Genomic DNA, 40,738 nt, shown 5'->3' with positions numbered 1-40,738 from the left:
ATTCCTTTGGATAGTAATACATTTTCTGGGAATGGTGATTCGACTCTTGTACTTTTGGGGGCGACTCTTAGCAAGGATATGGTCTGGGGTAATACGGAAATGCCATATCTCGTAACGGGGCGTATTAACATTCAAGGCAGAGATGGTGGGGATGGAGTTACAACATTAAAAGTGAACCCTGGTGTTGAAGTCCGCATGAGCAGTGGTTCTTGCCTATTTGTTGGACATGATAATGGTGAACCAGGCGCTTTGGTAGCTGAGGGAACTGCTGGCAGCCCCGTAAAGTTTGTGAAAGAGGGCAGCTATAATTGGTACGGAATAATTTTTTACGAAGGAGCGGATGATAAAATTTCCGTAATTGACGGTTGCGAAATTAGAAATGCTGGAGGCCGCAATGGCGGGCATTCAATTTACGTCCGAAACGGTTCTTTTCGAATTCGAAATTCCATAATCACAGGAAGTAATAACTATGGCATTTATTTAAATTCAGGTAATTCCATATTGTCAGGTAACACCATTTCAGCGTGTGAAAACGATGCCATCTATAGCAACTCTGGTAAGCCAACAATACAGGGTAACAAGATCGTTAATTCTAAGAATTGTGGTGTCTATTTAAGGTCGGGATCACCAGTTGTCACAGGTAACCGGTTTGAAAAAAATGACAACTATGGAATTTATTGTTTCGATGAAAATTCTAAACCCGTCATTCGAGATAATCAATTTGTTGAGAATAACCATTATCCCATCCGCGTTTCTGGAGAAATGTATCTTAGCGGCAACACCTTTACCAAGAATTCAAGACAGGCGATTGAGGTGTTGAGAAGTTCGATTTTTCATGATGTTGTCTGGAGGAATGAAGGGGTTCCGTATGTTGTGAACGGACCGGTGAATGTGTATCAACCCACTGTCAATGGGCCAGTCGTCACCTTGACGATTGAGCCGGGAACAACGGTAAAATTCGACAACAACTGCAGGGTTCATATTGGTTACGGCTCTCGTATGGGAGCCTTGTTTGCACAAGGTACCAATGAACTTCCCATTATATTTACTTCTTCAAAAAATTTTCCCAAACCCGGCGACTGGCCAGGGCTTTACTTTTACGGTGGCACTGCGGACAGCATGTCTGTCATTGAGAACTGCATCGTGGAGTACGGCACCAAGAACATGGAGTTTCACGATGCCAAGCCCGCCGTTCGGGGGAATATAATCCGTTACGGAAGTCATTCCGGTCTTTATTATTATGGCAACGGGTGCGACGGAGCTGACGTAAGCTGCAACACCTTCATGGAGAACAAGGTCGGGGTTTATGCAGATAACAATGCAGGTCCGGTGATTCAAAGGAACAATTTTATTAAAAACAGCGGGCATGGGGTGTTCAACAACACCTCTGGCGAGGTAAAGGCAACAGAAAACTGGTGGAATGATGTTGCAGGTCCGAACAGTGCAGGCGATTTGGTGCACGGCAATGTTCTGGTCGATCCCTGGCTTACGGAGAAGAGCGATTGTACGGAGGTCCCTCCGACCAACACCCCGCCCTATGCCCCTCAATTTCCTGCTCCTGCAGACAACGCTGTTCGGGTATCGGTTGTGGAAGATGGGAATCCTGTTGCCGTTGTTCTGTCTTGGAAGGGAGGGGATCCCAACCCTTCAGATTCTGTGGTTTATGATGTGGCGACGGGGATGGCTGCTGATGCACTCCAAGTCATTGCTTCCGATTTGACTAATCCCTCCTTTGATCTTCCAGGGCTTCTTGAGGGCACCACCTATTACTGGCAGGTAACGGCCCGGGATACGGGGGGGCTTGAGACAAAAGGCCCGGTATGGACGTTCACGTCAAAAGGGGATCGCCCTGATCTGGTGGTTTCCGAGATCGCTGTGGTTCCGGAAGGCGTTATTGCTCCTGATCAGGAGGTTACGTTTACGGTGACTGTTCTGAACGATGGTGCGGGTCCCGTGGTAGACAAGTTTCGTGTGTCGTTTGCCATGGACGGTGCGGTTGTCCTGAACCAGGACTTGAACACCATCATTCCCTCGGGTGAGTCGACTACTATCAGTTATACTTGGAAGGCTGTGGCAGGGGACCATACACTTACGGTGACTGCAGATGCGCTATCTCAAGTGGATGAAAGCTTTGAAGACAACAACGGCAAAGACCTTGTACTGGACAAGATTCTCGACACCATCGCACCTGAGCTGATCGGCACCTATCCGGTTGAAGGGGCTTCGGTAGGCAAGGCAGATGTTGTGACCGTCAGGCTTAAGGACAAACACGGCCTCGTGGATGATGCTTCGGTGATTGAGAGTTTTGAGGTAAAGGATGCCAACGACGAGTTGGTTGAAGGGAGCGTTACGGAGGCAGGCGATCTGTTTACCTTCATTCCGCAGGTTCTCCCTTTGCCCGACGGAATCTATAGCGTTGCTGTGACAGCCTTTGATGACTCCGGTAACACCAAGACGTATGCGTTCTCTTTCGTTATTGATGCGGTTCCCCCGGAAGGCCTCTCCATTACAGGTGGCTCCACGGTCAGTGGTGTCCTTGCCGTGCGCCCCAAGGAGAACCGTTCAAAACATTCCACCATTGCCCTGACCGGTACCCGTGAAGAGAAGACCAGCGTCTGGATTAACGGCACTCAGCGAGTGGGTATCGGCTCCGGTGACTGGTCGGTTTCTGTTGGCATGGCCCAGGGGGAGAATGCCCTTGAGGTCTACTTGAAAGACGAGGCAGGCAACGCCAGCACAGCTCTCTGGCTGGATGTCCTGGTGGATTCTGTGGCACCGTCTGTTGTGTCCGTGACACCGAATAAAGATGCGTGGCTGACAACGGTACCGGCGTCGGTGACTGTCCGTTACAGAGAGGAGACATCTGGTCTCAATCTTGTCGCGTCCACGTTGAAAATCACCAATCAATCAAACGCTGAAATAGCGGGTAACTGGGAGCATTCTTCAGATACGGGTTTGCTCTTTACCCCGTCCTTCCCCTTTGGTGAGGACACGTACATGGTGCATGTCGCCTTGGAGGATACCTTCGGCAACCGAAGCGCGTTGATGCTGAACCGCTTTTCCGTGGACTTTACGCCGCCGGCGTCACCTGTCGTCAACCCCGTCACATCCCCCACCCACACCACCACACAGACCATCATAGGCACCAAAGAGCCTTATGCCTCTGTTCTCCTTGAAGGCACAGAGATCATCGGCCACACCGAAGGAACCTCCTGGCAGCACACCGCAACCCTTGCAAATGGCGATAACTCATTTGCTTTTTCCTCAAAAGACAGGGCGGGCAACGTCAGTGAAACAACGACGGTTCTGATTCGTTTTGACGACGTAGCGCCGCCTGCTTTGGCAAGTGGGATACTGAAGGCAGACGGGAAAGGCATTGGAACCGTCGTGTTGCTTGACTGGAGAGGGTACAACGAATCCCTTCACGGGGATGTGGCTTCTTACCGGATTTATCTCTCTGAGGCCGGGCAGTTTTCTAACGTTACGGGCATGACGCCCGTTGACACTGTGAGTGCCGGGCGCTTTCTGCATTCGGTATCCGGCCTGACCAAGGGCGTGACATATCACTTTGCCGTGGTTCCGGTGGACCGCATGGGCAATGTTGATCCCCAGGTTCACGCGGTGGCAGCCGTTCCCCAGGATACAATTCCTCCCCGGGACGTCTCCGTTCTCTCCGTGACCTCCAACGCATCCTCCCTGCTCTTTACCTGGGCAAAGCCTGGTGGCAATGAATCGGATATCACCGGGTATCGCGTCTGCTTCGGCGACGATTCCACCGGAGAGATCCTGGCCGGCGATCAGTTGAGCTACGAGAAGTCAGGGCTTTCCAAGGCTTCCAAGCACCTTTTCAAAATTTACACCCGGGATGAAGACGGCAATGAGAGCACAGGCAAGGCCATCACAGGGTACACCTGGCTTGTCAACCCCACGGGGCTGACCGTAACGCCCCACAGCGGGTATGCCGATCTCTCATGGTCTGCCTCATCTCCCGCTTCCCACCTCAAGAATTATTTTGTCTATGTGAAAGAGGGCGGAGCCTTCTCCGACACGGCGGGGCTTACCCCGGCGCGGACCACGTCGGCAACCTCCACACGGGTTGCTGGACTCACCGACAATCAAACGTACCATTTTGCCGTGACAGCCGTGAACCTCTCCGGTGGGGAGGACACTTCTGTGGCCTCGGTTGAGGCAACCCCTGTCCCGGACCTTCAAGGACCCGAACTCACCGACATGATGTTCAGCGGAGCCCCGTTGACGGGCGGCCTGGTCCTCACGGCATCCGGCATCTTCACCCTTGCGGCGGCAGATGCTGCCGGGGTAAGCCGCATTGAGTTTTATCTGGACGATACCCTTGTTGCAACGGATGTTAACGGTTCCAATGGCTATTCCTTTGCCTTTGACATCCTGTCTGTTGAAGACGGGGCGCACACGCTATTGATCAAGGCCTACGATACCCTTGGCAACCGTTCCGAGTTTTCTGTTTCCGTGACGGTTCAGCTTGCCCTGCCCGGGGCACCGGTGATCACCTCCCCTGCGGATGGCTTTGTGACAAATCAGGTGGCCCTGACGGTCACCGGCAGAGCTGAAAAGAGCAGCATTCTCTCCTTTACCGTGAACGATGTGGATTCATCCATCAAGACCCATGCCGACGCACAGGGGGGATTCCGTATCGAATTGCCCCTTGCCGAAGGGGAGAACCGCATCGTTGCCACGGCAGAAAACAGGGCGGGCAAAGGCCCGGCTTCATCCCCTGTGAACGTCACCCTCGATACGACCATTCCCCAGGTTCCCGAAGGGCTCCAGGCGCAGACGAGGCCCTCGGGCGTTGTGAAGCTTGGCTGGAAGGCAACCCAAGGGGCTTCGGGGTACAATATCTACAGGGCCGAAGCCTCCTTCGCCGACCAGTCCGGGGCCCACAAATTAAACAGCACGCCTGTAACGGCCATTGAGTACACGGACATGCCGGAGCAGGACGGGCAGTGGTTCTACAGGATCACGGCTGTGGATGCTGTGACCAACGAGAGCGGGCTTTCTGCCGAGGTGTCCGCTTATTCCGATGAGACGCCTCCGTCGGCCGTTTCTGTTACATGGAGCCCCATGGGACCGAGCGATCCCGTTACCGGGGCCATGGCACCCGGGCGGGTGGACCTGACCGTCACCGTTAATGAGGCCCTGCAGGCCGCACCTTTCTTCTCCGTTACGCCCGAGGGTGGTTTTCCCATCCCCGTGGAGCTGAAAAAAGAGACCAGCCTTACCTACAGCGGATCGTTTGAAATTATCGACAGCACACCCTCAGCAGCCACCCATGCGGTTTTTTCCGCAAGGGATATGGCCGGGAACAGGGGGACGGGGATCCAGAGCGGGCGCACCGTTCTCATTGATACCGACGGCCCCGAGGTCACTCGGCTTGTCATCACTCCGGACAACCCGGTGAAAAACGATGAAACCGAACCGGTGTCCGTGACGGTCTCCATCGCACTGGATGAAAAGGCAAAAGAGGGCGTCCTCCCTGAGTTGTCTTACCTGCTCTCTGCCGACGGGCGAACAGAGGAGGGGATCACAAACCTGAGGGAAGTGGCGTCACCCCAGGGAACGGCTCAGGCCTGGCAGGGGCATTTTACCCTGCCTGCCGATGGGGGCCTTGATGCACCGGAGTCCCTTCGGTTTGTGTTCCACGCCGTCGACGAACTCGGGAACGAGAGCACGAAAATCGCAGCCCCGAATCATTTCCAGGTTTACCAGGGGGATCTGCCACCCTTTGCAGCTCCCTTCGGGTTGACGGCAACTGCCCTTTCCGGCGGAAAAATCGGCCTGGATTGGAAAGAGGTGGAAGGGGCTGTCTCATATCAGCTTTACCGTCAGGCCCCGGGAGACGCCGAGCTGACGCCCCTCGGAGATCGTGTTGTGGATGCCCTCTACCACATGGATCAAACCGAGGAGGACGGAACCTACAGGTACGCCGTTGCAAGTGTTCGGTTTGACAATGGCGAAGAGTCGGAAAGCCCCCTGTCGGCAGCGGTGGAGGTCACGGCGGATTCTGTGGCCCCTGATCGCCCCTCCGGCCTCGAACTGGTTCTTATTCCCCAGGGCATCATGGCGACCTGGGCCGAACCGTCGGGTTCAGGCGATGTCCACTACAGGCTGTACCGGTCGTCAGGCGACGAGCTGGTCTCCGTTGAAGGGCTCTCCCCTGTGGTGGACCGCATCAAAGGGGCAGGGGCCCTGGACTCTTCCCCCTCTTACAGCCAGCACTGCTATGCGGTGACCGCTGTGGATGAGATCGGAAACGAATCCCTGCCTTCGGAATCGGTTTACCTGAATTTTAAGCTCTTGCCGGTGGGCGACCTCCGTGTGGTCCAGGAGGATGATTCCCTGCCGGTCATTGCATGGGCTTACCCCGATACCGGAGCCATTGATGGCTATGATATCTATCAGGGCGAAGGCGACGCCAGGCTGAAACTAAACGATACCCTGCTTGCCTCCCCTACGTGGACGGACACCGGGTATACCCACGATCACCGCGTGTATACCGTCGCCGCCGTTGATGGCGCAGGCGAAAAAAGTCCGGAAAGGGCGCTGGTCCTTCCACGCCTGACAGCCACGCTTCTCCATGAAGATGCCATGGTGAAGCGTGGGGTGATGAACCGACTGGCGTATCGGGTGGAAAATCTATCCGCAACGCCCTTGGACAGGCTGACCCTTGTGACCACCCTGGCCGGAAAACAGCATCGCTCCGAACTCTTTGCCGTGGGTGCGGAAGGGTCGGTCACCGTCCCTGTCATCGTTGGCGGGTACCCCGATCTGGAAGATGAGGAGGATACCACCGTCACCCTTGAGGTGCGCCAGAACGGAAACGATCTGGCTTCCATCCGAAGGTCCTCTCGAATCAGCGTGGGAACCGGCATGCTCCTTCTCCAGGTGATGAATGAAGAGTTTATCCGAGGCGGAGACGGACAGGTTCGCTTTTCCCTTGAAAATACCGGCGGAGAGGATATTGAAATCGTCACCGCTGCTATAAACGGCAACGCCGATGCGCCGGATATTCGGTTCCTGCTTCTGGATGAAGAGGAAAACGTCGTCACCGTGGCCCGGTTCAGGATGGCCCTTGGCAGCAGCGTAACCACCCTTTCAAGCGGCCTCACCGTGGCAAAAATTGCCCCGGGTGCTGTGTTTGAATCCGATCCGGTGACCATGGCCGTTCCGGCGGCCGCCCCCGAAGACCTTACCTTGAGGGCCGAGATCGGCAAGATCTTCTATCGCTGCGGAAAGCCCGAAGAGGTTCAGATGCCCGGGCCCTCGTCCACACGGGCGGTCTCGCTTTCAGATACCACTTATGTCGGGGACGTGACCTCCGTGACCCCGAAACACAGTTTCGGGGAGGAAGAGATCGTCATCACAGGGCAGGCCGTGAACAGAAAAACCAAAGAGCCCATGCCCGATGCCTCCCTGGATCTTGTCATTACCCTGAACGGGTTCGAGCGGAAAAAAGAGGTCTTTACCCGTGAGGACGGCACCTTTTGCTACAGGTTCACCCCACCAGCCGGGGAGTCCGGCATCTATTCGGTCTGTGCGGTGCATCCGGACCTCAACGATCACCCTGTTCAGGAGACCTTTGCCGTGGGCAAGGTGTGGGTCGGCCCGAACAAGATCACCGTCAATATCCCGAAAAACTACGAGCAGAAGATCCGCGTCAACGCCGATGTGAGCGAAGGGACGGCTCTTGCCAACCTGAAGCTGGTCTGCCGTGCCGACGACCAGCCATCCGGTGAGCTGCCCAACGGGGTGCACCTGGACTTGAAAGCACCGATTTCCATCGGTGAGGGTGGTGGAACGGCCCGTCTTGATTTTATCCTTTGGGCGGACAATTTTGCATCCTCAGCGGAAGGGATCGTCCTTAAAGCCGTGAGCGACGATCGCGAAGAACCCTGGGCCACGATCCGGGTGAACGCCTCTTTCTCCGAGGCAAAACCCGCCCTCTGGTTCACGCCGAACCATGTGGCGACGGGCCTTGCCCGGGAAGACAGCGTCACCGAAACTGTGACCATTGAAAACCGTGGCCTTGCAGACATGGAGGGGGTTTCTCTTGCCCTTGTCACCCGGGATGGAAACAAGGCTCCCGATTGGGTCACCCTGGGTTCACCCACTGATCAGGGAACCCTGAAAGTCGGTGAGAAACGGAAGATCTCCGTGACCTTTGCCCCCCACGAAACGGTCCCCGTAGACTCTTGGGGCTTTTTACTGCGTGTTTCGAGCTCAAACCACCCGGTAACGGATATCAATCTCTACGCCTCTGTCACCGAATCCGGGATTGGCAAGGCCTTGTTCAAGGTTTCCGATATTTACACCGGGACCCTGGGCTCAGACAACCTGCCGGTCCAGGGCTTGCGCGGAGCAAGGATCCGTATCCAGAACGAAAAGGTTCTGGATGTGGATTTCAGCGGCACCACCGATGCCTATGGCGAGCTTCTCTTCGAGAACCTGCCCACGGGCAGGTACAAGTACCGCATCACCGCCTCGGATCATCAGGAGACGATCGGAAGGCTCTGGATCAAGCCTGATATGACGGCCACCGAAGATGCCTTCCTGCAGTACAACCTTGTCACCGTGGAGTGGGAGGTAACCGAGACCACCATTGAGGACAAGTATGAGGTGGTTCTCAATGTGACCTACAAAACCGATGTCCCTGCAGCCGTGGTGGTGGCCGAACCCGCCTCCATCTCCCTGCCGCAGATGGCAGCCGGGGACGTGTTCCAGGGCGAGATCGTCTTTACCAACTACGGCCTCATCACCGCCCAGAATGTGGCGTTTACCCCTCCGAATGACGACGGTTACTTCCGGTACGAGTTCCTTGTGGATTTCCCTGAGACTATAGGTGCCAAGGAGCGCGTGGTTGTCCCGTACCGGGTGACCTGCATCAGCAGCCCGGATGAGAGTGACGCGCAGAGCACCGGGGGCGGGTGCGGAACCTACAGTAATTGTGTAAGGGTTCGGGCCGAGTCCCCCTGTCCCAACGACTACGTATCAACCACCTCCGCACAGAGCTGCTTCTCGTATGCTATCCGCTGTGCAGGTGGCGGAGGCGGCGGTGGAAGTGGGCACTCAGGTGGCGGAGGCGCCTACTACGGAGGCAGCGGCCATGGCTCCGGCGGATCCTATTCCCGCCCGACATCAAGCGGGATCAAGGGCAGCGCAGGGGGGTGCTCGGAGGTGCCGAGTCTTCTTGTCCGCGCCAAAGCCCTTTACGACAATGCCTGGAAAGCGGCCAAAGACACCCTGAAGCAGATCAAGCACGTTGTGGGCTGCTATGCCAACACCTTGTCACGGGAGTACCAGGACGATTACGTGGACATGGCCGTCAAGGTGCCGGGCGGTGTCATTGAGATCAGGCGCGACTACTATGGTGATTCCTGGCACCATCGATTGACCGATCGCCTTGTGTTCCGTACCGAAAAGACAGATATCTACGATGTCCAAAAAACGATCCGGAACATCAACGACTCGGCAGGCATGACCCCCCATGAAATTTTGAGATACGGCATCGCCTACACAAAAACCGGGGATGCTTATGTGTGCAGCACCAACACCCTCCGCAGAGAGGACGGGGATGGGTGGCGCTGGAGCAATGGCCGCGGCAACTGGGAACGTTACGACAGCCTGGGCCGCATGCTCTCCTTCGGGAACCGGAACGGGGTCGTGGGTAAATTGCTCTATGAAAGCGGTCCCGGCGGGGCTGTGACCGGGGTAACGGACCGAAACGATCGGCAGGTGCTCAGGATCGAGGCCGAGGTGGTGGATGTGCTGGGGGCCGGAGTCAACAAGGTGTCGAAAATCACCGACCTTGCGGACCGCGAGGTGGGCTACGAATACCAGGCCATCGATTGTTCCCTTCAGGGCTCTGGAAGCGTCTCGGCCCAGGACAAGGTGGTTAATGACCACTGCTACAAAATGGGCCTTCATCGGGTGACGGACGTTCTCGAAGGGGTGACGGTCTTTGATTACGGGGTGAAAACCCTGACGATTCCCAGCAGTCAGTTTGCCATGGGTGCGTCGTCGTCCCAGGGCTCCGGGGACTGGAACTACATCTTCGTCAAATCCGTGATTGAAAAAGTCACCGATGCCAAGGACAGGGCAACCCTCGTGATCACCGGGGATGACGGCCTGAGCGCCATTACGGACGCAGACGGAAACGGTCACGCCTTCAGCTATGACTACGACGACGTGAAAAAAGAGTACCATGCAGAGATCACAACCACCTTAGGCATGGTCAAGGAGATCGCGTACAACGACAAAGGAGAGACCGTTCGTGTGGCGGTCAACGGCCGTACGGTGATGGATATCGACGTGCAGGGCAGGCGGCACGTGGTCCGGGATGAGAAGGGCAATGTCACCACAAAAGAGTACGATGAGTGGGACAACCTGACAGACATCGAGCTTCCCGACGGCACCAGTGCATCTTTTGAGTACGAACACACCTACCAGAACATGACACGGTCCGTGGACCCCGGCGGCGTGGTGACCCTCTACCGTTACGACGACAACGGCAACCTCATCGAAAAGACCAGGGGTGCAGATACAGATCTGGAGCAGGTGACCACCTACGCCTACAATGCGGACAACCTTCTGGAATCTGTCAGCCTCAAGGTGCCGGAGGGCGAAGAGCCGGTTGCCTCCCGCTTTACCTACGACGACAACGGCAACCTCGCCACCATGACCGACCCCGAGGAGAACACAACCCGGTTCACCGGGTACGATGCCATGGGCAACCCGCTTACCATGGTGGACCCACGAGGGTACGAGTGGACATTCGATTATGATGACATGGGGCGGCTTGTCTCCCAGACCAACCCACTGCTTCAGACCACATCTTTCGAATATGACGGCGCCAACAACATGTCGGCGGTGGTCAACGCCCTGCTCAAGCGGTTTGAGTTTAGGTACGACGATCACAACAACATGATCAAGGCCGTGGACCCGGCAGAAAAGTACGCCACCACCGAGTACAACACTGACAGCCTCCCGACCCGTATGACGGATCAGGATGGAAAATTCGTCACCTCGGAATACGACAACGAAGGGCGCCTTCTCGTAACAACCGACGGCGCGGGCAACACCACCCGATACCACTATGATGAGTCACCCGATTCCTGGGTCCTTTCCAGCATGCCCGTGCGCATCGAGTACCCCACCTTCACCAGGAAACTGGAATACGACCGCCTGCAACGGGTGGTCAAAGAGATCGACCTGGATGGCGACACCGTGCTTCGGAGCCGCAAGGTAACCTACGATGTTTCAGGTAATGTCGCCTCCTCCATGGATGAAAACCAAGAAACGACCCACTATATCTATGACCTGTTCAACCGCCTTGTGGAAACGACAGATCCCATGGGGGGTGTTGTCAAGAGAGTCTACGACTTCCGCGGCAACCTGGTGGAGCTGCACGATCCCAACAAGGGGATTACCTACTATGCGTATGACAGAAACAACCGGCTGATCAAGCTCACCCGGCCCATGCTTCAGGATACCTCCTACGAGTACGATGCCATGGGCAACCGGACCGCGGTAAACGATACCAAAGGCCAGAGGATCGAGTACGAGTACAACAAGGTCAATCGCATCGAAAAGGTAACGTACTTTGCCACGGGCGACCACGAGAACCCGGTGAAAACCGTCGCCTTCACCTACGATGCCATGGGCAGCCTGAAAACCTGGGATGACGGGTCGGCCTCGGGGTCGTATACCTACGACGATTTTCAGAGGAAAACATCGGAAACGGTCAACTACGGTTCGTTCAGCTTGAGTTACGCCTATACCTATTATGCCAACGGCCAAAAAAAGAGCTTCACCGGTCCCGACGGCAACACCGTCACCTATGCCTGGGACGACGGCAACCGTCTGAGCACCATCAGTATTCCGGGCCAGGGCCAGATCACCAACAACGCTTTTGCCTGGAACGCCCCGGAAGTGACAACCCTTCCCGGCGGCAGCACCATGCACCACAGCTACGATGCCCTCATGCGCATCCAGTCCATGGGTGCCAAGGACCCAGCAGGCAAAGACCTCATGACCCGGGGGTATGCTTATTCTTCCACGGGTAATATGACAGAAAAAACCACCGAGCACGGGACGTATACCTACGCCTATGACGCCCTGAACCGTCTCACCGCAGCAGCCAATCCCACCCTCCCGGACGAGGCCTACACCTACGATGCCATGGGCAACCGCCTCACCTCAGCGGCCACCTCAGGGACCTGGGACTACAACGACAACAACGAGATTACAAAGGCTGGAGCCATCACCTTTGCCCATGACGCCAACGGCAACATGACCCTGAAGGCCAAAGGCGATGCATCCCTCCATTTTGCCTACGACATCGAAGACCGCCTGGTCCGGGTGACGGACGCCGACACCAAGGTGGTGGCCACCTACGGTTACGATCCTTTTGGCCGCCGCCTCTGGAAGGACGTGGGTGGCAAGCAAACCTTTTTCCTCTATGCCGACGAGGGCCTCATCGGCGAGTACGACAGCACCGGCAACGAACTCCGCTCCTACGGGTGGTCCCCGGATTCCCTCTGGGGCACCTCGCCCCTCTGGCAGAAAACCGAAAACTATTTTTACTGGTACCAAAACGATTCCATGGGCACCCCCCAGAAGCTCATCCGCACCAGCGGCAAAACCGTCTGGTCCGGGACCTTCGACGCCTTCGGCAATGTGATGATTGATGAAGAGATCATCTCCAGCAATTTGAGGTTTGCAGGGCAGTACTTCGATGCCGAAACCGGCCTGTACTACAACCTGAACCGGTACTACGACCCGGAGACGGGGAGGTATCTGCGGGTGGACCCGATGGGGGATGGGTTGAATCTTTATGCGTATTGTTACAACAACCCGAATGGGGGGATTGATCCGTGGGGGTTGTGTTCCCGAAAACCACCCGGTTTTTGGGAAAGTATGGTTCCCGTTTGGGGGTCTGCCCGTGCTGCAATTTCAGATTTTCAGAACGGAAGGTACATTTGGGGAACAATAAATACTGTTTTGGCTATATCTGATGTCTTCTTGATTAAGTCGATAGTTACAGGGGTTGGCAAGGGCGCTTTTAAAGTAGGAAGCCATACTTGGACTGCAACAAGCAAGTGGCTGTCTAAAAGTGGATGGAGACAATATAAGGGGCAGCATATGCATCATTGGCTATTTCATAGAAACCAAGGGCTTGGGAAATATGTTCCTGATGTGATAAAAAATCAACCATGGAACTTAATGGCTATGCCAAACGCTATTTTTCATATGTCAATACACGGAAAAGGAAAAGCGCCCTTTAATGCAGCAGAAAAAATTTGGCATGGGACACCACGTTGGTTTAAAGCTATGCTTTTTTCTGGTAGCGTTAGAGTCGCTAATACACTAAGGAAGTAATTAATGCGTGCCAAAGAGATTGTTTATCCAGTTTTGTGCTTTAGTCAAGGTGTTATATATATTGCGGTTAATGAAGAAGCGCTAACAACTTGCAATGCCAATGCGATTAAAAAAGGCTGGTTTAAAAAAATGGTGATTGTTGCACCTGATGGGATGAAATATACTGTCAGTGATGCGAGGAAAATTCATGGTGTTGGCCCGTTTTGGGGGTATAATATATTTTTGAATCAAAAAGTAAAAGTGGGTATTGATTTTGAAGGGAAACCGTCTCAGGTAAATGTGTATGATGTTAAAAAGCTTGTGGAAAAATCACTTGAATCATGGGATGGGTGGGTGTCAAGTGGTAGTTTTAATGAAATTCAAGAAAAAATAAAGGAAGCTAAGACAATAAAGGAAATTGTTGATGTGCTATACAGTGAGCAATGTAAAGGGAACTCGGTATGAAAGAAAAGAGGTCACCCTGAAAAGGGTAAAGGGGTCGCGTCTTGACATTTGACAAAGTCCCGTATACTTATATTTGAAGCAAAGTTGATGATTTATCAGTGGATCATGTCGCATCATAGCCCCCCTATCCTGTACCATTCACCAAAGGCATCACCATGGCACGACCCTTACGGATTACGTTTCCCGGGGCGTTTTACCATGTGGCATCCCGAGGTAACGAGCGAAAGACCATCTACAAGAGCAAGCGGGACCGAGAGAAATTTTTGGAGTATCTCGGCGAGGCCCATGAGCGTTATGGTGCCATCATCCATGCTTACTGCCTGATGAGCAATTACTACCATATCCTTATTGAAACCCCTGACGCCAACCTCCCGCAGATCATGAAGCATCTGAACGGCTCGTACACCACGTATTTCAATGTAAAACGCAAGCGTTACTGTTACTTGTTTCAGGGACGGTACAAAGCTATTTTGGTCTTTAAAGATGATTATGCGATGGAACTTGCAAGGTATATCCATTTAAATCCGGTCCGAGCAGCCATGGTGGAGGACCCAGAGGATTTCCCATGGTCCAGCCATAGAGTATATATCGGCAAAGAGAAGGCACCGGAGTGGTTGGAGACCAGCTTTGTACTGGGATGTTTCAGTGAGCGTCTCAGATCAGCTCAGCAGGCGTTTGCGGCTTTTGTCTCTGATAAAAAGCGTATCCATGCCCCGAGTCCGCTGGAAAAGGTGTCGGCTGCGACGATCCTGGGTCCGGAATCGTTTGTCGAAGGCATCAGCAAAAAATACCTTGAGGGGCGTCGCAGTGATCCCGAGTTACCTGCCTTGAAAGCACTCCAGAGCAGGCCCTCACTTGATTTGATATCCCAAGTTGTTCATGAGGTTGTTAATGACCCCAACCTTGCAAGAAAGTTGGAAATATACCTTATGAAAAAATATTCCGGTGCGCCACTGAAAGCTATCGGTAGACATTTCGGTCTTGGTACGTCAGGGGTCTCTAAAGTCTGTCAAAGATTCGAGATGGAGCTTCAAAATGATCGTAAATTGAATAAGGTATTGATGGAGGCGAGGGGGCTTATCCAGTAATGGCTTGATTCGACCCCTATCTTCTAAGATGACAGCCCTTCTGAAAGAGGTGACAACCACGTAATCATGGAGGATTTCATCGTGAAAAAAACAGTGTTGTTTCTAATGGCAGTGGGCTTCATTTGTTTTGCCACCGAAGCCCTGGCGATAAGTAACAATATGGAACGCCTTGGCATGAGGCTTTTCAAAGACAAGAATCTCTCGTTTAACGGCACGCAATCCTGTCAGAACTGTCATCATCCCTTTGCTGGGTTTGCCGATATCACCAATGCCAACCATCCAGCCAGGAAAGTGGTCTCCACCGGTGCGGACGGGGTGAGCAAGGGAGAACGCAACGCTCCGACGGCAGCCTATGCGGGCTTCAGCCCTTCGCTCTTTGACGATGCCGACGGGAGGTGGGTTGGCGGTATGTTCTGGGATGGCAGGGCCGATGGGTCTGTTTTGGGTGATCCCCTTGCCGAGCAGGCCCAAGGGCCCCCTTTGAATCCTGACGAGATGGCCATGCCGGACAAAGAGGCGGTCATCGAGGTTATTAAAGAGGCGTCTTATGTCTTTCTCTGGTACCGGGTCTTTGGGCGAGATTCACTGGATGACGTGGATGAGGCCTATGACGATTTCGGCAGGGCCATCGCCGCTTATGAACGGTCTCAGGATGTTACTGCGTTCAGCTCAAAGTACGATGTTGCCGAGGAGACGTTTACACCCAGCGAATCCCGGGGACAGGCGCTGTTTGAAGCCAACTGCTCAGGTTGTCACAGCACCTCGGCTTCTTTTGGCAGCCCCTCGGCGTTGTTTACCAATTATCGGTACGCAAACGTGGGGGTCCCCGCCAACCCCCTCGTTCCCCTTGACCAACCGGATTTTGGGTTGGGGTGGACGGTAAGCGATCCTTCCCAGGACGGAAAATTCAAGATTCCTACCCTTCGAAACATTGCCTTGAGTGCCCCGTATTCCCATAACGGCTCTTTTTCGACTTTGAAAAAGATGGTGGCCTTCATCAATGATCGGAGCGAGGTGACGCCAGAAGTGCCGAGGAACCTGGACCAACGCGTAGGATCCATTGGTTTGGAGGAAGATCAAATCGATGACATCGTCTCTTTTCTGCACACCCTGACGGACGGCTATTGATCTGAGACAGATCGCATATTCCTGTTACAGGTATTGGAGCTTTAAGCCCGGATGCCTTTTCTGGGGGAGTGGGGTGTTGGTTCTTCTCTTCTCTGGGTATTCCGGGCTTTTTTCGTGTTAAATCGCAATTTTTGTCCAAGAGGGGACAGGCACCATGCTTGGAAGGCGATCTATGAACGAAAGGTGCGGCCCCCGCACCGATTAGCGTTTCGTATAGCCCCACCCTTTGTCCAAATCAATCCCCACGACACCCTTCATGTCCTTGACGATTCCGGGATGTCATCCGACGCTGAGGGCATACCCATCCTCTCAGATTAGATTTTCTAATGTCTTGTTTACGATTACTGGCTTGAGCTTACCGTCGCGCCTTCCTAAGGTTGGCATCGTTTTTCCGATCGCTACGGTTGACACCCCGATGTTTCCATACACAGATGCCGACCCAAAGTGAGATTTTTATTGCTTTCCCGGCTTGCAGGCCGGGTGAGATTTTCTTCTGGGAAGGTGTGGTATGCTGACGACGATGATCAATACGCTTTTGCCTCTTTTTGCAATGATGGGGTTGGGCCTTGCGGCCGGTTACAAGGGGATGCTGCCGGAAGGGAGTTCGGCTATTCTCAACACCTTTGTCTACAGGTTTACCCTGCCGAGCCTGATCTTCGGCTCCCTGGCCTCGTCTCCGGCCGCTGAAATTTTCCAATGGCAGTTCATGGAAGGATTTGCCCTTGCCATGCTCTGTGCGTATCTGGTGACTTTCCTTGTCTCCTGTTTCTCTTTTAAGTGCCACTTCACGGAAGGGGGCCTTCGGTCCACGGCGGCCAGCTTTCCCAACACAGCCTATCTCGGGTTTCCTATCCTTTTGTCTCTGTTTGACGGGAGCTCCCATGCGGTCATCGCCGTGACCCTGGCCACCCTGATGCCGACCCTGGTGCTTATGCTGGCCATCGGCAAGTTAGAGTTTCATCGGGCGGAAAAGGGGCGATCCCCGGTGCATACCCTGGGGGCGGTCTGCTTTTCACTTTTGAAAACGCCCGTCATCGGCGCCTCTGTGGGGGGGATTCTCTGGTCCTGCCTCGGGCTGGGGTTGCCTGAATCCCTCTCCCTGTTTTTTCACGACTTCGGCATGGCGTCCGTGCCGTGTGCCCTTTTTGCCATGGGCATGGTCATCGGCAAAAGCGGGCTGTCTGTCTCTCCCATGGATCTTCTCTCCGTCAGTGTGGTTAAGATGGTGGTTCAGCCCGTGCTGGCGGCCTTTTTTCTCTTGATGTGTAACGTCACCGGGGACTGGCTGATCATGGGCATTCTCCTTTCCGGCCTGCCCACGGCCATGGTTTCCTATCTGGTGGCCAGGGATTACGGGATCTACGAAGAGGGGAGCTCAGCAGCTGTCCTTGTGTCGACCCTGTTGTGTGTCGTGACCATTCCTGCCACCCTGGCCCTGGCGTCCCGCTTTGGCCTGGGCCTTGCGTGAACATAGGGATTCAGTTCTCCTTTGCCCCCGGTGGCCCTGCCGGGGGCAAAGTTTTTGTAACGTTTCACAAACAGGTTTTGAAAATTTTTTGGAGTACTCGTCATCCCTTGATGGCATGACATTCTTCTTGAAACGACCATACCGGAACGTTTTTGCGGAGCTTTTTTTTAAAACGCGATCCGTGGAGGCGTTTACATATCTTTAAAATATCAATGAGGTATGTGCTATCTCCTGCTATACTCGGTGGGTATGGGTTGCGAACCGATTCAGGCCTGTGTCCGGCCACTTTATCAACAGACCGTCAAGGAGGAGACCATGGAAGAGCGAGTCAAGGAAGCCGTGATGGCGTCGTTTGTGGGGGATGCCTTAGCGCTGGGTGTGCACTGGATCTATAACGTCCGAGTCATCGACCGGAAATACGGGCGTGTTGAAGAGCTCCTCGCCCCGGAGCTGGCGTCGTTTCACAAGGGTAAGGCCAAGGGGGAGTTTACCCATTACGGGGATCAGATGATGGTGCTCCTGAAGTCCGTGGCCCAAAACGGCGGATTTGATGCTGAAGGGTTCATGGCGGCGTGGGTGGGGCTTATGAAAGGGGGGACCTGCTATCTGGACAAGGCGTCCCAGGCGACGCTGGAGAACCTGGGCGCTGGGGCAGCCTTTGACGAGGCGGGGTCGGAGTCCACGGATCTGGCCGGGGCGGCACGTATTGCGCCGTTGCTGCTCGGAAACCACATATCGGCCGGAGAACTGGCGCAGTTGGCCGCAACCGAGACCGCCCTGACCCATGCCAACATGGCCGTGACCGATGCGGCGGCCTATTTTGCCTGCGTGGCCCGCCTTGTGCTGGATGGATGCGGGCCGGTGGAGGCCTTAAGTCTTGCCCTGGACGAAGCCGGGGGTGGTGCCGAACTCAGGGAAGGGGTCACCATGGGGCTTCAGAGCCGTGAGACCCCGACCCGTGAGGCCATCGCCGAATTCGGTCAGATGTGCGAGATCGAGGCCTCCCTTCCTTCCACTGTTCACCTGATTGCCCGTCATGAAAAGAGCCTGAAAGAGGCCCTCATCGAAAACGTCATGGCAGGTGGCGACTCCGCTGCCCGTGGCATGCTTGCAGGGCTTATTCTGGGGGCACGCCACGGTCTTGACGCTGTGCCGGAGGCCTGGGTTACCGGGATGGTTCAGCACCAGCAGGTTTTGGCGCTGATGGATCGCGTGTGAGTTCGCAGCCTTCATTGTTCGATGAATCTTTTCCGATTATTGTGTCCGAAACACGCGCATCTGGCCGTCTTTTCCCTGCAAGGACGGGTATTACCCTTTGTGATGGGCACGGCATTGCCTTTGACATCCTATGAAGCCGTCGTAGCGCAAAGGGGTGCGGGGGACATGGGGCCCCCTCATTTCCTGACTCTTTTTGCCAGGCGTTCGCTCAGGCGCAGGAGGGCCGGCGAGCGATCATCGCGGTCGATGGAGACATGGATAATCGTGAACCCGTCAAGGTACGCTTCTGCTTTGGCCAGGGCCCGTTCCAATTGGGCTTCCGTGTTGACGTGAAAGCCCTTTCCGGCGCTTAAGAGCTCCGGGACCAGGCTGAAATTCCACGGATGGATGTCGTTGAAGGGGCCGTCGAGCATGGGACGCTCGGTGCTGTAGCCTTTGTTGTCGAGGACGATGACGATGGGGTTGAGTTTGAACAGGGCCGCCGTGGACAGCTCCATGCCGGTCATCTGAAAGGAGCCGTCGCCGGTGAGGACCAGGGGCCGGTGGGCGGGGTTCGCCAGCTGAGCCCCCATGGCCGCCGGAACCGCAAAGCCAAGGGACGCATAGTAGGCGGGGGATAAAAATTCCGTGGCTTCGTGGATGAGCAGGTCGTTGGCGCCGAACAGGGTGTCGCCCACGTCGGCGATGACCACGGTGGTGTCTTTTATAAATGTGTTCAGGCGTTCAAAGAGGCGCTTTGCGGTGATGGGGTCGTTTCCGTTGCCTGCCTGAACCGGGTCCGGCTCCATTGGCTGGGGCAGGGCGTCCGGCGTTCTGGGCCGTATGGCTGATGTGCTGAGGCCGCCGATGAACTCTTCGAACAGGATGTCGTCGTAATGATGGTGCTTGATGCTGGTTCTTTCGCTGATGGCAAAAATCGATCGGCCGGGGTCGATGTTTGCCGTGTAGACCCCAAGGTTCAGGTCGGTCATGAACGCACCCAGGATAATCAGGCAATCGCTTGATTCCACATACTCGCGAACCTCCTCCCGGCCGGTGGCCCCTTCGTAGATACCGAGGTAGAGGGGAGATTTCTCCGAGATAACGGATTTACCGAGGATGGTCGATGCCACCGGGATCCCCGTTTTCTGGGCAAACGCAAGAAGCTGGGGCTGCAAGCCGAATCGGTGGATCTCCACCCCTGCAAGGATCACAGGGCGCTTTGCTTCGTTGATCAGGCTGACTGCCTCTGAAAGGGCTTCCTTAAGACTCTCCGGGGCGCTTGTTTCGGTTTCCCGGGCGTGGGTGTGGTGGGCAGGGCACTCTTTTGTCACCATGTCCCGCGGGAGTTCAAGGTAGACGGGCCTTTTGTAGCGCAGGGCCGCGTGGATCACCCGGTCGATCTCCGCAGGTGCCGTGGCCGGGTTGTCCAGAAGGGCCGATGCAACGGTGAACTCCTTGAAAACCCGCAGTTGGGTGTCGAACTCCTTGACCTTATGGTGGAGCATGGGGTTGTTCAGGCGCTCTTCCACGCCGGGGGCGCCGCTGATCACCACCACCGGCGATTTTTCGGCGTAGGCCTGGGCCGTGGTGTTGGCGATTTTGAGTCCGCCCACACAATAGGTCACGCAGACCGCACCCAGGCCGCGTACCCGTGCATAGGCGTCGGCGGCAAACCCGGCCCCCTGCTCGTCACAGGTGTTGATCAGGTCCAGCGTCTCATGGCGGGCCATGAGATCGAAGAAAGAGAGAACATAATCCCCCGGTATTCCGAATACATGGTCGACGCCATGGCCCTGGAGCTGTTCGATCAGGTAGCCACCAATTGTCCTCGATGCGGTCATCGTTACATCCTCCAATACATGCGGTTATGGATACGTCCATGGGGCACACCCTTCAATGGAAGGGGGTGCGGAAGCGGGCAGAATCAGGAGCGAGAGTCCGGGTTCCTTGAAAAAGGCGTCCCGGATGCCGAGTGCTCCGGGTTAAGGGACGTTAAAGATGCCTCCGGCGGCCCTGCCGGGGGCTAAACTTTTAAAAAGTTTAACAAATAGGCCTTCAAAAAACTTTTTTGGATGCGTTTCGTTTTTAAGACGGATGTGTTTTGACCCGAGGAACGAGGGGTAAAGCGCATCCGTAACCAGCTTTCAAAGTGACACACCTTGCCGCCGGAGGCAGCCAAGTTAAAGATGCCTCCGGCGGCCCTGCCGGGAGCCAAGCTTTTGAAAAGTTTGATAAACAGGTTTTAAAAAACAGATTCAGTTTAATCTGAACCAAAGGCGAATGTGATTTTCCCTGAGGAACGAAGGGGAAAGCGCATTCGCAACTGCTTTCGAGGTGGCTCACCTCGCCGCCGGAGGCAGGCTTTTCCATGCACTTTAACGATAGAAGGCTGTTATTCTGCGCTGAGCTGAATAGATGCGTTTATAACGTCTTGTTGAAGAGAAGCAGGGGGTGTGTTTGGGGGACTCTTATCCGGCGTGAGCGGGGGACGGTATTCTCCATGAATATATCAATTTTTGAAGGCTTTTGGCAAACAGGTTACCAGAAAAGGGGAGCTACAGGCTAGCAGCCCCATTCACCCTCCCTGGACAGGGCATGGGTGGGGCTGGGAAGGTGAGGCAGGGGAACAAATCATCTACTGGGTGAGGGTGGCATGGGCGGTGACAACCTGCCAGTGCCCCGATTCCGAGAGAGCCCAGACCCGTGTGAAACGGAAGTCTCCGCTTGCTGGCTCTCCGCCGTAGGAGCCCGCCAGGCTTACTCGCACGGAAACCGTGGCGACGGTGTCACAGAGCGAGGTGATACGCATCTCCGACGGGACAATTTCGTCAATCTTCAATGCACCTGAGGCGTGGGCGTCCAGATCCTCTTCTTTGCTGACGATAAGCCCGAGGTGGTTGGTAAAAAAAAGGGTCGGTGCGAGCAGGTGGTCCAGGGCGTCGACATCGGATCTGAGCATGGCTGAACGAAGGGCCTCTTCGGCGTTTTGAACGGCTGTTTCAATGGGTGTTGTCATGGGGCCTTCCTAATGGAGTTGTGCACATAAATCTGTTATTTCAATCCATTCCAGTGAAGATTTTCACGTTGTGCCCGGGTTTTACGCATGCGCCAGAATCGTTTTTAATACCTGGGGAAAATCCGTGATCAGGGTGGTTGCCCCGGCCTCAATGAAGGCCTGCATGCGTTGGGGGTCGTTGACCGTCCAGAGGTTGACGGTTTTTCCTCTGGCGACGATGGCGCGGAGCTCGTCCGGGGTGATGATTGCCTGGTTGGCGTTGTAGGTATCGTAGGTAAGGTCGCCCCAGTTGTTTTTCGGTTCCCCGGTGTCCCCGATGAGGGCCTGGATGGCAAACTCCGGGGCCTTTTCTTTGATTTCGTCTAAAAGGCGGTGGTCAAAGGAGGAGAAGAAGACCTGTGAGGGGGCAATGCCGCTTTGCTTCACCTCGGAAAGGGCCTTTTCCACCACGGGAAACCCCACGGCAGAGCCCAAAAGGGTTTTGATCTCCAGGTTGACGGGCCAGTTTTTGGACGCGGTGAAGGCCAGGCCCTCCTTAAGGGTGGGGATGGTCAGCCCGCGAAAGCTCTCGGCTTCGCCTGCGGAAACCGCACCGGCTTTGATCTGGCCAAAGGGGTCGGTGTGGACGAACCAGGAACCGGCGTCGAGCTGCCGAAGTTCGTCCAGGGTAAAATCGGAGACGGCGTAGCTTTTTCTTCCGGGAAACCGGGTGAGGGCATCGGTGGTGCGCTCGACGGTGTTGTCGTGGAACAGGACAAGGGCCCCGTCACGGGTGACGGAGATGTCGGTTTCCCAGAGGTGGGCCCCCACCTGGAACCCTTTTTCAATGGCGGCAAGGGTGTTTTCAGGGGCGAGGCTTCGGGCGCCGCGGTGGGCTGAGTTCAATACCATGGGTCTTCTATCCTTTGTGCGTTGATCAAGAAGTGGCACCGGGGGCGTGGTGGCCGGTGAATAGAATGACGGGGCGAGTGGCTGAAGGCCATGGGCCATGGAGTCGCTTCCCTCGGTGAATGTCTATAGTACAGTGTCGCCTAGAAAGCCAGATGAAGGGTGGGGCGTTGGAATAAGTGGCATATCGCTTCGGGATGCGTGGCGAGCCGGCTCGGCAGCGTCCCGGCGTATGATGGGGTACAGGCCTGTGGAGGGCTTTTTGTGAACGATGTACTTTTTGGGGATATCGGTTCAGCTCGTGCTTGACATTAAGCTAAACCTTACGTTAACGTGATGTTTAAATGTCTCCCCGTGGGGTACATGGGGGAATGTCATCTTACCGTCTATGTTTTGATGCATCACCGGAGGGCGTATGAATATCCTGGCCATTGACCCCGGTTCCACATCGACAAAAATCGGGGTGTTCACCCAAGGGGAGATGATCCATGCGGGCATGGATCACGACCGAAGCCTTATCGACTCGTTTTCGGAAGTCCATGAGCAGGAGGAGATGCGGTTTGCCTGCATCACGGAGGAACTTGAGAAACGCGGCCTCGGCACGGCCCGGTTTGATGCCGTGGTGGGCCGCGGCGGCTTGGTCCGCCCCGTCACCGGCGGTGTCTACAGGGTGTGCGACAACCTTCTGTCGGACCTTAAAACCGGCGCCAGCGGCAGCCATGCCTCGAACCTTGGCGGGATCCTGGCCCGCCGGTTTGCCGTAACGTCCGGGTGCGAAGCCTTTATCGTGGATCCCGTGGTGGTGGATGAACTCAACGACGTGGCTCGGCTCTCCGGCCTTGCCGGCATCGAGCGGAAGAGCATTTTCCATGCCCTCAACCAGAAGGCCGTGGCGCGGCGGGTGGCCGAAGAAAGGGGTGGTTCTTACCACCAGGCCCATCTCATCGTGGCCCATATGGGCGGGGGCGTCACCGTGGGGGCCCACAAAAAAGGGCGGGTCATCGATGTCAACAACGGCCTCAACGGCGATGGGCCCTATGCCCCGGAGCGCTCCGGTTCCCTTCCCGTGGAAGGGATCGTCAGCGCCCTTAAAGAAGGCCGGTACACCCCGGATACCCTTGTGCGGACCGTCAGCCGCCAAGGCGGAATCTTCTCCTATCTCGGCATCGTGGACCTTCGCGAGGTGGAGCGTCTCATGGAAGAGGGCGATGCCGAGGCCATCCTGGTCTGGGGCGGCATGGTCTATCAGATCGCCAAAGAGATCGGGGGGCTTGCCGCCGCCATGGACGGGCAGGTCGATGCCGTTGTCCTCACCGGCGGCATGGCCCACAGCCGACGCCTCACCGAGGCCATCACGGAAAAAATCGAGTTCATCGCAGACGTGGTGGTCGTACCCGGTGAATTCGAGCTTGAGGCGCTTGCAGACGGGGCCTTGAGGGTGTTGAGGGGAGAAGAGGAGGCAAAGGAATATGAAATCAGGTAAAATAGGTCATAGGTGAATAGATAATAGGGGTGTTGGACTTTGGTGGCGTCATTGGACGCACTGCAATGCGGAGGGAAATCAGGTAAAATAGGCCATGGGGCGGGAGTCGTTGAGCTATGGTGGCGTTTTCGAGCCAGCTCGGGTACACAGGTTTTGGGGCCGGTGACGGCATTGGAAGCACCGCAATGCGTAGGGTGCATTTTATGCACCAAAACCAGCGCGCTTCACAGGGTGAACAGGTAGCGACGATTGAGAGTGTCACTTATCCCGGCTGGCGGTTGGTGGTTTTATAAAGCAAAACGTGCCTTTCGGGACGCCACGTCGAACATCGAATCAAGGTTATTGATGGTCACGGGCGAAGCCTGGGAAGGCTCACCAAAGACCAGTTTGTCAAACTTTTTAAAAGTTTGGCCCCCGGCAGGGCCGCCGGAGGCTTTTTTGAGCTGACGTTATTGAGCTGAATAGTTACATGTTTTTTTTTAAATAAACAGGAAGGGCGATATGGATATTGGCAAGCACCTGAAACGGTACATGGCGCGTGAAGGGGTCTCCGAGGCGGAGGCCATGGAGATTCTGGGCCTGGGCGCGGGGCGGTTTGGTGAGCTGATGGACGGGGAGCTGTCCCTGGGGGTGTCCGATCTTCTTAAGCTCGCCACCCTCTTGAAAACCGATCTTCCTGCCCTTCTTCACGGCAAGGAGTACCGGGAGCGAAAGGCAATCAAGACCTCGGTTGCCGATCGCGTGGTGGTCCGAAATGAGCGTACCCTGGATTATGAGAGCCTGGCGCCCTCCTATGTGGGGCGGAGCATGGAGCCCTTTCTGGTGACCATCTACCGGCGGGACGATGCCGAGGTGGAGGTCAGCCGTCACGATGGCGAGGAGTTTTTGTTCATCACCCAAGGGACCCTTAAAATCGTGGTGGACGGTGAGGTGAATATCCTGGAAGAGGGGGACAGTTTCTATTTTGATTCCAGCCTTCCCCACTCGGTGAACGCCGTAACGGAAAAAGTGGTGCTGGTCTCTTCCATCTACAAAGGCGAGTCCATGGTCCACCGCACACGGGGTCGGCGCATGAAGGCCATCATCGAAGCGGCCAAGCTTCTGACCCGTCGCAATATCGTGGTGATCTCGCCGGACAAGACGGCCATCTCCGCCATCAACATCGCCATTGAAGAGGAGATCATCGACAAGGCCTACCTCGTGGGCAAAAGAGCCTGGATCGATGAACGGTGCCAAGGAGAGCTGCGATTTCCCGCCGCCTACGAATATGTGGAGGTTGCAGCCGAGGGAGACGCCTTTGAGCTGGAGGCGGCCCGGGCCGGTGTGGACATCATCCGCAAGGGCCTCGGCCACATGATCATGAAGGGCAAGGTGAACACCAACGCCTTTTTAAAGGCCATATTAAACCGCAGCCAGGGCATCGGCACGGGGCGCAGGCTTTCGCTGGTGGGGATCTTTGAGGTTCCCGGCGTGGACCGCCTCCTCATGCTCACCGACCCCGGCATTAACCCCGAGCTCTTTGTGGGAGACGACGTGGCCAGCGGGGTGGATATCGTCCGAAACGCCATCGATGTGGCCAGGTCCCTGGGCGTGGCCCGTCCCAAGGTGGCCCTGCTGGATGCCAACGAAGTCCCCACCGACAGCATCCCCACCACCGTCTTTGAACGGAACCTTTCGGAGATGACATGGGAGGACGCCGACGTTGCCGGGCCCCTTTCTTACGACCTCGCCCTCTACGAGAGCTTTGTCAAGGCCAAGGGCATCACCGGCGACCCCGTGGCCGGCAAGGCGGACATCCTTGTGGTTCCCTACATCGCCACCGGCAACATTCTCTACAAAAGCTGGGCCATGACCATGGGCGCCGAAGTGGCCAACGTGGTCCTGGGCGCCTCGGCCCCCATTATCCTTACCTCCCGCTCGGATTCGGATATCGTGAAGTTTCTTACGATTTGTGCCTCGGCCTTGTATTCACGTTGGCTTGAGGAGAGAAGCTCGTAATTCGGTGCGCACGGCGCACTCTCCGGGCCCGCGAATCGTGGGGTGCGGCCCCCTCACTGTTTTGCAATGGGTGACGTGGGTCTAATGGTGCTTCACGAGGAAAGATGAAAGCCGCCGCACGTTGACATGGCAAAGGGTCAACGCGCGGCGGCTTTCGTTTTTTTGAGGAGGCAATGCCTCGCAATGGCAATGTGCTCGGTTTTTCAGAGGTAAGGCTATTTTGATATTTCATCCGGATCACGCGTCCCGGGTCGCTGCCTGTGGTCTTTGCGTCTGACACCACGGGCGTGCGGTGGGCCGAAACGTGTGAGATGTTGCTGGTTCGGGTTCGGGCGATGATGCCCAGTACGTGCACTTTCAGCCCGGAGACGCCCACCATGTCCATGGATTTTTTTCTGGGCAGAAGGAAGCCGAAGTTGGTTTACCCTGGGATGCCCTCCTCGAATTATGGAAGTGGGTATCCCAGCGTGGCAGCACTATAAAGTGCCATAAGGACGTTCGCACCTATGCTTGGTTCTTAACGGTTGAGTGACGACCTGACCCGCCCCATCGTTTTAAGGGACGACGGGGCAAGGGCAAGTGGGTTAATCATTCGTTTCCAAGGAAAGATCCAGCATGGGAGACTTTACGTTATGGTCTTTTTCTTTTTTGATCGCATAAACCACACCCGTGGTAAACGCTATGATCGTAATAACGACGATGTAGAGTTTGATGGATGTAATTGAGTTGTAGATAATGATGCATTGAACAAGACCGGCAAGGCCCACTGACACATAGAATATCCACGTCGGGATTTTTCTGCCAAATTCTCTGTTTGCCCAGGCGCCCGGGTATTTTTTGGGGATTTGGGCGATTGAAACCACCAGGAAAACACCCAGGATAAGGTCGGTTAAAAGGTAGGTGTTTGCAATGGTGCTGACGTCCCATCCCAATACAATCGGGAGCATCGAAGATGCCCAGCAAATCGTCAGGATCTTCCAGGGGCTGCCTTTTTTGTTGGTCGCAGCAAAGCTTTCGGGGAACCAGCCGTCTTGGGTAGCTGAATACAGAGGCTGAACGTAGGCGGCGTACACGCTGTTAATGGTTGTCGCAAGGGCCATGAAAGGTCCGCAAATGATGAAAAATACAAAAATCGGTGAAGCAAGAATCTTTTTTGCGACGTATGTAAGGGGTTGATTGGCAACCGCTTCGATAGGGAGGACTCCGGATGCGACAACAGAAACCCCTAAGTATACGAATACGATAACAATGGTTGTGCCCAACATGCCGAAGGCAATGTCTTTCTTGGGGTTTTTGGCGTGCCTGCTGAAGAACATGAGGTAGTATTGACAATACGTACAGAAGGACAGCAAACAAGTAGCCTGAAACAAGCCTTTAGGTCCGTTTGCTAAAAAGTCGGGGTTAGAAACGCTCGACAGCAACGTGAAGTCAATATGTCCCAACCCGATAAGAATAAATGTCGCAACGCCTACGACCAAGGCGGCGGTCATCATATTCTGGAATTTGGACAATGTGTCCATTCCAAACAGGTTGACGATGTAAAACGTTGTCAATGCAATGATCGCAACAACGTTGACGGGCAGGCCCGGGATAACGGAGTGAACGTAGATCCCAAGGGAGATAGCGTATATTGCAACTGTAGGAAAATACAGGAAGAAGCTCACAACATACATGCCGGCGTATTTTTTGCCCAAAATGGTGCTAATGAGGGCGTAGGGGCCGCCGTCCATGATCAGTGACCCACTTGCAAAAAGCATTGGTACGTTGTAGAAAAAACCAAGAATAATAGCCAAACCAAAGGCAAGCCAAAGCGAATGGCCGGTGATGCCGATTGCCTGACCTACCAGCGAGAATACACCAGCGCCAATGGTACAGCCAACACCCATAGCCAAGAGTGTCCATTTGCCTAGCGTACCATTTCCCTGACTTGTGTCTAATGAGCTACTCAATTGCATTTCTCCTTGTGTTGCTGGGCTATATTGCACCCGACATTTGAGTTTGCGCACCCGGCGTTTCAATTTTTCTATCGGTTCAAATAGATGAACAGATAGATCAATGTCAATGTCGGGTGCACGTCGCACTGTAGTGGTATGTGTTGCTTGTCAAACTCTATGAGAAGTTTACGGCTTGTCTACGCGCTCAATGGGTAACTTCCATTCCATATGATGTTTCTGTAGATTTCAGGATCGGTATCCCCTTCGGTGCTAATGAACAATAAGACAGAGTCTTTTGTCAGTTTCATCTCTTCGCGGATATCTTTTAATGCATCCATTGTGCAGATGCCGTATGTAACGCCAAGGCAAACCGCACCAGAGTCTCCAGACGTGATTTTTGTGTCACTGCCCATGGGGGTTGCCAATATTCTCATGCCTGTTGCTGAAAATTCGTTGGGGCATGTGATATAGTAGTCAACAATGTCTTTCAGGACGGTGTAAGCGAAGATATTCGGTTCACCAACGGATAATCCGGCCATAATGGTTGCCAGGTCACCATCGACTGTTGTGAATGTATTTGCCAACGCGGACTGCATGTAACACCCTGCTGTGTCCGGCTCAACGATGGTCATGTGGGGTTTGTTTTCGCCCATCAGAGTTGAATAGTAGGCCATAATACCAACTGCAAATGATCCTGCGCCTGCTTGCAGGATAATGTGTGTTGGCTTTGTTTCACCTAACTGCTCCCTGATTTCATCCGCAATGGCTGTGTAGCCTTGTGAGATAAAGTTGGTTGTCTCTGTGTAACCTTCCCATGCCTGGTCTTGGACATGGCACCAGCCCATTTTCGCTGCTTTTTCAATGACAAGCTTCAACGTTCCGTCATAGTTGTGAGGTGTGACTGTAACCTCGGCACCCAACTTTTCGATGGCTTCGACTCGCGCAGGAACTGTCTGTGAAGGCATGTAGATATAGCACTGGCAGCCGATTAATTTGGCGGCATAGGCCAGGCCTTTGCCATGGTTGCCGTCCGTGGCTGCAATCAAAACAATATCTTTGATTTTGGCATTGACTTCGGGCTTCAGAAAGTAATCGAAATCAATGTCATCGATGTTTACTCCCAAATGTTTGCAAAGAACCTTGGACACACCATACACAACGCCAATGGACTTAAACGCCTTCAAACCCATGCGGTATGATTCGTCTTTGACAAAAATATGTTTAACGTTCAGTTCTTTTGAAAGCTCATTAAGGGCAACAAGGGGGGTTGGTTCGTATTGCTCCAATGTTTTCGCATACCGCCTGACTTTTTTGGCAACTTCAGGGGTAAAAAGATCGCAATCGGTTTTTCCTGCACAATCAGCTGCAAAAAATTCACAGCCACACTTCTTGTAACTCATTAACGTAACCTCAATTTGTCATCTGTAATATAGGCCCGATACCGGATTGACTGGTACATGGTTCGTGGTACGGGCCCTTGAATGGGTTTTTATGTCTTGTATTGATCATGCGGCGTGGCCGATGATGCCTGGCTTCTGGCCTGGGGATAAGGCTGTTTGCGCTGGGTATACGCCTACCTCTATCCGTCGACAATTCCTTGACGATTGAGATAGACGCATACCCTTTCTCATGAAAAATCCGGGTTAAACGCTGACGATGTCCCAGGGTGTGTCACCGGCAATAATCGCTTTGTCTTCATAGAAGACCAGTGTGTCAATTACCCAGAAACCTGTTTCAAAGTTAACGGCTGTCCCCGGGACAAAGCGCTGATCTTTTTTGTCCATATCTGCATCGTAGACCGTTGCGCCACCACAGCAGTCGCCAGGCCAGAGGATGCCCATGTCATAACCGCCAAGCCAGAACTGTTTGCCCCAAATGCCTAATTCCTTGTAAAACTCTTTGAGTTCACCTGTGAAATCATTGATGAGCATATTGGGTTTGAGGATGCTTTGGACCTTTTCTCGGATAAGCGGGTGGTATTTTTCTGCAAGGCGCAAGAAAGCAATCTGATCGTCCGTGTATCGGCTCGCGTCCAAGTCTCCAATGGTGAAAAGACGGCTTAAATCAGAGCTGTAGCGTTGGTGTGAACCGAACAGGTCGACGATTACGACGTCTCCCTGCTCGAGTTTTTCGTGGGATGGGAAGTTGTGGCCGCGCAATACGCGGTTGCCGCCATGGATAAATGCGCATCCGGCAAGTTCACCACCTGAAAGGGACATCTTGTAGGCAGCATAAGCATAGAGTTCATTTTCAGTAACCCCGGGCTTGAGATACTCTTTGACCGCATCCATCGCGACATCGGCAATTTTTGCTGATTTTACAATGTAGTCTAACTCGGACTTGGACTTTATCTGGCGGATAATGTCAAACATCTCACTTGCATTAAATGTTTCTGTCCCTTCCTCAACAAAGGCATTGTTAATCAACTTTGTGATATGGAGGCCGTGCTTTTCGGATTCGATGCCGACTTTTCCGGTCAGCCACCCTGATTCTTTGAGGTTTTTTGCGATGGCGCCCATGAGGGTCCCGCCAAGGGGGATAGTGCCTGCATTGCCGCTGATTCCGTAGGTGGGGCGACCGGCATGCGTGAAGATACGGATATCCTTTGATACGGTGTCTTCGCAAACGTCAGCCTCTTCGCCTGCCACATCCATAAAGGCAAAGTCATCGTGGTCAACATGGATCGCAATACTTGCGGGGACATAGTAATTCCACTGCTTTTTGGAATTGACCCTGTACCAGCTCAGTTTGTATCCGGAAAAATAGTAAAGAGCTTCAGGTGAAGTTAAAAACAGTATATCGACACCGTTTTCGCGCATGATTTTTTTTGCGTGTGCCAGTCGTGCATCATACTCTTCTTGAGCGAAAGGTACATTTCTCATTGTTCCGTTAACTTCGTATTTCATAATTGCTCTCCTCACTAACTTAGCTGTTTTTATAAGTTTAGTTATTGAACTCATTTATGAATTTTGCATAGATTCGAGTTGCGTCAAACACATCGTTCATTTCGCAATGTTCGTCTTTCATGTGGCAGCATTTCATGATGCCGGGGCCGTAACCGATTGTCGGTATTCCTTTGGCCGTTGAAGCAAATCCGTTTGTGCTGAAATTCCAGTGAAAAAGTTTTGAGCCTTCCCCGGTTGCGCCCTCGAATGCTTTTTTCATTGCGACGGTGATGGGGTCTTCGGGATCCATGGCCCAGGATTCCATAAAGCTGTGCATGGCAAATTCTTTTTCGGTATAGCTTCTGCCCAGGGCGTCATAGACATTCCAAGATGCCTTTGTGCCCTCTATGAGGGTATTCATCTCTTTTTCGATAACTTGAAATGTCTCTCCGTTTGCCAGGCGGCGGTCAAGGTAAATGGTGCATTCATCAGGTACTGCGTTTAGCGACACCGCTGTGCTTTCGATTTTGCTCAGTACCACAGAGCCGTGCTGGCCCTCATTTTTGTATAATGTGTTGTTGAGCTCATTGACTCTTTGAATGATTTCCGACATTTCATAAACGGCATTTACACCATTTTCAGGCGCGCTTCCGTGGCATGATACGCCTTTCGTGTGGACTTCAAGCAACGCTCTGCCTCTATGGCCAAGCGCAATTTGCCTGTCACTCGGTTCTCCGATAACCACTGCGTCGGGCTTTTTGGGGAGCTTTTCAATGATGTTTTTTAGTGCAAAACCATCAAAGTCTTCTTCCATTACGGAGGCCGACACGTATACGGTTTTTCCAGTCAGGAGGCCCATTTTTTTTGCAAAATACCCTGCGTAAACAGAGGAGGCGATGGCGCTTTTCATGTCTGATGCTCCGCGGCCATACATTTTCCCGTTTACTACGTCGCCGCCAAAAGGATCGTGTTTCCATTGATCCGCATCGTTAACGACGACGGTGTCCATGTGGGAGTCAATGAGGATTGTTGTGTTCCCGTCCCCAAGCACACCGATGACATCGCCGTATTCGGTTTCAATGATGTCGTCATACCCCAGTTGCTCCATGGTTTGCTTTATGGTCTTGGCAACCTCTTTTTCTTCGCCGGTATAGCTTTGTATAGAAATGATTTTTCTTAAAAAATCTGTGATCTCATTTTCGTAGTCTTTGCAAATACGGTTTAGCTCATCCATGATTACCCTTCAATTTAACAGTGTAAAAAGTTCAAAGACGTTTTGAGTTGCAGGGGCGTGTCGCAATAATCACATTCGCTTTTCAGTTATCACACAAGCCATGGAAAACTACACCCCATTATTAGAAAAGTATTTAGCCTCTTTTTTTATGTTTTATTCGCGGGTGTGGTCATGGATGGCCCTTACACATCAGCGGTTACTTCTATCTCAACTTCGGCTCCCATGGGGAGGGCGGCCACCTGTACGCAGCAGCGTGCAGGATAGTCTCCGTCGAAGAATGTGGCGTAGATTTCGTTCATGGCGGAAAAGTCGGCTAGGTCAGTCATGAACACACCGACTCTGCAGACGCGGGAAAAATCGGTGCCCGCGGTTTCCAGAATGGCTTTGATGTTGGCAAGGCTCTGACGCGTCTGGTTTTCGATCCCCTCGGCCAGTGTGCCTGTTTCGGGGTTTACCGGGAGCTGGCCGGAGACATACAGGGTGTCTCTCTTGATGACGGCCTGGGAATAGGGCCCGATGGCCTTGGGGGCATTCGGTGAGCAGATGATTCGTTTCTTCATTCATTCCTCCTGGTCAACAACGTTTGATCTGTGATTTTGTTTTTGTGATGGGAACGATGAAAAGCAAGTCGTGGGCCAAAAATGATAATTAGTTTGTAAGTTATCGAAAATGAATTTCTTTCTTTAGCCATAGTCGCTCTTGTCTGACCGGAGTGATCGATATAATCATTATCGCTTTGATAATAATTCCCGGAATGATAATTCAGTGCGTTCTGGATCTGCTTCGTGGGGGGAGATGGCTATTTTTCAATATGTCTTCTGATTCTCGGTGATTGGTGATATGTCTTTCTGCGGGTGGTTTAGTGTGAAGTTGCTATCAAAATGATAATTCAAGGCTCATGCACTTGAAGCTGTTGGCATGAGGTGCGTTCAGTAGTGAGGTTACAGGGCGCTGGGGGGTGTGAATTTGCGTTGCGGGTTGTAAATTCAGTAAAAACTTGGTGCATGCGCCCATAAATAAGGAAAGGGTAGGATCACAGTGCTTTACGCGATTGAAGAGTCCATCAGGAAGTTTGCCCATGTCATCGCTGTGGTGGTGGGCATTGATGTGGAGGTGGTGGGTGCAGACCTGAAACGTATCGCCGGCACGGGCCGGTATGCGGAAGGGGACGGAAAAAGCATCGAGGATGAAGGGGAGGTCTATCGCCATGCATTGAAGACCGGCCGTCCGGTGTGCATCGACAACCCGAAGAACGATCCCATTTGCTTTAACTGCAAGAACAGGGAGGGGTGCGAGGAGAAGCTTACCCTCTGTTCCCCGATTTTGCGTGACGGGGAGGCCCTCGGGGTGATCGGGATTATCTGTTTTACAGAGCAGGACAAGCGGACCATCCTGAAGAACAGGAATAACTACGGGGCGTTCCTCTCTATGATGGCGGACCTCATTGCCGCCAAGGCCGAGGATTATAACCACATTACGGAGACCACGCAGACCCTGGATGTCTTGAGGCAGGTGATGGATGTGCATGCCGAGGGCATGTTTGTCTTCGGGGCCGACGGGAGCGTGACCTACGCCAACGCCCACGCCAGAAAGGAGCTGGGCATCGAGGGCCCAGGTGATACCGTGTCGGTGCAGCTGATTCCCACCGGCAACACTGTGGGCGAAGCCGAAGAGTACGAACTCCACTTCGGGGAGCACCACCTGGTGATCATGGGGCAGGTGGTGGACCTGAAGAAGGACGATCCGAGGTTCTCCCGGGTGATGCTCTTTGAGACCCAGACCGATTTTACCCGGAAGATGTCCAGCCTTACCTCGTCTGCCGCCGGCGAGGGTCTTGACGCCATCCTCGGGATGTCTCCTGCCATCCGGCGCCTCAAGGAGCAGGTGATGGCCATCACCACCTCGTCTTCCACGGTGCTGATCAGCGGCAAGAGCGGCACGGGCAAAGAGATGTTCGCCCGGGCCATTCACCATGAGAGCGATCGGCGCGAGCAGCCCTTTGTGGCCATCAACTGCGGGGCCATCCCCGACACCCTCCTTGAGAGCGAGCTGTTCGGGTACACCTCAGGGGCCTTTACCGGGGCAAGTCCCGGGGGACGCATCGGTAAATTCGAACTGGCCCACAAAGGGGTGCTTTTCCTGGACGAGATCAGCTCCATGCCTCTGTATCTCCAGGTCAAGCTCCTCCGGGTGCTTCAGGAGCGCAAGGTCGAGCGCCTGGGGGCAAACAAACCCATCGACGTGGACATCCGCGTCATCGCCGCCACCAACGACGACCTGTCGGAGCTCATCTCAAAAAACATGTTCCGGAGCGATCTTTATTACCGCCTCAACGTGATCCCTTTGGATATTCCTCCCTTGTGCGACCGGCCCGAAGACATCGACCTTCTGGCCGAGTATTTTCTGGCCAAGTACAGCGGCCGGTTCAACAAGCGGTTCAGGCGAATCGAAGGCTCCACCATGGACCGGCTTCGCGGCTATGCCTGGCCCGGAAACGTACGGGAGTTTGAAAACATCATCGAGTTTATGGTCAACATGATGCCTGCAGACGGCATCATTGGCGACTCCCTGCTGCCCCCCAGAATTATCGACACCCCCCAGACCTGCACCTGCGGTTGTTGTGTTTCCGAGACCCCCGTCCTTCCTCTCAAGGAGGTGGAGAAGCATGTCATCGCAGAGGCCGTGAAGCGCTTCGGCAGCGACACCAAGGGCAAGCGCACGGCTGCCACGGCCCTGGGCATCGGGGTGGCCACCCTGTACCGGAAAATCAGGGAGTATGGGATTGAGTAGGGGGGGAGGTCAAAAGGCGAAAGGTGAAAATTCGGTGGGGACAGGCAAATAATGTCTCAGGTTGATTTTTTGATAGTCAGCCGCCAAGGGTGACGGCGTATGGAGGTGATACGGGTATATACCATCGGACCCATGGGACTTGAAAGAGAGTCCGTGGTGTCGGTGAGTGTCAGTGGGGACAGGCACTTTCAACTTCAGAACTTCAAGATGAGCATTCTGGTGGTTGGTGTGTCGGAGGATTTCTGTTCTGTCAAAGGCGATGCTGGTGTGCAGGAGGTAAACGTACAATTTCCCAAGATGCCGATGTGATTTGACCCGAGGGACGAGGGGAAAAGCGCATCGGTAAGCCGCTTTCAAGGTGGCACACCTTGCCGCCGGAGGCTTTTTTTATCGCCTTTACCCCAAGGCATCCTTTAATAACCCGATGCCTTGCCTGATGATATCCGGGTCGAGATTCCCGTAGCCCATCACCAGCGTGTCCCGGTGTTGTCCCTGTACGATGTTGTGGTGTGAGACGGGGTAGACGCGGGCCCCTTGGGATTCGATGCGGGCAAGGCGTTTTTTCGTGAAGGAGATTTTCTGGAACCGGGCCGAAAGGTGCAGGCCTGTTTCGCTTCCCAAAATGCACACGCCTTCACCGAAGGCATCCGTGAGGGCATTTACGGTGGCCAGGCGTCTCTGACGGTAGAGTTTCTTCATTTTTGAGATGTGCCTGAGGTAGTGCCCTCGGGTTATGAATTCGGCGAGGGCAAGCTGGGATGCGGTGTCATTGTGGAGATCGCTTTGCCATTTCAGGGTCCGGGCAGGGGCGATGAGCTCCTTTGGCAGCACCAGGTAGCCGGTCCGAATGGATGGGCAAAATGTTTTGCTGAAGGTGCCGATATAGATCACCCGCTCCGGGCAGAGCCCGTGCAGGGAGCTGATGGGCGGGCCGTCAAAGCGAAACTCGCTGTCGTAATCGTCCTCAACGATGAAGGCCCCTTTGGCATCAGCGTAATGCAGCAGGTCGATGCGCCGCTGAATGGGCAGGGTTCCGCCCAGGGGAAACTGGTGTGACGGGGTGACGAAAACAAAGGCGGGGGAAGGGCCCTGTGGAAGTCGCTCGGTGATGATGCCTGAACCATCCACCGGCACCGGGAGGATTACGCCGCCATGGCCCCGGACTATGTGCTGGATATCCAGGGTAATGGGGTCTTCGAGGACCGCCTCCCGCTGTTTTCGGAGCAACAGGGCGCAGACAATACCGATGGCCTGGGTCGTTCCCGAGGTGATGATCACCTGATCCGGGTGGCAGCAGACCCCCCGACGTTCCACCACATGGCGGCAGATCGCTTCCCGAAGCTCCATGCGCCCCTCCGGCTGCCCATAGGCAAGCACCTCTTCGGATGGTCTGGCGTAGACCCGCTTCAACATGGAGAGCCAGGTGCGGGCAGGGAAAAGGCGAAGGTCCGGCGTCCCCGATTTGAAATCGATCACCCCGGCGGCGTGTTCGGTTTCTGTTGAGATATGCGATGGTTCCGGGGCTTGGGGTGGAGGTGCTTCCGGATACACACTCCCCGGTGCGATATAGGTGCCGGAGCCGGTTCTTGATTCGGTAAACCCTTCGGCATAGAGAAGGTCATAGGCTTCCAGAATCACATTTCTCGAAACCCCGAGGCGCTCAGAAAGCTCACGGCTGGAGGGCAGACGGGTACCCGCAGGGAGCTCTCCGTTCAAAATACGACGCCTGATCTGGCCATAGACCTGGCGAATCATGGGAACCCTTGAACACTTATCCAATGTCAGCCAGAGCATGGACGCCTCCCTTAAATGGCCCTATGAAAATGTCATGAAAGTGGATCTTTAATAAACCATTTGCGCTGGAGTAAGGTACACTTATTTTCATTTGGCGTCAAAGGAGGCCTTTCATGCATTACCCCAAATCGTTTCACGGACAGATCAAGGGCATGGCCCAGCTGGTTATGGCCATGGTTCTGTCAGGCAGCTCCGTGGTGGTGGGAAAATCCCTTACGGGGACCCTGTCGGTTTTTATGATCGGTTTCAGTACCCTGCTTGTGGCTTTTCTTGCGCTGCTGCCCTTCGCCCTTGTCCGGTGGCATGAGGTTGTTGCATTGACGCCTGAGCAATGGGCGTCCCTTTTTATGCAGGCCCTGTGCGGCATCGTTTTATTTCGGGTACTGACCCTCTACGGCCTGCAGCATACCGGAGCCGTGCAGGCAGGCGTGATCCTGGGAACCACTCCGGCTGTTCTTACGGTGTGTGCGGTTCTTTTTCTCGGGGAGCGTCCCACCCCGTACGGACTGGTCGGGGTGGGGCTTGCGGTGTCCGGCATGATGGTTCTGAACCTTTCATCAGGCCAGCCCGGGGGAGAGGGGCATCTTCTGGGAAGTTTTTTGGTTTTTGGGGCGGTGGTGGCTGAAGCTCTTTTTACCATTTTCAGGAAAAAGGTGGCCCATCAGGTTTCTGCGGTGACCAATACCTTCGGCCTGGTGTTGATCAGCCTGGCGATGATGTGCCCCTTTACGGCGTGGGAGTTCAGGGCTCACCACAGCCTGCCCGGTTTGCAGGCCTGCACGGCCCTCGTCTACTACGGGGTGTGCGCAACGGCCATGGCCTATCTGCTGTGGACCCACGGCGTGGGTAAGGTCAGTGTCGAAGCGGCCGGGGTTGCCACCGCCGCCATGCCCGCCAGTTCCGTTCTCCTGGCCGCCTTTGTCCTTGGCGAGCCGCTGGATCATCGGCACCTTTTGGGGTGTGGCATGGTGATGGCCGGTATTGCCTTCAGTACTTTGCTTAAAAAGAGGTTCTATGTGGGATGCGTGGATTGAGCTGGGTGGTTTGGGCAACCTCATTACTCCCTGGGACCGATCATTGTATCAGGCCTTACCAGGGCGTCGAATTCTTCTTCGGTGACCCACCCGCTGGAAAGGGCCGCTTCTCGCAGGGTGCACCCCCGGGCCATGGCTTCTTTGGCGATGGCGGCGGCCTTGTCGTACCCGATGTGAGGTACCAGGGCGGTGACGAGCATGAGGGACTGTTCCATGAGTTCGGTGATGCGGCGGGTGTTGGGCTTGATCCCTGTGATGCAGTGGCGGGTGAGGCTGTAGGCGGCATCGGAGAGGAGGCGGATGGACTGCAGGACGTTAAAGGCGATGACCGGTTTGAAGACGTTGAGTTCAAAGTGGCCCTGGGCCCCAGCAATGGTGACGGTGGTGTGGTTGCCCATCACCTGGGCGCATACCATGGTCATGGCCTCACACTGTGTGGGGTTGACCTTTCCCGGCATGATGGAGGAGCCGGGCTCGTTTTCCGGAAGATGGAGTTCGCCCAGGCCGGAGCGGGGTCCGGAACTGAGGAATCGGATGTCGTTGGCGATCTTGTTGAGGCCCACGGCCAGAGTATTTAAGACCCCTGAGATCTCCACCATGGCGTCGTGGGTTGCCAGGGCTTCAAACTTGTTTTCCGCCGTAACAAAGGGGAGCCCCGTAAAGGTCGCCACTTCTGCTGCAAATGCTTCGCCAAATCCGATGTGAGCATTTAAGCCGGTGCCCACCGCGGTGCCGCCCTGGGCAAGGGGGTAGAGGCGCTTGAGCCCATCCTTCAGGCGGTCCGTCCCATGGTGTACCTGGGCGGCGTAGCCGGAGAACTCCTGGCCCAGGGAGAGGGGCGTGGCGTCCTGCAGGTGGGTTCGCCCGATTTTGACGATGCCGTCCCAGGCCTTGGCCTTGTTGGACAGGGCGGTGTGAAGGCTGTTCAGGGCGGGGAGGAGGCGGTGGTGAATCTCTTCCACGGTGGCGATGTGCATGGCTGTGGGAAAGGTGTCGTTGGAGGATTGGCTCAGGTTGCAGTGATCATTGGGATGGACTGGGGTTTTGGCCCCCATGGCACCGCCAAGTTGACTGTTTGCAAGGTTTGAGATCACCTCGTTGGCATTCATGTTGGATTGGGTGCCGGAGCCGGTTTGCCAGACCACCAGGGGGAAGTGGCTATCCAGTTCGCCCTCAATGACCTCCCGGGCCGCATCCACAATGGCCGTTGCCAGGGTTTTATGGAGTGTTTTTTGTTTGAGGTTGGTGAGGGCCGCACACAACTTGACGATGCCCAGGGCCCGGATCATGGCACGCGGCAGGCGTTCGTTTCCGATGTTGAAGTGTTGGAGCGAGCGTTGGGTCTGGGCACCCCAATAGGCGTCGGCCGGTACGGCAATGGGGCCGAATGTATCGGTTTCCTGTCGGGTTTCGGACATTTTTTGCTCCTTTTGTGGATGACAACCAGAGTCTTAAAAGGGCGGGGGAAAATTCACTCCGGGGGCGTGTGCGGAAGACGGACCAGAACGGGGTGTGTGGGAGTGTAATGCATGTGGGCGAGATGGTTTTATGCCACTATACAGCGGCTTGGGTCGCTCTGTAAAGCCTGGGTACGGCGCGTGGGCCATCGTGTAATTCTAAAGAGAATTCTAAATCTAAAGGGACAGGCAAATAGTGAACCCTTTGTAAGCAGTAAGCGTTTCCCGGGTAAAAATAAAAGGGAAAAGTGGGGCAGGGCCTTTTAGTCCTTGATGCGATTCAGTTTCAGAAAGGCGTTTCATGGAAACCATAAAGAGCCTGTCCCCTTTTTCTTTTTCTCTTTTTTTTTGGCTGTTCAGTGTTCAGGGAACCCAGGTCACGATCCCGTCATCGGACTGGGCGTCTTTCCAACGCCAAAACGCGTCGACATCCCGCACCCCGTCTGCAATGACGGCTTTGTATATCTGGATGCCCATGACTTTTTTCTCTGCGGGTATGGCGTCTTTGATCGTGAGGATGGCTTCGCGGGTTTCCGGGGTCAACACCTGGGAGATACGCTCGGCCACACGCTCGAAGTAACCGACGTAGGGAGAGTCCTCCATGATGTGGATCATGTCGATTTGCCAGGACTGGTTTTCGTCGTCTTCGTAAAAGGCGTGCCATTCGATACACTTGTCTTCTGCCTCGATGAGGTTGGTGTAGGAGATGGACTTGATTCGAGGATTTTCGGCAAGCCGTGCCATGGCTGAAAAGCTCCCCGAGAGGCTGAAAGGGGTTGAATAGATATGGAAGTCGATGTCCCGGTTGTTGATCAGAAGGCCTGTTTGAAGCGAGCCGACCAAGTTGATCGTTGCTCCGATGGAGGACCATATGTCGATGAGCTGTGTCTCCTCAATGATCGCCCGGGCCTTTTTCTGCATGCTTTCAGCTGCCTGTAAGATACGTTCCATGGGGTTGCCTTTCTTCGGTTTGGGGTCCTGCTTCAGAGACCCTGCGTTTTCGTCTTGTGTGTATGAAGGCTTGTATACTACCTCACGAAAGCGGACAATAAAAAAGCCCGTTTCCGCGATGGTCGCTGAAACGGGCTTTGTGCATTGGTGTTGCAGCTTTTTTTGATCAGGTCTGATGCATCGGCCGAGCAATGAACAGAACGATCTGCAGCAATGGACTATTCTGAGTCGAGGGCCATGGCAATGTCTGTGCCGCACTGGAAAGCATCGGCGCCCACAGAGTTCGGGAGCAGGGTATAACCGCCGAGTTTGTCACCTGTCTGGGCCAGCTCATGGAGACGGTCGTAAGTTGCCTCCACGGCCAGGGTGCCGTCATGGGTTCCGGTGATGTAGTTCCGGGGGATGTAGACGCGCACAACGGAGACACGGACTCGCCCGTCGTCGAACTGTTTTGCCTTGACATCCAGAACCCTTCCTTCGCCGTTGGTGAAGTAGGTGTCTGCGCCTCCGTTCTGGTTCAAAGATGTCATGGCCAG

Annotated in this window: 22 protein-coding genes and 1 pseudogene (1 of these 23 only partly in view); 11 read left to right on the top strand and 12 right to left on the bottom strand. The window is 54.6% G+C overall.

All coding sequences use genetic code 11. The features are described from left to right. Positions 1–78: 78 nt before the first annotated feature. The 7 genes and pseudogenes from BLQ12_RS28330 to BLQ12_RS11810 all read left to right on the top strand — a co-directional run. A pseudogene (locus tag BLQ12_RS28330) lies at positions 79–1,410 on the top strand (right-handed parallel beta-helix repeat-containing protein); the annotation flags it as partial. Positions 1,411–1,680: 270 nt separating this feature from the next. After that, the gene (locus BLQ12_RS27440) at positions 1,681–13,410 is read left to right on the top strand and encodes a fibronectin type III domain-containing protein (protein WP_254782043.1); all 11,730 of its coding nucleotides are present in this window, start codon (positions 1,681–1,683) and stop codon (positions 13,408–13,410) included. A 3-nt stretch (positions 13,411–13,413) separates the two neighbouring features. Further along, positions 13,414–13,854: a hypothetical protein gene (locus BLQ12_RS11830; protein WP_092210860.1), complete on the top strand. Its 441-nt coding sequence runs from the start codon at positions 13,414–13,416 to the stop codon at positions 13,852–13,854. Between the two features lie 155 nt (positions 13,855–14,009). After that, complete coding sequence (locus BLQ12_RS11825) at positions 14,010–14,942, top strand: transposase (protein ID WP_092210859.1); 933 nt, start codon at positions 14,010–14,012, stop codon at positions 14,940–14,942. 66 nt (positions 14,943–15,008) lie between these two features. Further along, the gene (locus tag BLQ12_RS11820; RefSeq protein WP_092210858.1) at positions 15,009–16,070 is read left to right on the top strand and encodes a cytochrome-c peroxidase; all 1,062 of its coding nucleotides are present in this window, start codon (positions 15,009–15,011) and stop codon (positions 16,068–16,070) included. Positions 16,071–16,578: 508 nt separating this feature from the next. Next, positions 16,579–17,538, top strand: a complete 960-nt coding sequence (locus tag BLQ12_RS11815; protein WP_092210857.1) for an AEC family transporter — start codon at positions 16,579–16,581, stop codon at positions 17,536–17,538. Positions 17,539–17,853: 315 nt separating this feature from the next. Further along, positions 17,854–18,756: an ADP-ribosylglycohydrolase family protein gene (locus BLQ12_RS11810; protein WP_175469691.1), complete on the top strand. Its 903-nt coding sequence runs from the start codon at positions 17,854–17,856 to the stop codon at positions 18,754–18,756. A gap of 176 nt (positions 18,757–18,932) precedes the next feature. Here BLQ12_RS11810 and BLQ12_RS11805 read toward each other — a convergent pair whose 3' ends face one another. The 3 genes from BLQ12_RS11805 to BLQ12_RS11795 all read right to left on the bottom strand — a co-directional run bounded on the left by BLQ12_RS11805 (position 18,933) and on the right by BLQ12_RS11795 (position 22,645). Continuing rightward, on the bottom strand, positions 18,933–20,579 hold the full coding sequence (locus BLQ12_RS11805; protein WP_092210855.1) for an alpha-keto acid decarboxylase family protein: 1,647 nt from the start codon (positions 20,577–20,579) through the stop codon (positions 18,933–18,935). 794 nt (positions 20,580–21,373) lie between these two features. Then, entirely contained in the window at positions 21,374–21,754 is a 381-nt protein-coding gene (locus tag BLQ12_RS11800; protein ID WP_092210854.1) for a nuclear transport factor 2 family protein, read from the bottom strand. An 81-nt stretch (positions 21,755–21,835) separates the two neighbouring features. After that, positions 21,836–22,645 carry a glycerophosphodiester phosphodiesterase gene (locus BLQ12_RS11795; protein ID WP_175469689.1) on the bottom strand — a complete coding sequence of 270 codons (810 nt, stop codon included), beginning with the start codon at positions 22,643–22,645 and terminating at the stop codon, positions 21,836–21,838. Between the two features lie 412 nt (positions 22,646–23,057). On the opposite strand from BLQ12_RS11795, the gene buk reads away from it, so the two are divergent. Further along, positions 23,058–24,125 (top strand): butyrate kinase, encoded by a 1,068-nt coding sequence (gene buk, locus BLQ12_RS11790; protein ID WP_092210852.1) that lies wholly within the window; start codon positions 23,058–23,060, stop codon positions 24,123–24,125. A gap of 501 nt (positions 24,126–24,626) precedes the next feature. Next, positions 24,627–26,123 (top strand): phosphate acyltransferase, encoded by a 1,497-nt coding sequence (locus BLQ12_RS11785; RefSeq protein WP_092210851.1) that lies wholly within the window; start codon positions 24,627–24,629, stop codon positions 26,121–26,123. A gap of 584 nt (positions 26,124–26,707) precedes the next feature. Here the strand turns inward: BLQ12_RS11785 and BLQ12_RS11780 are convergent. The 5 genes from BLQ12_RS11780 to BLQ12_RS11760 all read right to left on the bottom strand — a co-directional run bounded on the left by BLQ12_RS11780 (position 26,708) and on the right by BLQ12_RS11760 (position 32,736). Next, complete coding sequence (locus tag BLQ12_RS11780; protein ID WP_175469687.1) at positions 26,708–28,072, bottom strand: APC family permease; 1,365 nt, start codon at positions 28,070–28,072, stop codon at positions 26,708–26,710. A 182-nt stretch (positions 28,073–28,254) separates the two neighbouring features. Next, positions 28,255–29,457: a diaminopropionate ammonia-lyase gene (locus BLQ12_RS11775; RefSeq protein ID WP_092210849.1), complete on the bottom strand. Its 1,203-nt coding sequence runs from the start codon at positions 29,455–29,457 to the stop codon at positions 28,255–28,257. A 243-nt stretch (positions 29,458–29,700) separates the two neighbouring features. Continuing rightward, positions 29,701–30,963 carry a M24 family metallopeptidase gene (locus BLQ12_RS11770; protein WP_175469685.1) on the bottom strand — a complete coding sequence of 421 codons (1,263 nt, stop codon included), beginning with the start codon at positions 30,961–30,963 and terminating at the stop codon, positions 29,701–29,703. A 37-nt stretch (positions 30,964–31,000) separates the two neighbouring features. Beyond that, positions 31,001–32,176: a YgeY family selenium metabolism-linked hydrolase gene (locus BLQ12_RS11765; RefSeq protein WP_092210847.1), complete on the bottom strand. Its 1,176-nt coding sequence runs from the start codon at positions 32,174–32,176 to the stop codon at positions 31,001–31,003. A 182-nt stretch (positions 32,177–32,358) separates the two neighbouring features. After that, positions 32,359–32,736, bottom strand: a complete 378-nt coding sequence (locus tag BLQ12_RS11760) for a RidA family protein (RefSeq protein WP_092210846.1) — start codon at positions 32,734–32,736, stop codon at positions 32,359–32,361. Between the two features lie 478 nt (positions 32,737–33,214). Here BLQ12_RS11760 and BLQ12_RS11755 point away from each other — a divergent pair, with 478 nt between their 5' ends. Continuing rightward, on the top strand, positions 33,215–34,966 hold the full coding sequence (locus tag BLQ12_RS11755) for a sigma-54-dependent Fis family transcriptional regulator (RefSeq protein WP_092210845.1): 1,752 nt from the start codon (positions 33,215–33,217) through the stop codon (positions 34,964–34,966). Positions 34,967–35,362: 396 nt separating this feature from the next. Here the strand turns inward: BLQ12_RS11755 and pdxR are convergent, their stop codons facing one another. Then, a complete protein-coding gene (gene pdxR / locus BLQ12_RS11745; RefSeq protein ID WP_092210843.1) occupies positions 35,363–36,760 on the bottom strand; it encodes a MocR-like pyridoxine biosynthesis transcription factor PdxR in 1,398 nt (465 codons plus the stop codon). Between the two features lie 113 nt (positions 36,761–36,873). Between pdxR and BLQ12_RS11740 the strand changes: the two genes are divergently transcribed. Beyond that, positions 36,874–37,794 carry a DMT family transporter gene (locus BLQ12_RS11740; protein ID WP_092210842.1) on the top strand — a complete coding sequence of 307 codons (921 nt, stop codon included), beginning with the start codon at positions 36,874–36,876 and terminating at the stop codon, positions 37,792–37,794. A gap of 23 nt (positions 37,795–37,817) precedes the next feature. Here the strand turns inward: BLQ12_RS11740 and fumC are convergent, their stop codons facing one another. The 3 genes from fumC to BLQ12_RS11725 all read right to left on the bottom strand — a co-directional run. Then, entirely contained in the window at positions 37,818–39,212 is a 1,395-nt protein-coding gene (gene fumC, locus BLQ12_RS11735) for a class II fumarate hydratase (RefSeq protein ID WP_092210841.1), read from the bottom strand. 402 nt (positions 39,213–39,614) lie between these two features. Beyond that, positions 39,615–40,202 (bottom strand): hypothetical protein, encoded by a 588-nt coding sequence (locus BLQ12_RS11730; protein WP_092210840.1) that lies wholly within the window; start codon positions 40,200–40,202, stop codon positions 39,615–39,617. A gap of 218 nt (positions 40,203–40,420) precedes the next feature. After that, a protein-coding gene (locus BLQ12_RS11725; RefSeq protein WP_139163955.1) for a hypothetical protein crosses the window boundary here: on the bottom strand, positions 40,421–40,738 show its 3' portion. The gene runs 147 nt beyond the window's last position; the window shows 318 of its 465 coding nt (coding positions 148–465); its start codon lies off the right edge, out of view — the gene reads right to left on this strand; the stop codon is at positions 40,421–40,423.

The sequence above is a fragment of the Desulfoluna spongiiphila genome, assembly GCF_900101345.1.
GTDB classification, from domain to species: Bacteria; Desulfobacterota; Desulfobacteria; order Desulfobacterales; family Desulfolunaceae; genus Desulfoluna; species Desulfoluna spongiiphila.
This window is presented reverse-complemented; position numbering and strand designations above follow the sequence as displayed.

Coding starts and splice junctions, on each gene's coding strand:
- BLQ12_RS27440 (WP_254782043.1), top strand. CDS start 1,681: ATGGCTGCTGATGCACTCCAAGTCATTGCTTCCGATTTGACTAATCCC.
- BLQ12_RS11830 (WP_092210860.1), top strand. CDS start 13,414: ATGCGTGCCAAAGAGATTGTTTATCCAGTTTTGTGCTTTAGTCAAGGT.
- BLQ12_RS11825 (WP_092210859.1), top strand. CDS start 14,010: ATGGCACGACCCTTACGGATTACGTTTCCCGGGGCGTTTTACCATGTG.
- BLQ12_RS11820 (WP_092210858.1), top strand. CDS start 15,009: ATGGAGGATTTCATCGTGAAAAAAACAGTGTTGTTTCTAATGGCAGTG.
- BLQ12_RS11815 (WP_092210857.1), top strand. CDS start 16,579: ATGCTGACGACGATGATCAATACGCTTTTGCCTCTTTTTGCAATGATG.
- BLQ12_RS11810 (WP_175469691.1), top strand. CDS start 17,854: ATGGAAGAGCGAGTCAAGGAAGCCGTGATGGCGTCGTTTGTGGGGGAT.
- BLQ12_RS11805 (WP_092210855.1), bottom strand. CDS start 20,579: ATGACCGCATCGAGGACAATTGGTGGCTACCTGATCGAACAGCTCCAG.
- BLQ12_RS11800 (WP_092210854.1), bottom strand. CDS start 21,754: ATGACAACACCCATTGAAACAGCCGTTCAAAACGCCGAAGAGGCCCTT.
- BLQ12_RS11795 (WP_175469689.1), bottom strand. CDS start 22,645: ATGGTATTGAACTCAGCCCACCGCGGCGCCCGAAGCCTCGCCCCTGAA.
- buk (WP_092210852.1), top strand. CDS start 23,058: ATGAATATCCTGGCCATTGACCCCGGTTCCACATCGACAAAAATCGGG.
- BLQ12_RS11785 (WP_092210851.1), top strand. CDS start 24,627: ATGGATATTGGCAAGCACCTGAAACGGTACATGGCGCGTGAAGGGGTC.
- BLQ12_RS11775 (WP_092210849.1), bottom strand. CDS start 29,457: ATGAGTTACAAGAAGTGTGGCTGTGAATTTTTTGCAGCTGATTGTGCA.
- BLQ12_RS11770 (WP_175469685.1), bottom strand. CDS start 30,963: ATGAAATACGAAGTTAACGGAACAATGAGAAATGTACCTTTCGCTCAA.
- BLQ12_RS11765 (WP_092210847.1), bottom strand. CDS start 32,176: ATGGATGAGCTAAACCGTATTTGCAAAGACTACGAAAATGAGATCACA.
- BLQ12_RS11760 (WP_092210846.1), bottom strand. CDS start 32,736: ATGAAGAAACGAATCATCTGCTCACCGAATGCCCCCAAGGCCATCGGG.
- pdxR (WP_092210843.1), bottom strand. CDS start 36,760: ATGCTCTGGCTGACATTGGATAAGTGTTCAAGGGTTCCCATGATTCGC.
- BLQ12_RS11740 (WP_092210842.1), top strand. CDS start 36,874: ATGCATTACCCCAAATCGTTTCACGGACAGATCAAGGGCATGGCCCAG.
- fumC (WP_092210841.1), bottom strand. CDS start 39,212: ATGTCCGAAACCCGACAGGAAACCGATACATTCGGCCCCATTGCCGTA.
- BLQ12_RS11730 (WP_092210840.1), bottom strand. CDS start 40,202: ATGGAACGTATCTTACAGGCAGCTGAAAGCATGCAGAAAAAGGCCCGG.